Source organism: Cyclobacterium xiamenense (assembly GCF_009467825.1).
GTDB classification, from domain to species: domain Bacteria; phylum Bacteroidota; class Bacteroidia; order Cytophagales; family Cyclobacteriaceae; genus Cyclobacterium; species Cyclobacterium xiamenense.
In genome coordinates this window covers 56114-113784 of record NZ_WIOK01000014.1, presented here as the reverse complement: position 1 = coordinate 113784, position 57671 = coordinate 56114, and the positions used below count along the sequence as shown (strand labels likewise).

Annotated in this window: 46 protein-coding genes and 1 tRNA gene (2 of these 47 running past the window's edge); 23 read left to right on the top strand and 24 right to left on the bottom strand. The window is 49.5% G+C overall.

Going from position 1 to position 57671, the window contains the following annotated elements; all coding sequences use genetic code 11:
• The 10 genes from GCU44_RS12415 to GCU44_RS12370 form a co-directional block, all read right to left on the bottom strand.
• Window positions 1-863, bottom strand: partial view of a DUF4837 family protein gene (locus GCU44_RS12415; RefSeq protein WP_154856686.1) — the 5' portion only. Its footprint begins 238 nt before the window's first position; the window shows 863 of its 1101 coding nt (coding positions 1-863); its start codon is at window positions 861-863; its stop codon lies off the left edge, out of view.
• 78 nt (window positions 864-941) lie between these two features.
• Window positions 942-2336, bottom strand: a complete 1395-nt coding sequence (locus tag GCU44_RS12410) for a lytic transglycosylase domain-containing protein (protein WP_154856685.1) — start codon at window positions 2334-2336, stop codon at window positions 942-944.
• A gap of 13 nt (window positions 2337-2349) precedes the next feature.
• Window positions 2350-3783: an Asp-tRNA(Asn)/Glu-tRNA(Gln) amidotransferase subunit GatA gene (gatA, locus tag GCU44_RS12405; RefSeq protein ID WP_154856684.1), complete on the bottom strand. Its 1434-nt coding sequence runs from the start codon at window positions 3781-3783 to the stop codon at window positions 2350-2352.
• A 4-nt stretch (window positions 3784-3787) separates the two neighbouring features.
• Complete coding sequence (locus tag GCU44_RS12400) at window positions 3788-3997, bottom strand: Sec-independent protein translocase subunit TatA/TatB (RefSeq protein ID WP_092176689.1); 210 nt, start codon at window positions 3995-3997, stop codon at window positions 3788-3790.
• A gap of 113 nt (window positions 3998-4110) precedes the next feature.
• Complete coding sequence (locus tag GCU44_RS12395) at window positions 4111-5400, bottom strand: murein hydrolase activator EnvC family protein (RefSeq protein ID WP_154856683.1); 1290 nt, start codon at window positions 5398-5400, stop codon at window positions 4111-4113.
• A complete protein-coding gene (locus GCU44_RS12390; RefSeq protein WP_154856682.1) occupies window positions 5369-6112 on the bottom strand; it encodes a DUF4292 domain-containing protein in 744 nt (247 codons plus the stop codon). Before GCU44_RS12390 ends, GCU44_RS12395 begins: the two co-directional genes overlap by 32 nt.
• Window positions 6105-7850, bottom strand: a complete 1746-nt coding sequence (locus GCU44_RS12385; RefSeq protein WP_154856681.1) for a tetratricopeptide repeat protein — start codon at window positions 7848-7850, stop codon at window positions 6105-6107. The genes GCU44_RS12390 and GCU44_RS12385 overlap by 8 nt, the downstream gene beginning before the upstream one ends.
• A gap of 193 nt (window positions 7851-8043) precedes the next feature.
• Complete coding sequence (gene dut / locus GCU44_RS12380) at window positions 8044-8475, bottom strand: dUTP diphosphatase (RefSeq protein WP_154856680.1); 432 nt, start codon at window positions 8473-8475, stop codon at window positions 8044-8046.
• Window positions 8465-9994, bottom strand: a complete 1530-nt coding sequence (locus GCU44_RS12375; protein WP_154856679.1) for a lipopolysaccharide biosynthesis protein — start codon at window positions 9992-9994, stop codon at window positions 8465-8467. The genes dut and GCU44_RS12375 overlap by 11 nt, the downstream gene beginning before the upstream one ends.
• 18 nt (window positions 9995-10012) lie before the next feature.
• Window positions 10013-10798 (bottom strand): enoyl-CoA hydratase/isomerase family protein, encoded by a 786-nt coding sequence (locus GCU44_RS12370; protein WP_092176674.1) that lies wholly within the window; start codon window positions 10796-10798, stop codon window positions 10013-10015.
• Window positions 10799-11112: 314 nt separating this feature from the next.
• On the opposite strand from GCU44_RS12370, the gene GCU44_RS12365 reads away from it, so the two are divergent.
• Window positions 11113-12579 (top strand): NADP-dependent isocitrate dehydrogenase, encoded by a 1467-nt coding sequence (locus GCU44_RS12365; RefSeq protein ID WP_154856678.1) that lies wholly within the window; start codon window positions 11113-11115, stop codon window positions 12577-12579.
• Window positions 12580-12642: 63 nt separating this feature from the next.
• On the top strand, window positions 12643-13929 hold the full coding sequence (locus tag GCU44_RS12360; protein WP_154856677.1) for a glycosyltransferase family 4 protein: 1287 nt from the start codon (window positions 12643-12645) through the stop codon (window positions 13927-13929).
• 3 nt (window positions 13930-13932) lie between these two features.
• Here the strand turns inward: GCU44_RS12360 and GCU44_RS12355 are convergent, their stop codons facing one another.
• A complete protein-coding gene (locus GCU44_RS12355; RefSeq protein ID WP_154856676.1) occupies window positions 13933-15417 on the bottom strand; it encodes a lipopolysaccharide biosynthesis protein in 1485 nt (494 codons plus the stop codon).
• A 195-nt stretch (window positions 15418-15612) separates the two neighbouring features.
• On the opposite strand from GCU44_RS12355, the gene GCU44_RS12350 reads away from it, so the two are divergent.
• A complete protein-coding gene (locus GCU44_RS12350; RefSeq protein WP_154856675.1) occupies window positions 15613-18567 on the top strand; it encodes a PKD domain-containing protein in 2955 nt (984 codons plus the stop codon).
• Here GCU44_RS12350 and GCU44_RS12345 read toward each other — a convergent pair whose 3' ends face one another.
• The 7 genes from GCU44_RS12345 to GCU44_RS12315 form a co-directional block, all read right to left on the bottom strand.
• The gene (locus GCU44_RS12345; protein WP_154856674.1) at window positions 18568-19425 is read right to left on the bottom strand and encodes an FkbM family methyltransferase; all 858 of its coding nucleotides are present in this window, start codon (window positions 19423-19425) and stop codon (window positions 18568-18570) included.
• A complete protein-coding gene (locus GCU44_RS12340; protein ID WP_154856673.1) occupies window positions 19409-20464 on the bottom strand; it encodes a glycosyltransferase family 4 protein in 1056 nt (351 codons plus the stop codon). The genes GCU44_RS12345 and GCU44_RS12340 overlap by 17 nt, the downstream gene beginning before the upstream one ends.
• Window positions 20461-22890: a glycosyltransferase family protein gene (locus GCU44_RS12335; RefSeq protein ID WP_154856672.1), complete on the bottom strand. Its 2430-nt coding sequence runs from the start codon at window positions 22888-22890 to the stop codon at window positions 20461-20463. The genes GCU44_RS12340 and GCU44_RS12335 overlap by 4 nt, the downstream gene beginning before the upstream one ends.
• A gap of 105 nt (window positions 22891-22995) precedes the next feature.
• Window positions 22996-23973, bottom strand: a complete 978-nt coding sequence (locus GCU44_RS12330; protein ID WP_092176656.1) for a PorP/SprF family type IX secretion system membrane protein — start codon at window positions 23971-23973, stop codon at window positions 22996-22998.
• Window position 23974: 1 nt separating this feature from the next.
• Window positions 23975-24304: a gliding motility-associated C-terminal domain-containing protein gene (locus tag GCU44_RS12325; protein ID WP_161993937.1), complete on the bottom strand. Its 330-nt coding sequence runs from the start codon at window positions 24302-24304 to the stop codon at window positions 23975-23977.
• Window positions 24305-24325: 21 nt separating this feature from the next.
• Window positions 24326-28288 (bottom strand): DUF11 domain-containing protein, encoded by a 3963-nt coding sequence (locus tag GCU44_RS12320; protein ID WP_206670836.1) that lies wholly within the window; start codon window positions 28286-28288, stop codon window positions 24326-24328.
• Between the two features lie 344 nt (window positions 28289-28632).
• A complete protein-coding gene (locus GCU44_RS12315; protein WP_143057663.1) occupies window positions 28633-29121 on the bottom strand; it encodes a DUF6508 domain-containing protein in 489 nt (162 codons plus the stop codon).
• Between the two features lie 283 nt (window positions 29122-29404).
• On the opposite strand from GCU44_RS12315, the gene ffh reads away from it, so the two are divergent.
• The gene (ffh, locus tag GCU44_RS12310) at window positions 29405-30742 is read left to right on the top strand and encodes a signal recognition particle protein (RefSeq protein ID WP_092176648.1); all 1338 of its coding nucleotides are present in this window, start codon (window positions 29405-29407) and stop codon (window positions 30740-30742) included.
• A gap of 243 nt (window positions 30743-30985) precedes the next feature.
• On the opposite strand, the gene GCU44_RS12305 is transcribed toward ffh, so the two are convergent.
• Window positions 30986-32050 (bottom strand): AI-2E family transporter, encoded by a 1065-nt coding sequence (locus GCU44_RS12305; RefSeq protein WP_154856669.1) that lies wholly within the window; start codon window positions 32048-32050, stop codon window positions 30986-30988.
• Window positions 32051-32711: 661 nt separating this feature from the next.
• Here GCU44_RS12305 and GCU44_RS12300 point away from each other — a divergent pair.
• Genes GCU44_RS12300 through GCU44_RS12290 form a run of 3 tightly spaced genes read left to right on the top strand, consistent with a single transcriptional unit; the run spans window position 32712 to window position 35779 of the window.
• A complete protein-coding gene (locus GCU44_RS12300; protein WP_241684931.1) occupies window positions 32712-34118 on the top strand; it encodes an MBOAT family O-acyltransferase in 1407 nt (468 codons plus the stop codon).
• A 6-nt stretch (window positions 34119-34124) separates the two neighbouring features.
• Window positions 34125-35063, top strand: a complete 939-nt coding sequence (locus GCU44_RS12295) for a hypothetical protein (protein ID WP_154856668.1) — start codon at window positions 34125-34127, stop codon at window positions 35061-35063.
• Window positions 35060-35779, top strand: a complete 720-nt coding sequence (locus tag GCU44_RS12290) for a DUF4197 domain-containing protein (RefSeq protein WP_154856667.1) — start codon at window positions 35060-35062, stop codon at window positions 35777-35779. Before GCU44_RS12295 ends, GCU44_RS12290 begins: the two co-directional genes overlap by 4 nt.
• A 14-nt stretch (window positions 35780-35793) precedes the next feature.
• On the opposite strand, the gene GCU44_RS12285 is transcribed toward GCU44_RS12290, so the two are convergent.
• Genes GCU44_RS12285 through GCU44_RS12275 form a run of 3 tightly spaced genes read right to left on the bottom strand, consistent with a single transcriptional unit; the run spans window position 35794 to window position 38247 of the window.
• Entirely contained in the window at window positions 35794-36174 is a 381-nt protein-coding gene (locus GCU44_RS12285; RefSeq protein WP_154856666.1) for a hypothetical protein, read from the bottom strand.
• Window positions 36175-36214: 40 nt separating this feature from the next.
• Entirely contained in the window at window positions 36215-36547 is a 333-nt protein-coding gene (locus GCU44_RS12280; RefSeq protein ID WP_154856665.1) for a hypothetical protein, read from the bottom strand.
• Window positions 36544-38247, bottom strand: a complete 1704-nt coding sequence (locus GCU44_RS12275; RefSeq protein WP_154856664.1) for an asparagine synthase-related protein — start codon at window positions 38245-38247, stop codon at window positions 36544-36546. Before GCU44_RS12275 ends, GCU44_RS12280 begins: the two co-directional genes overlap by 4 nt.
• A 1128-nt stretch (window positions 38248-39375) precedes the next feature.
• Here GCU44_RS12275 and GCU44_RS12270 point away from each other — a divergent pair.
• Window positions 39376-40395 carry an Lcl C-terminal domain-containing protein gene (locus tag GCU44_RS12270; RefSeq protein WP_154856663.1) on the top strand — a complete coding sequence of 340 codons (1020 nt, stop codon included), beginning with the start codon at window positions 39376-39378 and terminating at the stop codon, window positions 40393-40395.
• Window positions 40396-40835: 440 nt separating this feature from the next.
• On the opposite strand, the gene GCU44_RS12265 is transcribed toward GCU44_RS12270, so the two are convergent.
• Window positions 40836-40919: transfer RNA gene (locus GCU44_RS12265), tRNA-Leu, on the bottom strand.
• A gap of 166 nt (window positions 40920-41085) precedes the next feature.
• Window positions 41086-41856: an SAM hydrolase/SAM-dependent halogenase family protein gene (locus tag GCU44_RS12260; RefSeq protein ID WP_154856662.1), complete on the bottom strand. Its 771-nt coding sequence runs from the start codon at window positions 41854-41856 to the stop codon at window positions 41086-41088.
• Window positions 41857-41957: 101 nt separating this feature from the next.
• Here GCU44_RS12260 and GCU44_RS12255 point away from each other — a divergent pair, with 101 nt between their 5' ends.
• From GCU44_RS12255 to GCU44_RS12185, 15 genes are all read left to right on the top strand, one after another.
• Window positions 41958-42920: a PhoH family protein gene (locus GCU44_RS12255; protein ID WP_092176609.1), complete on the top strand. Its 963-nt coding sequence runs from the start codon at window positions 41958-41960 to the stop codon at window positions 42918-42920.
• Window positions 42917-43366 carry a GNAT family N-acetyltransferase gene (locus tag GCU44_RS12250; RefSeq protein WP_154856661.1) on the top strand — a complete coding sequence of 150 codons (450 nt, stop codon included), beginning with the start codon at window positions 42917-42919 and terminating at the stop codon, window positions 43364-43366. Before GCU44_RS12255 ends, GCU44_RS12250 begins: the two co-directional genes overlap by 4 nt.
• A 30-nt stretch (window positions 43367-43396) precedes the next feature.
• Entirely contained in the window at window positions 43397-43963 is a 567-nt protein-coding gene (locus tag GCU44_RS12245; protein ID WP_154856660.1) for a DUF3575 domain-containing protein, read from the top strand.
• Window positions 43964-44051: 88 nt separating this feature from the next.
• Window positions 44052-46112 (top strand): ComEC/Rec2 family competence protein, encoded by a 2061-nt coding sequence (locus GCU44_RS12240; protein WP_154856659.1) that lies wholly within the window; start codon window positions 44052-44054, stop codon window positions 46110-46112.
• 67 nt (window positions 46113-46179) lie between these two features.
• Window positions 46180-48102 (top strand): RecQ family ATP-dependent DNA helicase, encoded by a 1923-nt coding sequence (locus tag GCU44_RS12235; RefSeq protein ID WP_154856658.1) that lies wholly within the window; start codon window positions 46180-46182, stop codon window positions 48100-48102.
• Window positions 48099-48686 (top strand): hypothetical protein, encoded by a 588-nt coding sequence (locus GCU44_RS12230; protein WP_154856657.1) that lies wholly within the window; start codon window positions 48099-48101, stop codon window positions 48684-48686. The genes GCU44_RS12235 and GCU44_RS12230 overlap by 4 nt, the downstream gene beginning before the upstream one ends.
• Before the next feature lie 3 nt (window positions 48687-48689).
• The gene (locus GCU44_RS12225) at window positions 48690-49241 is read left to right on the top strand and encodes an NUDIX hydrolase (RefSeq protein WP_154856656.1); all 552 of its coding nucleotides are present in this window, start codon (window positions 48690-48692) and stop codon (window positions 49239-49241) included.
• An 83-nt stretch (window positions 49242-49324) separates the two neighbouring features.
• Entirely contained in the window at window positions 49325-50038 is a 714-nt protein-coding gene (locus GCU44_RS12220; protein WP_154856655.1) for a tetratricopeptide repeat protein, read from the top strand.
• On the top strand, window positions 50038-51000 hold the full coding sequence (locus GCU44_RS12215) for an L-threonylcarbamoyladenylate synthase (protein ID WP_154856654.1): 963 nt from the start codon (window positions 50038-50040) through the stop codon (window positions 50998-51000). The genes GCU44_RS12220 and GCU44_RS12215 overlap by 1 nt, the downstream gene beginning before the upstream one ends.
• 37 nt (window positions 51001-51037) lie before the next feature.
• On the top strand, window positions 51038-52237 hold the full coding sequence (locus GCU44_RS12210; protein WP_154856653.1) for a phosphoglycerate kinase: 1200 nt from the start codon (window positions 51038-51040) through the stop codon (window positions 52235-52237).
• A 223-nt stretch (window positions 52238-52460) separates the two neighbouring features.
• Complete coding sequence (gene gldA, locus GCU44_RS12205; protein WP_092176582.1) at window positions 52461-53369, top strand: gliding motility-associated ABC transporter ATP-binding subunit GldA; 909 nt, start codon at window positions 52461-52463, stop codon at window positions 53367-53369.
• Window positions 53370-53373: 4 nt separating this feature from the next.
• The gene (gldF, locus tag GCU44_RS12200) at window positions 53374-54096 is read left to right on the top strand and encodes a gliding motility-associated ABC transporter permease subunit GldF (protein WP_154856652.1); all 723 of its coding nucleotides are present in this window, start codon (window positions 53374-53376) and stop codon (window positions 54094-54096) included.
• Entirely contained in the window at window positions 54089-55783 is a 1695-nt protein-coding gene (gldG, locus tag GCU44_RS12195) for a gliding motility-associated ABC transporter substrate-binding protein GldG (protein WP_154856651.1), read from the top strand. The genes gldF and gldG overlap by 8 nt, the downstream gene beginning before the upstream one ends.
• Before the next feature lie 235 nt (window positions 55784-56018).
• Complete coding sequence (gene dnaN / locus GCU44_RS12190) at window positions 56019-57143, top strand: DNA polymerase III subunit beta (RefSeq protein WP_154856650.1); 1125 nt, start codon at window positions 56019-56021, stop codon at window positions 57141-57143.
• A gap of 192 nt (window positions 57144-57335) precedes the next feature.
• Window positions 57336-57671, top strand: partial view of a metallophosphoesterase gene (locus tag GCU44_RS12185; RefSeq protein WP_154856649.1) — the 5' end (the start) only. 504 nt of this gene lie beyond the right edge of the window; the window shows 336 of its 840 coding nt (coding positions 1-336); it begins with the start codon at window positions 57336-57338; the stop codon falls past the right edge of the window.

The window sequence follows — 57671 nt, the reverse complement described above, 5'->3', positions numbered from 1 at the left end:
AACACCGGTGGTTCCAGGCGTTCCGTCACCAAAAAGGATTCTTTTTTCCTCGGGTCGCCGAAAATATGCTCTTTCGCAATCGCATCCCTGAGTTTGATGATGTTTTCCGGAAAAACCTGCTCCTCGTCGGTGTAGGCTGTTTGGAAAAAAAACAAGCTTATGTCCGGCTTGTCCGACCGAGGGGTGGGCTGTCGGTACCAGAGAAAATCTTCCGCTTCCAATACAAACTGGTAGGAGGCAGGCAAATTCAGCGCCATCCCAAATTTCTCTGCGGATTTGACGGCAGCTTCGCCGTTTGTGCGGTTAAACAAGGCTTTTGCCAATCGGTCGCGCTCTTTGCTGACAAACAGGTTTTGCAATTGGGATTTATTTGCCCGCAGGTTTTGGATCAGTTCTTTTTCGTTCTCGCCAAAAAGATACAGTACTTCCTGACCAACGGCAAACTCGTCCTTGTTTCGCAGCATAAACAGGGAGGGATCTTCCATGGCCATTTCTTTGGATTCGGGGGTGAATTGGCTATTGATGACGCGGCTGGCGGGCCGGGTATCGTCAAAGGTCGTCACGTATACCATGTTATTCGCCATTTTTAGTATGCGCGTAAGTTTGCGGGGATCTACTTTCCGTACATAAAAAAGGGATTCCTCGCGGATGATACCGGGGATGTTTGCCTCAAAAATATCCCGCAATTCCTCCCCTACGGGTCCGGCATACTTTGCTGAATCAATCACTAATAAAATTTCACCAAGGGAACCCCTGGCCTTTGGTTTGTTGCTGGAAGAGCCAGTTTCCCCGTTGTTCTCGCATCCGACAAGGACAGCGATAGCAAACAAGAAAATCACAAGCGTTTTGATACGATTATCCATTGGTTGTTGTTTTACCTAAGCCTAAATTAGGAAAATTTACCTAATGGAAAAAATAAAATTAAAAATATAGTTTTAAAACTATCCGATAATTAATTTTTGTCCGGGCTTGATTTGATTGGAGTTCAGGTTATTGAGCTTTTTGAGCTGATCGATGCTCACCCCCTCCAGTTTTCGCGAAATCAGCCACAAGGAATCGCCGGGTTGTACGGTGTACATTTTTCCAGCGCTTGTTTCCGTAACGGCAGGGGGCTGTTGGGACGACGCAATGGTTTTGTCAAAGGAGTCGTTGTCTTGGTAGATGTGCAGTACCTGACCGATGCGAATGGTATTGGAATACAAGTTGTTCCAGGATTTTAATTGACTCACGGATACGCCGTACTGTTGCGCTATTTTTCCCAAAACGTCTCCGCTTCGAACCCGATAGGTGAGGTTGTGCAACGGTTTCTCGGGCTCTTCCGGAAGGGATGCCAGGTACCGTTCCTTTTCTAGCTGCAGGGAATCAACCAACCAGGGCTGGTTTTCGGTAATGAAGGCAACTTTGTGTAGGGGTACGTTGATGGTTCGGTCTTTGTTGAAGTCGGGTACTTCGGATCGCAGCAGGGAAGGGTTTAGGTATTCCAGGTCTTCCAGGCAAAGGTCCGTGAATTTGGCCAGGTTTTCCAGCGTAAATCCCGCTCCCAGACTTACTTTATCAAAGTCCATGGCATAGGCAGGTTCTTCCAGTATCAGGTTATGCGCTTCGGCATGCCGAAGTACGTACATGATTGCCTGAAATTGAGGAATGTAGCTACGTGTCTCTCTGGGTAAGTAGCGGTAGATCCCCCAGAAGGTTCTTTTTCCTCCCGACCTGCGGATGGCCTTGTTTACGTTTCCAGGGCCGCAGTTGTACGCCGCCAAAGCCAATTCCCAATTGTTGTACCTGCGGTTCAAGACCTTGAGGTATCGAAGTGCTGCATCGGTGGATTTTTCGGGGTCCAGTCGATCATCTACGTGGCTGTTGACGTATAATTGGTATTCCTTGCCGGTAGCCGGCATGAATTGCCAGAGCCCCATAGCTCCCACGCGCGACCTGGCTTTCGGATTCAATCCCGATTCGATGATGGCCAGGTACTTGATGTCGGCAGGCATGTCGTGTTTTTCCAACGCCTCGTCAAAAAGCGGAAAAAACATGTCCTGTCTGGCCAATACCATGCGGGTATAATCCCTGTTTCGGACCGTAAAATAGTTGATGAAGGCAAAAATCGTTTCGTTCAACTCGAAGGGCATGTCCGTTTCCATGGCCGCCACGCGTTTCTCTACCTCATCGTAGGTAAAGTCCGGGATGTGTTCGTAGTCGTAAAACGGGGCTACGGTTTCCGTCACCCTTGTTTCGCTAGCCAATTGATTGATTTGATCCTGGGCGATTGCTGCGGGAAAAAACAGGCTCCCTGCCAGCACGCTCCTCAACACGTTTTTGAAAAATCCTTCCCTCATATCCTTCGTATAGTTAATTGTTTGGTGCCGCTTCCGTCAGGTAATTGGCGAATGCATACAATTCCGCCTCCTTAAATGAATTGGCCATGATTTGCAAGCCTATAGGCAATCCCTTCTTGTCCGTTCCGTTGGGAATGGACACCGCCGGTACACCGGATACGGAGGCCTGTACGGTAAACAGGTCTTCCAGGTACATGGCCACCGGATCGTTGGAATGTTCCCCAAACTTAAATGCGGTGCTCGGCGTAGTCGGGAGCACGATGTAATCGAATTTGGTCAATAAATTTTCGGTAAATTCCTTGATTAACCGCCTCACCTTTTGTGCCTTGGTGAAGTAGGCATCGTAATAGCTGGCGCTTAGCACAAAGGTCCCCAGCATGATTCTCCGTTTCACTTCTTCGCCAAAACCTTCGGATCGGGTTAGCTTGTACATGCTTTCCAGATTGTGGGCATTTGGCGTTCGGTATCCATATTTAACGCCGTCGAACCTGGAAAGGTTCGAACTGGCTTCTGCGGTGGTCAGGATGTAATAGGTGGGTAGCACATAATCCAGCAAAGGGAAAGCCACTTCTTCTACCTGATGTCCTTCCTCCGCAAGTTTTTTTAGGATTTGCAGGGTGTGCTCTTTTATTTCCGGTTGCAGCGCATCGGAATGGACCGTTTCCTTCAGGTAGGCAATTTTTGCGGGCTTGTTGAAATGAAGCAGGTTGCTGTATTCCGGCACGGCTTTTCTGGAAGAAGTACTGTCGTAATCGTCCGAACCAGCCATGGTTTCCAGTACCAGGGCATTGTCTTTTATGTTTTTCGAAAAGACCCCAATGGTGTCAAAAGAAGAGGCATAGGCAATCAATCCATAGCGGGATACCCGGGAATAAGTGGGCTTGATGCCAATAACTCCCGTGAATGCTGCGGGTTGGCGTACCGAGCCTCCGGTATCGGTTCCGAGTGATACGGTACACAGATTGGCCTGAACGGCCACTGCCGAGCCACCGGAAGACCCCCCGGGTACCCGGCTTTCGTCCAGTGCATTTTTCACCGGGCCATGCACGGAATTTTCATTGGAGGAACCCATTCCGAATTCGTCGCAATTCAATCTGCCAATGATGATGGCGTCCTGATCAATCAATCGTTGAATGGCGGTGGCGGTAAATTGGGATTCGAAGCCCTCCAGGATTTTGCTGGAGGCATTGGCAGTATGTCCCTGATAGCAGAGCACATCTTTGATTCCCACCACCATACCGGCCAGTTTTCCGGCCTTCCCGGCAGCAATTTTTTCATCAATGGCCGCGGCCTGCTCCAAAGCCGAAGGGCCATAAACTTCAACGAAGGCGTTTAAATGCGCCTTCGTCTCAATGTTGTTTAGGTAATAAGTTACAATCGCTTTGCAATCCGTTTCCTTTTTTTCCAGCGATTTTTTTATCTCATCGAATGAAAGAAATTTTTCCAACGTATTATTTTTTTGCTTTTTTGTTGTCATCCTTCAGTCCTTCCTCCAAATCATCCTGAATCTCTTTGGTGGCATCTTTGAATTCACGTATTCCTCTGCCCAGACCTCTAGCCAATTCGGGAATTCTTTTTGCACCAAAAAGAAGAATGACTACCAGAACGATGATCACCAGTGATCCCCCTCCGATATTTTGTATAAAACCCAATGTACTCATGTTTCGCTTATTTTAATTATGAAATTGTTACAAATATATCACTGTGCTTTTCTAACGCAAAGGAAATAAAGCATGTTGTAATTATTTTTTCTAATTATGGTAAAATTTACGCATTATTTGCTAGAAAGCCAAATACTTGGGTCCATTACTTGCAGGCCTTTCCAGGTTTGAAAATGCAACTCGGACAGGCCATCGCTGTCGGTATACACGGTGCCAATAACGGTGGAAGTCGACACTTCCTGGCCTGATTTTACAGCAATGGTCTTTAAGCGGCTATACATGGTATAAAACTCCCCATGTTTGATGATGATGGTCCCCCCCATGCCTGGTACCGTAGTGATTTTTGTGACGATTCCCGCAAATACGGCCTTTACGGGCGCATTGTTATTTGTTTGAATGTCCACGCCATCGTTGGTCTCGGTGATTCCTTTTAGGGTGGGGTGGGGGAAGGTCCCGTATTTTTTGGATATAAATCCGGTTTCTACCGGCCAGGGTATGTTGCCCCGGTTGCTGGCAAAGGAAGCGGAAAGTGCCGAAGCACTTGTACTCGGCGTGGCCGGAAGGTTGCGGGCGGCAGGAGCTTCGCCGCTTTTCCCGCTTTCCTTCTCCTCCCGGGCTTTGGCCAGGCGCATTTCTTCCTCAATTACCCGCTTGATCACCCGATTGAGCTCTTCTTGCTGTTTTCGGGTAGCGGCGATTTCTTGTTTCAATGCCTCTTCCTTTTGACTGAGGGAATTGACCAGTTGTTGCTGCTCTTGTTTCAGCGCGCTCAATTCCTTCCGTTGGGCTTCTTCCTGGGCCAACACGGCCAGTTGCCCGGCTTCTTGTTTCTCTAGCTGGGCCTGCTTTTCGGTCAGTTCCCGGCTGACTTTTTCCATTTGTTCCACCTGTTTTTTTCGTGCATCGCTGTATTGTTTCAGGTATTTCAACCGCATGTAAAACTGCTTAAACGTAGCGGATGTAAAAATGAACGTAATCAGGTTTACCCCCTGGTTTAGTTTGTAGGAGGTGTAGATCATTTGCGCATATTCTTCCCTGAGGTTTTCCAACTCGCTGCTTAGCCGATTGATTTGGTTGGAGGTTTGGCGGATTTCCGTTTTTACCAGGCGCAGCTCCCGGTTTAGGGTGGCAATGTAGCTTTCTCTGGCTTCCAGCTTTTGGTTGACGGCGCGGAGTTCGCTCAGGGATACCCGTTTTTCGTCCGTGGTTCGTTTCAAGACCGTATCGAATTCCCGCAGCCTTTTTTGGATTCTGGCCTTTTCTTCTTCCAGTTCCGCCCTGCTTGCGGTGACCTGTGCCTGGGAGTTGGGTGTGGGCAGGACCCACAGAAGCAGGCAGAGTAGTAGAAATACGAAACTACGGGGAAAGAAATTAAAAATTGTATGGGAAGCTGAGTGGGTCATCCGTTAGTTCTACTTTTACCATTTCTGCATTCAGAAAAAAATTCGATTTGGGCTTCTGAGGTAAGCTGAGCACCATTTTAATAATCGCTTGATAGGGAAACGGTTGCCCCTGCAGGTCCCGGAAGTCCATGTAAGACGCGGAAAGGCTCCCCGATCGTGTTTTTGAGGCCTCACTTTCCAGTTGGGTTACTTTTCCATGACCGGCGTCCACGAGCGTTTTGTACTGGATGTTTTCCCGTTCTTGCCTCAGTTCAAAGGTTTTTCCCACCCGAATCAGCCGGTCCCTGTAGGTGAATTCGTGGGGGATATTGGCAAATAACAGGTTTTGGAAGAGGGAAAAGGAGAGGGGAACCCCATATTTTTGCTGAAATTCCTGATAGCCCATATCAATTTTCTGGCCATTTATCCGGTCCCGTATTTTGATCTGATCGGCGCTGATGTAGCCCCTCACCGCCTCTATTCCAAGCCCGGGCGACATGTTAAACCAGATGATGCTGTCTTTTTTTGCGCGGATGTTTAGTGTGCCTTTGGTGATTTTTCCGTCCTGTTCTTCTACGGTGACCTTTCCTTTTGCGGTAAGGTAGTTGTAATTCAAATAATACGGTTCAAATTCGTCCATCACCCGGTCAGCGCTATAGGAAAGGGGTTTCCTTGCACAGGAGAAGACCATCAATGCGCCTAAAACGAAGGCAACTAACTTACCCTTACTCATAATATGTTTTGTTTTGGATTTTTAACGTTAAAAACTCCGACGTGTCCTCCATTTCTTCAGCCTTGATCCAGTAGGTAAGTGCCTGCTCTTTTTCCCCCAACTTGTATAAAATATCTCCGTAATGTTCGAACATGACGCCACTTGGGTCTTTCTGGTGATCAAGCGCTCGTTTCATGTAGGCTTTGGCTTCTTCGTACCGGCCCTGTTGGAACAATACCCAGGCGTGGGTGTCCAGATAGGTTGCGTTTTCAGGGAATCGATTTACCAATTTGAACGACATCTCGTATGCCTTCTCCAACTCCTTTTTTTCCAAAGAGAGAAAGTAGGCATAATTATTTAAAATATGCTCATAATTTTTATTTTCTGCCAAAACTTTTTCATAGGCTTCGAAAGCGGCCTCTTTTTCGCCAAGTGCATGCAGGGCATCTCCAAGTTGGGCATTCGCCATGAGGGATAATTGTCGATTGGCGCCTCCATTTAAGGAAAGGGCTTTGCTCAATGCGGTTTTTGCTGCTTCGTTTTCCTTGTTGCCCAAGTGAGCCGTGCCCAGGTAGAACCAAAGTTCGGCACTTTCCGGAGCGGATTCGGTGGCGGCCCTGGCCACGTCCGCGATCGCATCGAAGGGCTCCTGGACCTCAAACATCAAGGGGACTAACTTTTGGTACAGTTCCGCATTATCCGGGGCTTCCTGAAGCGAGCGTTTGAAATACGAAACGGCCGCTTTGGTCTCCCGCTGTTGCAGCTTCCAATTTCCCAACGCTGCCAGTACCTCCGGGTCGCGGGGGTGAAGGGGTTCCATGTGGGAAGCAAGGGTATCCAGCCATTGGTCGCGGGCCGAATTTTGCAATTGAGCGAGGATTCCCGAAAATGCGCGGGCTTTTGCGGACGGGTCCAGGTCCGGATGGCTGATTCCCTCCAGTAAAAACTTTCTGGATTCCTTCACGTTGCCCTGTTCCTGATACAGGGTGTGCGCCGCCATTTTCAACTCGGGCTGATTCGGATAGGCAGCCATTGATTCCAATACCAGCTCCAGGGCCTGCTCGTTCCGGTTATTGTTGAAGAGGATTTCTACCAGGGCGAGGACGTACCGGGCATTGCCGGGATGGGCATCGATCAACTTTTCGCCTTCGGTGATCGCCATTTCCAGGTTGTTTTTCCGCAGGTAAATGCGTTGCTTTTGCGCTGTCAGTTGTTCCACCACTCCAAAGTAGTCTTCCGCTTTGTTCAGCGCGTCCAGCGCTTTGTCGAATTCATGTAAGGTCAGGTACAGGGAGGCCAAATCCAGGATGTATTGCTGGTAATTCCCATCCTGCTCCATTAATTTTTCGAGGATCTCTGCGGCTTTTCTGCTTTCGTTTTGCTCGTTGTAAATTTCGGCCAATTGCAGGTGATAGTATTTGTTGTCAGGATCCAGGGCCAGTGCCTGTTGGCCGTAATCCAATGCTTTCTCAGGTTGGTTGGCGCGTACCATCATTTCGGATAGTTTGAAATAAATGGCGGATTCTTCCTCGTCAAATTCCAGGGCCTTGGTAAAATAAAAATAGGCCTTTTCGTATTCCTCCAGCATCAGGTGTTTTTGCCCCTCGATAAACAGCCGGTCAGCCATCCTCTCCTTTTTCTGTGTTTTTCGTTCCTTACGGCTTAGTTTTTCCTGTGCGAGGACCGACTCAGGCCCCAGCAGGACAGCAATCAGCAAAGAAAAAAACCAGATTACCGTTCGTTGATACCACTTATTCATTGATTGTTTGCTTGTTTAGTACCTGCTACCCGTTCCTTTCCGCTGTGCACAGGCAGTTGCCGGGCCTGTACCCGGCTCCGGGTGTTTTAATAGAAGATCGGAAGGAGTTGCTCATATCATCTTTCCTTACAATTAATGCGGGCAATTGGTTCCCAGGAGGCCTGTCGCTTGGTGTCCGGGAAGCCGACCCGGACTACCTTCCGGTGCTTCCATAGCCCCCTGATCCTCTGTTGGTTTCGGACAGGGTTTCGGCCGCATTCCATTGGATCTGCTCATGTTTGGCTACCACCATCTGCGCTATCCGTTCTCCATCCTGAACGATAAAATCGGTGTTGGAATTATTGACAAGCAGGATTTTAATTTCTCCCCGATAGTCGGCATCGATCGTCCCGGGGCTGTTGAGTACCGTCACTCCAAATTTAAAGGCCAGACCACTCCTGGGACGGATCTGGGCTTCGTATCCGGCCGGAAGCTCGATAAACAAGCCCGTCCCGATCAATTGCCGCTCCAGGGGCTTCAGTACTACCAGCGAATCAAGATTTGCCCGCAGGTCGAGCCCGGCGGACAATTCGGTTTGGTAGGCGGGTAGGGGGTGTTTGGATTTATTGATGACGTTAATTTGCATGGTTGCGCTTACGTATGGAATGAAATAGTGAATATAGTTCCTTTTTTTCCATGAAGAAAATCAGTATCAAAAACAGCAGAAATACGCCATTTTGTAGCAGAAAATCGACGGCCACATTCCCCGTATCCAGCCAAAATCCGGCATAACTAAACAGAAAAGCCGTTCCCAGGTAGCTCAGACCTTTTCCGGTCTGATAGGGTATGGGGTAGTATTTCTGACCGGTCAGGTAACACAAAATCACCATGGTCAGGTAGCATCCCAGGGTGCTGAGTGCCCCGCCGATAAACCCGAGGACCGGCACCAGGGTCAGGATGATGAGCACGGTGACCACCGCTCCCGCAAAGGTAATGTAAAAACTGTAGCGGGTCTGATCGGTGATCTTAAACCAAATACTCAGGTTGTAATATACCCCTAACAGCAGGTAGCCCATCAGTAAGATGGGGACCATGGGAAGGGCGATTTCGTACCCGTCGGCCTGAAAAAAGAGGCTGCCGATTAGCGTTAGGTTGACTGCCACTGCCACCATGAGTGCCGAACAGAAGATAATGAACCAGTGCATGACCCGGGCAAATAGCTGTGGGTTGTTTTTATTTTCGGATTGTTGAAAGAAAAAGGGTTCGCCGGCGTATTTAAATGCCTGAATGATCAGGCTCATGATGATGGCTAGCTTAAAATTCGCTCCGAATACCCCGCCTGCTTCCCGTGCACTCAGCTGCGGGTAGTAGTTTTCCGGGAGGGCGTATTCAAAAAGCCCCCGGGAAAAGACCTCGTTGGTCACCCCGGCCAGCCCCATAAAAAGCAGCGGTAGGGCATACTGCCACATGGGGGCCAGTATGGACGCCTTGAGCTCAAACTTCCAGGTGCCTACGAGTTTCCACACCAGCGGTAAAATCAGGAAGTTGGCCAGGACGTTTGCTAATACAATGTAATCCACGCCCCCATTCGGCCGGTACCATTGGTTGACCCAGGGCTGCAAATCCGGAAGGATGTCCCCATTTACCACGTGAAAGGCAACGACGATAAACAAGATATTGAATCCCACGTTGAGGAAGATGTTCGCCAGTTTGACCGTGGCAAAGGTGACGGCCCGGCCGTCCAGCCTCAATTTGGCAAAAGGGATGGCCATCAGGGCATCAATGGTGAGAATCAGCGCGGCCCATTGAAACAGGTGGGCTTTTCCGGAAAAATCGAAAAAATCGGCCAGCGGTGCTGCGGCCAGATACAGGATTAATCCCAGGGCCAGGGCAACGAGGCAGACCAGTGACTGCGTATTTCGGTAAACCTTTTCGGGAGGCAAACCTTTGCCCGTGGAAAAACGGAAAAAGGAGGTCTCCATGCCAAAGGTAAACACCACGTTAAGAAACGCAATCAACGCGTACAGAATGGTGAAGGAACCGAGATCTTCTTTGGGTAGGTAACCGGTATACAGGGGGACCAGTAAAAAGTTGATGGATTTTCCCAGAATACTACTGACACCATAGATGGCAGATTGCCCGGCTAATTTTTTTAACAGCCCCATAAAAAATAAAAAAGGGGATTATTCCCCTTTGAAGTTAGGTTTTCTTTTTTCCAGGAAGGCTTTGGTGCCCTCTCGGTAATCTTCCGATTTGACACACCTGGCAAAGCTATTGGCTTCGATCTGGTAGCCGTTTTCGTCGTTGGCAAAAACCGCATTGACGCAATCCACGATCATTCCGATGGAGAGCGGGGCCTTGCTCATGATTTTTTTCAAGATTTCTTCGGCCTTGGCGATGGCTTCCTCTTTGGTGGCTTCAACGTGATTTAGGAGTCCGAGTGCCTTGGCTTCATTGGCGTCGAGCATATCTCCCGTCATCAAAATCTCCGTGGCTTTGGTTCTTCCGATCAGGTGGGTGAGCCGCTGCGTTCCGCCATAGCCGGGGATGAGGCCCAAATTCACTTCTGGCTGCCCAAATTTGGCATTGGTCGTCGCAATGCGCATGTGACAGGCGATCGCCAGTTCGCAGCCCCCTCCGAGGGCATAGCCGTTGACCACGGCCACCACTGGTTTATGGCAGGATTCAATGATTTCGAAAACCTCCTGACCAAATTCAGCAAATTTCCGGGCATTGAGTTCGTTGAGCTCCGAAATTTCATTGATGTCAGCACCTGCTACAAACGCCTTATCTCCCGCTCCGGTAATGATAACACCACGGATGGATTTGTTATCGTTCACCTCGTTGAAAATGTTTTTCAACTCCTCCAAGGTGTTGAAGTTTAGGGCGTTGAGTTTGGACTCCCGGCTGATGGTCAGGTAAAGTATTCCGTCTTTCGTTTCGAAAAGAATATTTTTTTGTTCTGCCATTCCAATTCTTCAATGATACGGCTCAAATATACGAGGAGTGCAAACAATCACAAAAGATTCGGTTAAAAATCGTGATTGGCAGAAACGGACATATAAAATAAATAATTAAAAAAATGCCGTTTGAATTTATAAATCAGTTGTTCAAATCCAAAACCGCCAAAAATTTGACGGCGAAATGCGCGCTACCGGTATGCGCTTACCGCGCTGGCCGGGTGAATCTTCGTATTCCTACTTAATAAACGAGCACTTGAAATGTTACTGTACCAATTTTTCCTATTTTTGTACCATCTTAAAACCTAACGAGATCAAATTATATGTCCGACAAAAGAAAAATTACAGTTGCCTATGGGGATGGAATCGGTCCTGAAATCATGACGGCCACCCTTTCCATTTTGGAGGCTGCAGGCGCAGCCATAGAAACTGAAGTCATCGAAATCGGAGAGCAGGTATACCTGAAAGGGATTAGTTCCGGAATTGAGCCCAGTGCCTGGGATTCGTTACGCGAAACAAAGGTGTTTTTAAAATCGCCCATTACCACGCCTCAGGGAGGAGGGTTTAAGAGTCTGAATGTAACGACCCGAAAAACATTGGGCCTCTACGCCAATGTCCGGCCTTGCAAGGCCTATTCCCCCTTCATTCGCACGCATTTCCCGGAGACCGATATGGTGATTATTCGCGAAAACGAGGAAGATCTGTATGCAGGCATCGAACACCGGCAAACCGAGGAGGTCTACCAATGCCTCAAATTGATCTCGCGACCGGGAAGCGAGAAGATTGTTCGGTACGCGTTCGAATATGCACGCATGAACAACCGCAAACGGGTCACCTGCATGACCAAAGACAACATCATGAAGATGGCGGACGGTATATTTCATCAGGTTTTTAACGAAGTAGCCAGGGAGTATCCGGATATTCAAACGGATCATAAGATCATCGATATTGGTACCGCATTGATCGCCGACCGGCCAGAGATGTTTGACGTGATCGTGACATTGAACCTATACGGGGACATCATTTCCGACGTCGCCGCCCAGATTACCGGTTCCGTAGGCCTGGGTGGGTCAGCGAACATAGGAGAGGAAGTGGCCATGTTTGAAGCCATCCACGGTTCCGCTCCGGATATCGCCGGAAGGGATATTGCCAATCCTTCCGGACTGATCAACGGCGCCATCATGATGCTGGTGCATATCGGGCAGCCGGCTGTGGCCGAAACGATTAGCAATGCCTGGATGCGAACCCTGGAGGATGGCATCCACACCGGGGATATTTATCAGGAAGGCATCAGCAAAAAGCGGGTCGGAACCCAGGAATTTGCAGCCGCTGTCGTAGAACGACTAGGTAAAGCACCCGTAACCATGAAAAAAGCATCCTTTCCCAGGTCTACCCGGTCTGAGCAGGAACTGAAAGCGGCCCTGGCCATTGGCCCTGGTAAAACCTCCAAAAAAGTACTGATAGGACTGGATGTTTTCATCGATTGGAAGGAAGACGATCGGGATCCAAACGTGCTGGGCGAGGCCTTGCGGGAAGTAGATGCCGCCGGCCTAAAAATGCAATTGATCACCAACAGGGGCGTGCGGGTGTATCCGGGCGGAATGAAAGAAACCTTCTGTTCGGATCATTGGCGGGTCCGGTTTTTTAATGCCGACGAGAGTGCCATCAGCCATGAGCAGTTGATCGATGTCTTACAGCAGGTCAAACAACTGGGGTTTGACTTTATCAAGACCGAAAATTTGTACACGTTTGACGGGGTCAGGGGTTTTTCCCTGGCGCAAGGGGAATAAATGCGGGCGTTCACGATTGCCTGCGGGTTGGGTTTCAACCTGCAGGCCTTGCTTAGTTAAGGTATGAAGCGGGTATTGATCATCACGTATTACTGGCCCCCAAGCGCCGGATCGGGCGTACAACGTTGGCTTAAGTTTTCTAAATTTCTGCCGGAATTCGGCTGGCAGCCCGTAATTTTTACCCCGGAAAACCCCGATTTTGCCTTGCAAGACCATTCTCTTGAAGCAAAAGTAGGAGCGGATACCGAAGTGATGAAGTTCCCCATATGGGAACCTTACCAGCTTTTTAGGCGAATCAGGAAAGGGGAAATCAAAGATACTTCCCGTATTCTGGAACAGAAAGCGCCCTCCTTTCTGGATCAGGTTGCCGTATGGTTGCGGGGAAATGCCCTGATACCGGATCCAAGACGATTCTGGGTAAAGCCCTCCGTTGAGTTTTTGCAGCGCATTTGGGAAGACAACGCGTTTGAGGCCATCATCACCACCGGCCCTCCCCACAGCATGCACCTGATCGGTAGAAACCTGAAGCGAAAAACCGGTACACCCTGGCTGGCGGATTTTCGCGATCCCTGGTCAACCTGGGAGTTTTTGGACACCTTGAAGCTGACGTCAGTGGCCAGGAATAAACACCGGAAACTCGAAATGTCGGTTTTCCGGGAGGCAGATGCCCTGGTGACCATTTCGCCAACCTTTGCCCGGGAAATGGAGCAGCTGGCTTCCCGAAAATTTCATGTGCTGACCAATGGCTTTGATCCGGAGGACCTTCCGGCGGGTTTTTCGCCAGCTGCCGACCCGGGTGAAACCCTGGAGATTGTGTACACGGGCGTGATTGACAGTATACGGAATCCGTTTCCTTTTTTGCAGGCCTTGAAGGAAGTTTTTGGTTCCAGCCGGAATCGGGTACGCCTAACCTTTGTTGGAAAAGTAAGCCAGCAGCTTAAAGATCGGATTCGGGAGGACGATTGGCTGCAAGAGCACCTGCATCTCACCGGCTACCTAAATCACGGCGAGGTGTTTTCCTACTACGAAAAAGCGCATCGACTATTGCTGATATTGACCCAGACTAAAAATGCCCGGGGCAATATTCCCGGGAAGCTTTTTGAGTACATGGCTACCGGAAGGGAGATCATCGGGCTGGGCGACCCGGAAGGGGATGCGGCAAAAATTATCGCGCAGGCGGGAGCGGGTAAGGTATTCGCCCATGAGGATATTGCCGGGCTGGTAGGTTACCTGTCCGACCTGCGTAGCCTACCTGAGGCGAAAAAGCAGGAAAACCAAGGGCAGCCATTTCACCGGCGGAACCTGACCCGGCAACTTGCCGACCTGTTGCAGGGGATGCTGAATGCTTAGTTGCTAACCCGATTTCAGCCACCTGCCTGCCCGGTCTCGCAGCCACTTTTCTGCCTCTGGAGCGGCGTTTAGCCAATGCACCAGCGAGAGGTAAACGAGCAGTAGCAGGCCACTTCGCAGCAGTAAGTCCAGCAAGATGGTATCCATTTTGGGCAGCAAAAGACCCGCTACCGCCCAGCTTAGGCCTCCGGCAAACAGCAGCTGAAACACCGCTTTGGTAAAGGGGTTGAATCCAAGCTTGGCTTTCACATAGAAAAACTTCAGCAAATTGTAAAAAAACATGGCGAGCAGCGAGGCAAATGCCGCCCCCTCGATGCCGTAGCGGGGAATCAAAACCAGGTTAAACACCACCACTGCAGCCGCCATCAGGAGGGTGGCCGTGATATTGAACAGGTAAAACCGGGAAAAGACGATGATTTCTCCATTGACCGAAAAGACCACGTCTGTCAGCTTTCCCAGCCCGATGAGCAGCACCACCCATTTCCCTGCTTCGTAGACCGAGCGATTGGGTACAAAATGGTACAGGGTATCGATGTTAACCCAGATCAATAGAAAGACCAGACCGCATACCAATAATTGATGCACCGCGATTTTCTTGTACAGGGCATTGATTTCATCCAGCCGATTGTCGGCGAATTTACCCGAAATGACCGGCATGGCCACCTGGGAAATCGCTCTTCGGGGCATTTCGATCACCACCGCAATGGAAAAGCCAATGGTATACACGGCATTGGCATCCAGGCCGATCATGGAACTCACCATCAGGCTGTCGATTTTCATAATCAGCAGGGCTCCTGCCGTCCCCAGCAAGGTGATGCTGTTGTACCTGAAAAATGCCTTTTTTAGCGAATTGGGTATCCCGGCCCAGTCAAATTTTAGGTTCAGCATGCCGGCTTTTCGCATGTATACCAGCATGCTCAGCACGGTGAGAAAATACACCAGCCCCATTCCCCAGATCATTTGCGGAAAGGAGTACCCCTCAAAAAAATAGCCGAGCACCAGTAGTCCCATCAACAGGCGCAAGAGCACATCCCGAATCAGGGAGGGGATGGCGATCTTCAAGTAGGAGCGGCTGAACGCATCCAACAGGCTGTTGACCACCGACAAAAACGTGATCAACAGGGCTACCAGCAGGTATTCGTTTACTTCCGGCGCTTTTTCGGAAAATGCAGCCGTGAGTGGCTCCTTAAACAGGATAAAAAGAAACAAAACCAGCGTGTAGCCTACCAGTCCCAGAAACAGGCTAAAGGTAAAGAAGGAATGTGGATCGTTTTTTACTTGTGGGAAAAACCGGGTGATTCCATTACCCACCCCCATCTGCGCAAAGGGCATCAGCAGCAGGGCCATGTCCTGTATGGTTTTAAACAGGCCAATTTGCTCCGGTTCCAACACAAACGGTAGCAGCCAGAGCAGGTTAAAATACCCGATGACCACGCCCAGGTAGGCCGAGATGGTGGTGAGGATGCTTTGTTTGGCTAGTTTATCCAAAGTGACGAGTACGGATTACATAAAACCTAAAAAGTAAAGGTATCCGGTATTCATGAAATTTGGGTCTATTTACTGGATTTTAATTACTGGTCTTTGTACTAGAAAATTAATTTGACAAGAGGCATGGAAAAACTAGATTTTGTAGTATTCTTGTAATTTAAAGTTGAGTTACGCGCATCGGTTTTGTAGGGAATTATGAAGAGGCAATTTTTCGCAGGTCTTATTTTCTTGTTTTTTATGGGTACCGAGACCTTATTTTCGCAGGTCAGAATTGACTTTTCAGAGCGGACGTCCATTCTCTCTCCATCCCGGTCCATTTATAGCATCCACGGCGATTTTGCCATGATCGGAAATACCAACATGACCTTATTGAATTACGGAGAGGATTTGATGAACGACGGCATGATGGTATTCGTCGATGTGGATGCCGACCCCGAGACGTTCAACAGTTCAACCGCCACCCTTCAGTTTTCTAGAGAAAATGGCGCCAATTCTGCTTGCTCCAGGGTGTTGTTTGCCGGCTTATACTGGTCAGGAAGGGGGCCTTCAGACGTTACCTTTGATGTAACCAAAGGTATCTTCCGCAAACCGTTTGACAAACGAAAAGTGAAATTCAAAGGGCCGGGTCAGCAAGAATACCTTGAACTTGAAGCAGCTGATAACGAGATCAGGTATCCTGCTTCCCTCAACGAGGATCTGGGGTTGTTTGTCGGATACAAGGACGTTACCGAGTGGGTACGGGCCTGGGGAGAAGGAGCCTATACGGTTGCAGATATTGGGTTGATCGAAGGTACAAATTATCACTATGGAGGCTGGGGAATGGTAGTTGTCTATGAAAACCCGGTCATGAAAAAAAGAGACGTTTCCGTTTTTGATGGCTATGCCTTTGTAAGAGGTCAGGGTGCGGCCTTTTATGACATAGACGTATCTGGTTTTTCAGCGACGGAAAGTGGAGATGTACATGTGAAATTGGGGGTAATGGCAGGTGAAGGGGACGTAGGTGCAGATGGCGATTATTTTGCAATCGAACGAGGGGAGACGAACGATTTTGAAAGACTGAGCCATGGAAATAACGACGTTTCTAATTTCTTTAACTCCTCCATTTACACCGGAGGTAATCCCAGAAATCCGAACCTGAAAAACAACACGGGAATGGATATTGCGATTATAGAAATCGATAATCCGAACAATGGAATACTAGGAAACAACCAAACGCGTACCCGATTCCGGTACGGGTCCACCTGGGACGTGTACGTTATCTACAACATCACCATGGCCATTGATGCCAATGATGTGGCGGTGGAGACTTTTCACGAATTGATTTCGATAAATGGAATCGCCGTAAACGAAGTGTCCCCCGAGATCTTCCCTGGCGATGCGTTGGAATTCAGGGCAACCGTAAAAAATAATGGTGAGATCGCGGTAGATCGATCCAGGCTTGAAATACCATTACCGGAAGGCCTCACTTTTTCGCAGGCTGCTCCGAATTTACTTCTTGACGAAAACTCCAATGGCGCTTTTTCATTTGAACCAGCGCGTGGACCCGCCGGGACGATCGTATGGGAAATGGGGCAATTACCGGTAACGGAAGACAATCAGGATGTAGTGGGTACGTTTGATTATGTGGTACATGTTTCGGAAAACTGTTCAGAACTAATGCTGATCTGTAACGGTGAAGTAGCCATTGACGGTACGCTGTTTGGAGACAATGCGCTCACCCAAACTCCCCTTGATCCCATACCTTTTATTACGGGTTACAACCAATCAGAGACCTGCTTAAACCAATCCATCCGCGGCCCGCTGGTTTTTGAGGTTGCGAGCAACCCGTTTCTCGAAGAGAACTGTGGATGGAATTCAAATGGTTTGGAGATTCCGGTATGCGTTTCGGAAACCAATCAGGTGATCGTTGGCAGCTTTGCTGGATTTTTCCCAGAGGGTACTGATTTTTACGAGCGTCCACCCAATAATCCGGGTGAACAAGGGGTTGTTTTGGGGAAGTCCCTTACAATGGATACCGATGAATTGACGCTCTATGCCTTACCTTCTCCCGAGAGCGACTGCTACCAGGCGTTTACACTATACAAGAATGATTTATCGCTGGTGCCAGAGCTGACTATTTCGACTACCTGTGGACAGGAGAACGAAAACGAAATCGGCGTATCGGTGACTGGCGGAATGGCGCCTTTTTCGTATCTGTGGAACGACCCCACCAGGGCTACCACCGCTACCTTAACCGGTGTTGCACCGGGTGAATACACGGTGAAAGTGACAGACTCCCTGGGTTGCAGTGACGAAACCACATTAATCGTACCCGACCCTCCGGTTTTTGCGCTGGAGGTTGTGGAAAGTGAAAGCACCCTGGACCTGGGTTGCGATCAGGACGCCCTTGGAATGATTGTGCTAGCGGTCGAGGGCGAAGACTCACCTTTTGTACTGGACATTGTAGGAGAAAGTGGTACCGCGCGCACTTTTTCTGAACAAGTTGTAATCCCGGAAAGTGGACAGCATCTAATCCCTGATTTGGCGGACGGCGTGTACCAACTTACCCTTGCTGACCTGAATGGCTGCACGGTAAGTCAAACAGTGGAACTAACCCAAGTAGTGAATCCCGACATGCAGGCGACCTTTTCCTTCACGTCTGACTCCTATACCGAATCCGGAGTGTTGTTTCAAAATTCCGAAATTCAGTTTTTCGCTGAGGTAGATTCAGGAGAGGGACATTCGTTTCATTGGGATTTTGGAAATGGCCAGGAAAGTACCCAACAGCGCCCGACTGTAAGGTATGGTGAACCTGGTACCTATTTGGTGCGGTTGGACGTGGCAGACGAAAATGGTTGTCAGACCAGCTATGAAGAATATGTAGAAATAAGCGGATTTTTTCTTAGGGTACCCACTGCTTTCCGCCCAAACGGGAATAGCCCAAACGATTACTTTTTCCCAGTTTTTTCCGAGGTGAAAGGGCTTCAGTTTTGGGTGTTTAACCGGTGGGGAGAACTGCTGTTTTTTACCTCAGACATCCACAGCAAGGGCTGGGATGGTACCCACAACGGAATCGAAATGCCGGTTGGGAGTTATTTGTACAAGCTTAGGTACACCGATTCACAAGCGGTGGAAAACCAACAAGCGGGCTCATTCAGCCTCGTCAACTAATCAAACGGGAAACGCAATGGTATTACTAAATTCGGGAATGGCATCCTTTTTTAGGGGGGTCAATTTTCCACGAAGACCGATGGTAAACAGGTTGTAGTGTTGATTTTCTAAAAAATGAACCAGCTCCGTTGCCTCGTATCCTGCGGCGTTGCAGGACTCTTTGTTTATTTCAACTAGGATTTTTGGTCTGAATGTCGCAATCGTTTTCAGGCCACCTTTCAGAACGGCCAACTCGGCGCCTTCCACGTCAATTTTTAGGCAATCCACGCGTTTCAAACCCAATCTTCTCACTTCGCTATCCAAGGTGGATAATTCGATTTCGTTTAAAAACACATCGTGCTCAGCCGAGGGAAACATGCTATTTACCCCCTCGTTGATTCCCGATTTGGTATACAATTTCAACGTTCCGGGACGGTCCGATAGCCCCAATTTACGGGCGCTTATCGCCTGCGTGTACCCTGGGTTCAGCCGGATATTTTCTTCCAGTTGCTGAAAAATTGCGGTGGATGGCTCGTAGGCAATTACCTTTCCCTCCGGCCCCACTTTGCGCAATCCCCACAAGGTGTATTCCCCTTGATTTGCCCCGATATCGATGAACGTTTCTCCTTTTTTCAACACTCGTTCCAATACAAACAACGGGCCCCAATCATGGGCTCCCCGCCAAAAAATTGCGTTTCCCATGCCTTTTGACACGTCTACCCGAAACACCATGCCTCTAAACCGGAAGGTTTTCCAGGATGGCGAGGTATTGGGAGCGGGAAAGATTCGCTTGAGGAGTACGACGATAAAAAAACCACCGGGAATCCGAAATAGTTGGCGGGAAATGCCCGCGAGAAAGTTTTCAAGTCTGTTTCGCATGACCGTGTAGTAGCTGGGTGAGTTCTTGTTTTCTGAATGCAAGCGAGTAGCTGGCTATGATGTGCCTGCGGGCATTCAATGCCCATTTTTCAGGATCTGTCACGTGTACCAGTTGATCAATTAGCTGGCGCAGCATGCCGGGATCTTTTTTACTAAGGACGAATCCGTTGTTTCCAATGATGGCGGGGATATGATTGACGGATGAGCCGATCGGAATGCAACCCGATAGCATGGCCTCCGCCAGTGCGCAGCCAAATCCTTCAAAGGAGGACAATTGCAGGTAGTAGCGGTTTTGGCGGTAAAGCCGGGCCAATGCTGCCTGGGGTACCTTTCCCACAAAACGCAGGTTGACCGGATGGGTCGTTTCGGGTGCATCCATTCCCACGATGGTAAACTGATACTCGGGAAACGAGGGTGCCACTGCTGCGATCAGGTCTCCTCCCTTCAACCGGTACTGTGCAGCAGACATGACCGCCAGAAAGGAGCCCGGGGCTTTGTTTTCGACCTGCTCAAACGGCCAGGCGTCCGGGTCAAAGCCGTTGTGTACGGCGTGTATCGGCGTGGTGACAGCAGGGAAGTGGTGGCGTATTCCCTGGAATCGGTTACGAATGGCGGGATCAAAATCCAGCTCCGTTCCGGCAAGCGATTCGCTTACAGGTACCAGGTCGCTGGCATACCGGTACGAAAGCCCGCAAGCCATTTTTAGCAACGGAATCCTTAGGCTGCCGTAGCCCAATTCCGGGATGGAAGCGCAATCCGTTCCATGCAAGATGATCAGCGTTTTTTTTCGAAAGAGCTTCCCGAATACAGCCGGCCAGACCGACCAGTACCCACCAAAACTTATCAGGATCGCATCGGTTCTGAAAATGTGGTACAGCACCGAAAAAAACTGAAGAAAAAAGAACAGGGGAGCCAGGGCTTTGTGCTGCCATGGGTACCTGTTGATACGGACGGCATGGGTTTCTTGAAGCAGCTGAATGTCACTCCGCACAAACGTAGGGAAGAAGGGGGTGACAAAAAGCAGGTTTTTTTTCCTCATGCCTGGAAGCGGTTTTTTGTTTCCAGGTAGCCGCCAGCGAGTAGCAGCAAAACCACCGCGTATTGAAAGATGGTCGATAAGGTACGGGTTTGGTAGTAGCGGTCGGGCTGAAAAACCATCGCTACGTCCACCTCACCCTCCGGCAGCACGATGCCGCGCAACAAATAATTCACCCGGTGGATGTCCGTTTCGGTCCCGTTGACAAAGGCCTTCCATCCCTTGGGGTAGTAAATTTCCGAAAACACCGCCAGTCCGGCTTTGTCCACCTTGGCAGTATAGCTGAGCTGGTCGGGACCCCGACTCTCCAGCGTTAGGATTCCACTCCCGGCAGCAGGTACGTTTTCGCCATCGGCGGGAGTAACGGTAGCCTCCGTTTTGGTTTGGAGTTCGGCCAATTTTTTGATTTCTTCTTCGTTGGAACCGACCGGAACGATCCGCTCGGGAAACCAGGCTGGGCCGTTGGCCTCCGGATTGGTAAAAACGGCATTTTCTGCCCTGCCTGCCAGGATGTATCGGGTATTCAGCATGTTGAGCACCGGAATGGCCTCGTAGTCAAAATTTCCTTCCTGCGCTTTCTTGATAAATTCGTTCATTTCGGGGGTTAGTACCCGCTCGATAAGGTCCTGGTACCGGCTCATTTTGGCACCGTGGTACCCGCCGATGCTGTTGAAGTAGTAACTGGTCCGGGCTTCATTGAAGGGGTTCTGAATGTTTAGTACCCGGAAATAGCCGCTATCCTGAAGGATTTTGCGATCCGCCGGGCTTGGCGCAAAGTGCTGCGCACTTGGGTCTTCGGTAAAGCTTTCCTCGTTCAGATACCGCCTGTTGACGGTCCATACATCTATCAGAATCAGCAGACCTACTCCGAGCAGGGCCCATCGGGATGGCAGCGTTTTGTAGCGTATCAGGGCAATCAACAAGGCCGCCCCACCGATAAAAAACAAGGAACGGTAGGCATCCGAAAGCAGCAGGCGCTGCCGGTCAGCTTTCAGCGCATTTAGCAGCCAATCGGGGTAACCGGCAACATTGGCCCCCTGAAAGTTCAAACCAAAGGCAATGACTACTGCCAGTACGATCAAACCGACGGTAATCCCCACTGCCATAAAAAAGCCTTTTTTGGTCTGCGGCGTCTGGGGTTTTTGCAGCAGGTTTTCCAACCCCAGCGCCCCGAGTAAGGGGACGAGGAATAGCGTGATTCCCAGTGCCATGGACACGGCCCGGAACTTGTTGTATCCGGGAAGGTAATCAAACAGCGTGAAATTAAACCAGGCAAGGTTTTTTCCCCAGGAGAGCATCAGGCTCAGCAAGGTAAGGGTAAGAAAGACGTTGCGGTAGGGCGCAGGAGCAAAAAACAGGCCCAATACAAAGAAAAACACCAGGATGACTCCACCGTAAATGGGGCCTCCGGTAAAGGGTTGATCTCCCCAATAGGTCGGGGCGTTTTGAATGAATTGATTGATTTGTGCGGGGTCTGCTCCCTGAGCGCGCAGCGCTTGTTCCGATTTTGAATCTTCGGGAAGGGGTTGCTGACTGGCACCCCCAAAATAATTAGGAATCAGCAAGGTAAAGGATTCCAGTTTTCCGTTGGACCAGTTAAATGCGTATTCCCGGTCCAGCCCGCTGGTGTTTTGTCCCGCCTGCGGCAAGTTACTTTCTCCCCGGATGGAATAGGCGCCGTATTCCAATACGGAGGACAGGCGTGCCAAATTCCCCAATCCACCCAGGATGGCCGCTGCCAGCAAGAATGCGGTGATTTTTGCAAACTCGGGCAAGCGTTTTTCCCGAAAAAAGACCAGTAGCTGTGCGATGCCGTAGCCGATTACCAGGATTAGCGTATAATAGGTGATTTGCAGGTGGTTGAACTTGAGTTGGAGCAAAACGGCAAGCGCCGTCAGGGCAATGCCCAGCAATTTTTTCCCATGAAAGGCCAGGTGAACGCCCGTCAGAAGTAAGGGAATGAGGCATACGGCCCATATTTTTGCATTGTGTCCAGCCTCCAGGCTCAGGAAGTTAAAGGTATTGAACGCAAATGCCCAGGCACCCAGGACGGCTACCAGCGGGCGTACCCGAAATCCCAGCAAGAGCAGGTACATGGCAGTCATGCCAAAAAACAGGGCGCTGATGGGGTGCGGTAATCCCAGCGTAAAAACCTTTAGTAGGGTATTGGTAATGTCTCCCTTTGGATCGAGGTGGATCAGGTAAGCGGGCATGCCGCCAAACATGCGGTTGGTCCACAAGGCCTCTTCCCCGGTGCCTTCGCGGTGGTCAAGCAGCTCTTTGGCGGAACCTTCCCACTGCAGGATATCGGTTTGAAACATCATTTTCCCTTCAAATACCAGGGGAGAAAAGTAGGCCACCACGAGTAGGTAAAAGGAAAGAATGGCCAAAAAATGCGGGACAATCGTGTTTTTCTTAGTAAAATCCATGATCCAAAAGGTTGGTCTGCGTTCTTCGATAGGTATGCCGTGCAAATTAAGCAAATTCATGGGAATATTGGTACGTGGGATTGATTCCCGGCGAACGCCCCTCGGCTAAAAATACCGCTTTTCGGGGCTTTTGAGCCAGCTGCTTTGGATGTAGTACCCGATCGAAAATTCGTGGCTGTTATTGCGGTAGTTATTTTGGCTAGTCAAATTGAAGTCGTACGCGTAGCCGAATCGGATGTCTTCGGTGATAAACAGGTCCATTAGCAGCACGATGGCCCTTCGCGTGGCAAAGTTACTGGATTCCGGGAGCTCATTTTTGCCAAAACCGGAACGAAACGAGGTACCCAGCCAAAAACGTTCATTAAATAGAAACATGGCATTCACGTCGAAGCTGCCCGGACCGTTGAGGTCTTCCCGAACCAGAATGGAGGGCTTGACGGTCACCGCTGAACTTAGGGGCAGCAGTCCTCCGGCCTGAAAATAGAAATGGTAGTTGTGCGTAGCCAAAGCCAGGTCTTTGTTTCGCAGTGGCTGTTGCCCCAATAGGTTGAAGGCACTGATTCCGGAGAAAAACCGCGGGGAATGGTAGAGCAGTCCTGCATTTAGATTGGGGGTAAAGGCATTGATACGTCCCTGCGGAATACCCGGATCGGAGGGGTCATCCGGCAATAGTTTTGCCCCGTCCAGCAGGTATTCGGAGATTCCGGAACTGATCCCAAGTCCCAGAAAACTTTCCCGGTTTAATCGTATTTTGTACGCATACGTCAGTAGTAGGGAATGAACCGAATTGGGGCCCAATTGGTCCGAACTAATGGACAGGCCATAGCCCATGCTCTCCTCGGCGTTTCCCATATCCGCAGCAAGGGTAAAGGTCTGAGGAGCTCCTGGGAAATGTACAAATTGCGACCGGTAAGTGGCTTGTACGAAGGGATCTACTTTATAGCCCGCATAGGCCGGATTTACGTGCAAGGTATTGAACGTATACTGGCTGAATTGGGGAATTTGTTGTCCGTTACCGGGGATTTGAAACGTCAAAAGCCCAAGCATTCCCACCATTCCGTATAAAAAATAGCTTCCTCTCATCTCATTCTTTGATCACTTGAACCCAACCCTTGTATTCTTTTCGTTTGCCCTGAGGATCGGTGCCGGTAACCTGATAGTAATAGGTGCCTGCAAGCAGCCCTTCGGCGGACCAGTCGTTTTGGTAATCTTCCGAAGCAAATACCAGATCTCCCCAGCGATTGAAAATCAGTAATTCCACCCGTTCAAACTTATGGGTTGCCCGTATAACAAAGGTATCATTCTTCCCGTCAAAATCAGGCTTAATCACGTTTGGAATAAATAGGGGTAGAATATTTTTTTCCTCCAGCGCGGTATTGTTTTCGGGAGAAGTGTCGATGCCGCCGGCACTCACCTCCGCCCGGTTGTTGATCCGTCAGTCATCCGTCGCAAAGACAGTCACCCGGATTTGCAATTCAGCCCCGACCGGAAACCGGTCCACTTCCCAGATCAATTGTTGCCCGTCCTGACGGAACTGCGGATCCTGGGGCAATCCGCTGTTCTGGCTACTGGACGCCTGGTAAATGAGGTTCGGTGGCAAAAAGTCAACGATTTTGACCTGTTCGGCCTCGTCCATTCCCTGATTGGTGATGGTAAGGAGGTATTCGAACGCGTCTCCGTCCCGGATCGTTTGGATCGCGGAGCTTACCCGGATGGCCACATCGACCATCTTTGGTCGTATTTGAAGCTCTTCGCTTGCAACCGTTTCTTCGACGTTTTTCACCGCTACCCGAACTTGGTTGATGTAATTTCCCTCCTCAGCGGCCAGCACGGATAGTTCGAATCGAACGGTTTCGCCTGGTTGAATCTCCGGGATGGTCCAGGTCGCTTGCTCCGAAACCGCAGGGCTGCTGGACAGCAATACCAATCCCTCGGGCAGCAGTTCGGTCACCAAAACCTCTTCCAAAGGAAAGGTACTGGTATTGGTAAGGGAAATGAAATAGTCAACGATTTCGCCCCGCACCGCCTGGTTTCGGTCAACCGATTTTTCCAGATCCACGGAGATTCCGATTACCTGAAGTCGAATGATCCCGTCCGCACAATTAGTCGGTACCTCGGATTGGCAGATTCGGTATTCCATGCGGTAGGTGCCGGTCGGTGTATCTTCCGGAATAAAAAACGAACCGTTTTCGTCCAGGGAGTACACCAGGTTTTGCTCCACACCCGCTTCATCCGTGATGGAGAGAATAGAAATAGATACCTCACCACCGGATACCGGGGCCAATTTGAGGCTATCATTCGCCAGAATAGAGGGCAGCCGGTGTTCTTCGTAGTTTCTCAATGGGCCAAAGACATCATTATTGGCAACCATGGGAGCCACTTCTATGCTGAGGGTCACTTCGTTGCTTATAAAGGTTCCGCAGACCTCGTCCTGGGTGATTCGTCGGAATTGCGTGGTTTCCATCAGGGGGGGAGGAGCAAAATCCTTTTCGGTTGCCCCGGTCACTGCTGTCCAGGGCCCCTCTTCGGATTGAATCTCCCATTGAAAGGAAAAATTTCCCGACCCGCCGGCGGGTTGTTCGCCTTCCAGGATAGCGGGTACTTCCATCTGGTACAGCGTTTGGGACGCGCCTATATCAACCCCCGCCACCTGGGGGTAGATTTGTACGGCTACCGGCAGGCGCCGATCGGAAGGGCATCCGGCAGAGAGCTGTTCTGCGTAATACGTCCTTCCGGATTCCAGTTCGCTTTCCGCAGGAAGGGCATCGGCCCCCTCCGGGGTGAGGTACCAACGGATGTTTTCTCCGGTTACGATCAGGTCTGCCAGGGTATACACTCCGGGGCTGCAAAATTCCTGCACGCCTGCTCCTTGAGGTGGTGGCGGAACCTCACTCAGGTTGATGGTGACCTGGGTGGATTGTTCCCCGGAGCAAATACCGGAGATGGTGTATACAAAGGTATACGTGCCCGCCTCCAGGTTGGCCGATGACCATACATTGCCCACCAGGGCCCCGCTGCCGCTAAGCTCTTCCCAGGACCCGTAGTCGTTAAACGGGCCATCCAGAAAATCGAAGAGGTCGACGATTTCACCTTTGCATACCGTTACCTCTTGCCCCTGCCCCGACTGGGGGTTGAGGCTATCCTCATCAAGGGTAAATTCAAGTACTTCGTTTAGACAACTTCCGGGGGTATCGTCACGCAGTCGCACGGCGTAAACGCCTGCGTGTAATGCCAGCGTAAATGGGGTGAACTCCAGGCTGGGTTCGCGGCTGAGGATGACATCGGGGTTTGCAGTATTGAACCATTCGAAAGTCAGGAAGTCCAGGTTTCTTACCGAAAGCGATCCATTCTCTCCCTCGCAGAGGTTTTCAGGAATGATCTTGGGAAGGTTTTCTCCACGGACCTGAACGGTGGTATTGGTCAGGTTGCCGCAGGCATCCTCCAGTTGCAAGCGGTACCTTCCTGCCTCCAGGTTCTGAAAGAGCGGGTTTTGGCCATTGTCGATAGCGAACGGCAGCCCGTCTTTTTCTACGATTCTGTAGGTAATGGGCGGATAGCCGGTCGCATCCACGGATAATTCATAGCTTCCTTCCACACATTGAAAGGTGTTTAAGCTGGTAAAGCTGCTGCGCTCCTTTACTTCAAAGGTTTCGAGGGTTTCCAGGCAGAAATTGTGGGACGGTTGATTGGGGACAATGTCGCTTCCGTTTTTCCATATCCGTATGGACTTTACCAGGCGTAGGTTGCCGTAATAGCTTAAATTGATGGTAGTGGCACGGTTGACGACAAGGATGGAATTTTCGTCGGTCAGCTCTTCTCCTTCCGTATATGCAAGCCCAGTTTCCGGGTGACCCCATTCGCCGGTTTCGGGGTTCAGTCGCTGAATACCAAAGCGTGTGGTTTGGTTTTCTTCCAGGTTGTCCTCATGGAACAGCGATAAATTGAACGAGCCACAGTTTTCTTCTACGGCCACTTCGTTCGTTAGAATACTGGCGCCTTCGATGCTGACCCGGGTGCTGTGTTCCGTACCGCAGGTGGTATTGGAAACAAACTCGTATTCTCCGGCCGGCAGGCTATTCATAAAGAACCTTCTAGGGTCGTTTTGACTGATGTTTTCGGAAAGATCCAGGGGAAGTTGCCCGGCGAAGGATTCCGGTCCTTCGGTCATTTCGATGCGGGTGAATTCGTAATCAAAACTATTTAATTGGAGGGAACCGGTAGTGGGGCCACAGCCTTTGTAGACGGTGGAAACGGGTCCACTAAGCAAGTCTCTAAATTCCTCGGTTATGGAGGCGCTATTTCCGCAAGCATCTTCGATACTAAAGCTGTAGGTACCGAAGGGTAGTGGCATTTCTTCGGATCCGTAAAAAAGGTTTTCCTCGCTAAACGGCCCCGGATGGGCTTCGTTGAACAGCACAGGGTCAAAATCTTCGGGGTATTCGGCAAAGGTAACGGTATAGGGAGCAACAAAATTGGCGGGTTTGATGGAGAGCCTTCGCTTGCCACAAAGGCCTGCTCCCCAAAAGAGGTCTCTAGAAATGGAAAGTCTTCGGTCGATGGGATTGTTTTCCAGGAGCGCTACCTGACCGCAATTGTCCGTTACGGACAGGTCGTAACTGTAGGCTTCCCCGGGAAAAAAGGGAAGGTTTCCGACGATAACTCCTTCGGTGGCCCCACCTTCAGTCACCTGCACGGAGACTTCCTCAACGGCCCCATCCGGATTGCGAACGGTAAAAAGAGCGTTCAGGGGATAGGCAATTTCGGCGCCGACCGAGCGAATCAAATGGCCGACACGTATTTCTCCGCAGCTGTTTAGTTCCGATTGAAACTGCTGAAATTCGGGGTCCAATATGAATTCGGCTTTCTGCACCTCGAAGGATTGGGAGAGGCGGTCTCCGCAGGTATCCGTAACGATCACGGTATATTTACCGGCGGGAAGTGATTCAAAAACCGGACTTTGTTGCGGCGGGCGTTCGGTATCTCCCCGCAGTTCAAAGGTGGCCGGATTTCCCTGGTTGACGACGACTTCAATGCTGCCGAATTCGGTTTCGCACAGGTTTTGCGCCTGAATGGAATACGATAAGGGTTCGAATTCGGAGGCAAGGGTAGTTTCTTCGGCAATCTCCAGCGCTGTGCCATTGGCTGTAAAGCTCGCGGCGACTCGATAGGTTCCGGTTGCCAGGCCGGAAAAAACGCCGGATGTATTTTGGTCGAGCGGGGCTTCTTCCGGCAGGCGGTATAGCTGGAAAAAAAGGTCGGAAACATCCCCATCGTACGCAAAGGTAGCGGTAATGCTTCCGTCGCCGGAACAGGTAACGGGGTTCGTTTCCAGTGCCAGTCGGGGTTCCTGTTGTGCATTCGCCTCAACTTGCAACAAAATGCCGGCAGCTAAAAGCAAGCATCGTAGTAAAAAAAGGGCGAAGCGATTTGCGTACAATACCATCGTTAGTTACCATCAATTCTAAACCAAGCCCGAAGCAATAAAAATGCCAGAAGCACTCGTTTACTCTCGTCTTGAAATAACGTAGAATTTGTCAGAAAAGCTTGGTTGTATGCACTTATTTTATGAAAATATTTGTGGGTTTCTACCAGAAATCCGGCAAAATGATTGCGCCGTGCCTTGAAAAAGGCACGATCCTCCTGCGAATCGAATTTGGCTCAAAAAAGTAAAATTGGGGTGATTAAGCATTGAAAAAGTCGATCCGTAAGCAATTCGGTAGTTGTAGGGTAAATCTCGCAGCGTTAATCCAAAATTTCTGAATAGTTCCAAGAATTGATGCCGTCCACGGAATGGAGAATTGCTTTTAGCAGATTCAGCACAAATCGGTCTTTGATTTTGGACTCCAGAAATTCGGGGCCGTAGAGGGTTTGCGAACGAAGTAGTACGGTCATTACCTTGCCCAGCGTGACGGTGTCCAATTCGTACAGGTTGCTGGCGTCTTTGTAATACCGCTCGGCCTCACTCTTCCAGGCCATCCAGTCAAATAAGGGGACCAGGCGAAGTTTGAGTATGGCATCCAGCAAGCGAACATGGATCCCCGACAAGCCCAGGGTACGAAGCGATAATTCGCTGAGATCCTGTGTGCCCAGTAGCTTTTCGGCCTTGTAAAACTTTAGTTCCATTTCGTGAACCAGTTCAATTATTGGCACCAGCTTTTTCCTGTCCAGGGAGTTGCAGTGGTCTGAAAAATTCCCCAGGGGAATAAACAGCGGAATTTGGTCTTTCATCATCGTTTTTTGGTTTTTGGTTAAATAAATACGAATTTTCTGGTAAGCGCTTGAAAATGATTTATTTGAGCGTGTAAGTAACAACTTTTTTTTCATCAAAAAAATACCCCGATCGGGGTATTTTTGTATATTAAATACACCTTTTTGTCTTTTTTTGGTAACAAAAGTTAGTAGAAATCCCCGCAATTCCAAAAAATAAGGCATTTATCTTTGCCCGAATACTTTCTTCGGATACCTGACAAGCTTAAAAAAAAAACGTATTTTTGTTCTTCCAAAAGAAAAAAACATGTTTGACAATCTGAGTTATAAATTAGACAGAGCGTTTAAAACCCTGAAGGGAACGGGCAAAATCACGGAAATAAACGTGGCCACTACGGTAAAAGAAATCCGCAGAGCCCTGATCGATGCAGACGTGAACTACAAGGTAGCCAAGGAAGTTACCGACAAAATCAAAGAGGAAGCCCTGGGCAGGGACGTACTGATCGCTGTTTCTCCGGGACAGCTTTTGGTAAAGATTACCCAGGAGGAGCTCACCCAACTGATGGGGGGTAGCAAGGAAGAAATCAGCATCAAAGGTGATCCGGCTGTGATTCTCATCTCCGGGTTGCAGGGATCGGGTAAAACGACTTTTTCAGGCAAACTGGGTGCTTACCTCAAAAAGCAAGGCCGACAGGTGCTGCTCGTGGGCTGCGACGTGTACCGTCCGGCTGCCGTGGAGCAGCTGAAGACGCTGGGTAGCCAAATAGGAATCGAGGTGTATGCCGAGCCGGGCAATCAGAATGCCCTTCAGATCGCACAAAACGCCATCGAATTTGCCAAAAAATCCGGAAAGAAAACGGTGATTATTGATACGGCAGGCCGTCTTGCCGTGGATGAGGCCATGATGAACGAGATTTCTTCGTTGAAAGAAACGCTCAACCCTTCGGAGACACTTTTTGTGGTCGACTCCATGACCGGTCAGGATGCGGTCAACACCGCCAAAACCTTCGATGAGCGCCTTGACTTTGACGGGGTGGTACTTACCAAACTGGACGGGGATAGCCGTGGTGGGGCCGCCATTTCCATTCGTCACGTGGTCAATAAACCCATCAAGTTTATTTCCACCGGGGAGAAGATGGAAAACCTGGACCTGTTTTATCCCGACCGGATGGCGCAGCGTATTCTGGGAATGGGAGACGTGGTGTCCCTGGTAGAAAAGGCCCAGCAATCCTTTGACGAGGACGAAGCAAAACGGCTAAATGCAAAAATCAGAAAAAATCAGTTCGATTTTGACGATTTTCTCTCCCAGCTGGAGCAGATAAAAAAGATGGGCAATATCAAGGATCTCCTGGGAATGATTCCCGGGATGGGCAAAGCCATTAAAGGACTGGATATTGACGACGAGTCTTTTATTCCCATCGAGGCGATCATCCGCAGCATGACTCCTCAGGAGCGGGGCAATCCCTCCCTGATCGATGGCAGCCGGAGGAAGCGCATTGCCAAAGGAAGCGGACGCAGTGTACAAGAGGTCAATAACCTAATGAAGCAATTTTCGGACATGCGCAAGATGATGAAGCAAATGAATAAAATGGGCGGTGCCCAAAAGGCACTGGGAGCCATGAGTGGCAATATGAGGCGAAGGTAGGCAGCTGCTGGTACCCCATTGTATACCCCCAGTTTTTTTCTTATCAGCTCCGACTACCGAAACAGCCGATTAGTAAGGCAATTTCGGGAAACGTACACATCGTATTTCGTTGCCTGGAACACTTCGGCCCGAGCTCAGCCGTTGCGCAAGCGCCAGGGTTGAGGGATGGGTGGGGTCAGGGCCAAAGGAGTCGGGGAAAACAGTCGGTGACCAATCCCATGTTTCCGAAAAAACCGAGACTGGCTACGTTTTTTTGGGCTTGTCATTGAACGCATCCTGCCCGATCAACATGGCCAGGGGCTGCAGGGGCACATAGCTTTCACAAATGGCCTTTAGCATGGCGGCAAATGGCAGAAACAACACCATCCCCGCCACACCCCAGACCGATGCCCCAATGATAAGGCTCAGAATGGCTGCAAATGCATTGACATTTACGCTATTCCCTACCACCTTTGGGCTCAGAAAGTTACTTTCAATCACCTGAATCAGCCAAAACATGGCCGCTACAGCCAGAGGTACCCAAAGCTCGTCTTTGGACATAAACGCATAAAGCACCGGTATGCTTGCGCCAATGGTGGTTCCGATATAGGGGATAATGGATAGCGTGGCAGCTAAAAAACCAAACAGAAATGGGTTGTCCAGTCCGATGATCCACAATCCGGCACTGTTGGCCAGACCCAGAATCAAGATTAAGGTTAACATCCCCGAAAGGTATTTTTGCCCCACCTGCTGTATGTTTTTTAGCATGGTGAGGTACTGGTTCTTTTTATCGTCCGGACCAAATTTAACAAAGGCATTGACCAGCCCCTGTTTGTAAATCAAAAATAGAAAGGAATAAATAATCATGGTAAACATGCCGGTGAAAAAGCTGGCGGTGCTGCTAAACGTTTTTCCAAGCAGTCCGGCCCCTGCATCCTTCAGCCAGGTCTTTCCATCTTCCAGCAGGGCATCTTTTTCTAAATTGCCTAAAAAGCTAAAATTTTCGTTCAGAAAGACAACGGTGTCGGTGAAAATGTTCATTAATTTATCACCAAAATCCGTTAGTTGATCCGACAGGGAAAGGATTTCTGCAGAAAAGAACGCCAAGATACCGATGAGGATCAGAAAGAAGAGCACCAACACGGTTAGGGCAGCCCCAATATTACCAAATTTCTTTTCCCGTAATTTTTTATGCACGGGGTGTAAAATGAAGGAAAGCAACAAGGCCAACCCCAGGGGGATGAGGATGGATTTGGCAAGGATAAGGGCTGCAATAAGCAGAAATGTAAAGGCCAGCGTGAAAAACAAATGTTGAAAGGAGAGTTGCATGGGTTGAGCCTGGGTTAGCGTTTTTACTGGATTATTGGAGAAGCGAATCGATTTTTTTTAAAAACAGTACAATCGTTGTGCCGCATTGATTGAAAAGGCAGGATTTCTGTCGCTGCGATGGAGTGCACCGGCAAATGAAGGGATGCGTTTTGTTCGTTCATTGGTTTAAGATACAGAAAAATTAGCTGTGTTGGAAAGAAGTACCTGCGTAACCCGCGATTTTCAGATAAAATTGCACGATTTGCGGGTGCCATTACTTTCCACATCATCCGGGTATACCCTCCACCCAAATCTCACCTGCAAAGGTTCTTCCCAGGTACTGATGGGCACATCCGTCAACTGAACGGTGGTGTATCGGTACCGAAAATGCAGTGCATGGGGAAAATGACATCCAATCCGGGAATTTTTTTGAACGGATGATTCAGTGTTTTGCCCGGATCGACTACCCGGTTCTACGGGTGGGCGTTGCGGTTCTCCGCGGAGGGGAGCAGTAAAAGTTAACAAGTGCCTAAGCCACCGGTATTCCGGGTCATCGCCGGCATACCCCATTCCATGGCCCATCCAGTAGCGCCTTATTTTGGAAAAAAAAAACGCAGGATACTTTCGATTTCAGCAGGTTTCCGGGGATTTTTTGGTCAAAATAAAACAAACAAGTGTATATTTGAGTGATAATGCTTTTTTAGCCATGCTATTTAATTCTTTTGTTTTTCTGTTTGTTTTTTTGCCAGTGGTGCTTGCGGGGTTTTACGGGTTGGGGTCGAAAATCAGAAATTCCTACATCGTTTGCTGGCTCTTTCTGTGTTCCCTTTTCTTTTACGGATGGTGGAAACCCAGTTATTTAATCCTGATAGGCATTTCCATTGTACTCAATTACTTCATCAGCAAACAAGCAGGGAAAGGCAAAAAGTCATTTTTGGTAGCCGGCATCACCTTTAACCTACTAATCCTTTTTTTCTACAAATACGCCGATTTTGTTATTTTCAATATCAATGTGCTATCCCATTCCTCCATTTCTTACCTGGATTGGGCGCTTCCCCTGGGCATCTCGTTTTATACGTTTCAGCAGATTGCCTATCTGGTGGATTGCTACAAAGGGGTCCGGATCGAGACGAACTTTGTCTCCTACGGCTTGTTTGTTTCCTTTTTTCCCCAGCTGATTGCGGGGCCCATTGTGCATCACAAAGAGATGATGACACAATTTCGCAACCCGTTTTTAACCCGAGCCAACTACCAAAACCTTTCCCGAGGTTTTTTTATTTTTATGATGGGGCTGGCAAAAAAAGTGGTGCTTGCCGATAGCTTTGGCCTTGTGGCAGATAAGGGCTATGGGAACATTGGCCTCCTGGGAGCACAAGACGCCTGGATTACCTCGCTTTCCTATTCCTTCCAGCTGTACTTTGACTTTAGCGGTTATTCCTCCATGGCGATCGGTTTGGGCTTGCTATTTAACATCCAACTGCCGCAAAACTTCAATTCCCCCTACCGGTCGGCCACCATACAGGAGTTTTGGAGAAATTGGCACATTACGCTGAGCCGGTTTTTGCGGGATTATGTGTACATTCCCCTGGGTGGCAACAAAGTGAGTCCGGGTAGGACCAATGCCAATTTGATGATTACCTTCCTACTGGGGGGAATCTGGCACGGGGCGGGCTGGACGTTTATCGTCTGGGGCCTGCTGCATGGGGCCGCCCTGGTGGTTCACCGGTATTGGAAAAAAGTCGGTGTTGAGATTCCTGCCTTTTTTGCCATTCTGATCACCTTTTTTTTCGTGAACCTGACCTGGGTGTTTTTCCGGGCCGAAAACTTCCAGGATGCGCTGGGCCTGCTTTCTGCCATGTTTCACTTTTCCAATGGCGGTGCTCCGGATTTTTTCCTGGTGGGTAACCTGCATAACTTACCTATTTGGATCGCAGGAGTGGTGCTACTTTTTTTACCAAACGACATGCAACTGGGCCGTCAAATGAAACCTACACCCGGTTACGGCATTGCGACGGTACTCTTGTTTTTGTTGAACATGATTTTCCTTAACTCCGTTGTGCAGACGGACTTTCTGTATTTTGATTTCTAAGTTACCATGGACAAGGCATTTCACCGGTTTTTTAAGCGTATCATCCCTTCCTGTTTTCTGGCAGTGGCCGGATTCGTGCTGCTTGCCGCCTGGCTGGATGTGTTTGGGCTGTTTGGAATGACCCAACGCACCCGGGTGTATGGGGAAGAACGAATCTCTAAGTACCTGATGGCCTTTCGGTACATTCCCGAAAACTTCGACGGCATTATTCTGGGTCCCTCGCTTTCGGCCAACCTTAACCCTGCACCAATCAGCGATGTACGGTACTTTAATGCGAGTCTGATGGGGGCACGCATCCAAACGATGGTTCCCTTACTCGAACAGGTACTCGCTTCCGATCACCGGATGCGAAAGGCATGGATCTGCCTGCACCCCTACATGACCCAACAGGAGGGGGTAGAGCAGCACACCTTGATGAGACCAAGTTCCTATTGGAGCGCATTTGGGTCCATTCACTTGCTGCGAGTGTATGGCTTTGCGCTGCTCCGGTGGCTGCGGCTGGCTCCCGGCAAATACCCGCCCAATCAATACCTGGAAAATGGAACCAATCAATTTGAACCCTTATTTCGGGTACCCGATGTGGCCGCCAAAATCGAAGCAGAGAAAGCATTGGTAAATGCCGGGGATTTCGAAATTTCGCCGGTGGCGGAACAGGCATTGAATCGCCTCTGGCAACTACTGGATTCCCATCACATAGAAACCACGGTATATTTTCATCCGGTGCCCTTGCCGATTCGTGCCGCGCATGCGGAGAGGTTTCGCAGGTACTGGGAGGAAATAAAAGCCAGCTACCCTGCGGAAAGCTCCCGGATTATTTTTGAAAATTTCAACCAACCGAAGTACGATTTCTTTTCTTCGGACACAACAAACTACATCGATCACGGTCATTTGAGCACGAAAGGTCAGAAACGTTTGTTAGAAGAACTAAACCGAATTAGTCGATGAGAAAATTGAAAATAGTATGCATGGCATGCCTGTTTGTGTTTGCCGCAGGCTGTACGGCCTCAGAGGTCAACCGCTTTATCCAGGGGGCTACCGAAGCCAGTCTGACCGAGCAGGATGTGGGCAATGGCCTTAAAGAAGCCCTCGTAAAAGGGATAGTTACAGGCAGCGACCGGGCCTCACAGGTGGACGGTTTTTTTGCCAACGAGCTGATCCGGATCGCCCTGCCGGAGGATGTCCAACGGGTGGAGTCTACGTTGCGGCGATTGGGGCTGGGGGCCGAAGTGGACCGGGTGCTGTTGACGATCAACCGTGGCGCCGAAGCCGCCGCAAAAGAAGCCAGGCCTTTGTTTGTAGATGCCATCCGCCAGCTCACCGTGCAGGATGCCTGGGAGCTACTAAACGGTGGCGAGGACGCGGCTACCCGGTATTTGCAGGGGAAGACCTCAGAAAAATTGACCGGATTGTTTGCGCCGCATATCGAAGAGGCGCTGGATGAGGTCGGCGCTACCCGCTATTACGGGGATTTGGTTTCGGCGTACAATACCTTTCCAACTACCTCCCGGAAATTAGATCCCGACTTGCAGGGATACGTGACGGAGCAGGCGATTTCGGGCTTGTTCGTCCTGATTGCGCAAGAGGAAAAAGCCATTCGGGAAAATCCTGCGGAGCGGACCACGGCCTTGCTGCGTCGGGTATTCGCCGCCCAGGATAATTGAGTAGCCCTGCTCCCTCAGGAAAGCACCAGGGAGGCTTTCATCAGGCGGGTGGCCAGGTCCTGTAGGGCATTTTCGATCGTTTCGGCTTCTTCCCGAACCGGTTTTTGGGTACCGGCGGCGAATGCCTGCAACTTTCCTGTATCGATAGCAGCCAACTTTGCCAGTTCGTCCAGATCCAATACCTTGAAAGCCTCAAAAAAGGCCGGACAGTGAAAATAGTGGTTGAACGTGACGGCATTTGGATTCATGCCTTCAAATTCCGCCAGCAGTTTTTTTACCTGTGTTTCCAGTCCCGGAATGCTGGCTGCCGATTGGGTAAGGCGGTTGTCGTTGTAGGTCAGGCTACCGGTGTAGGTCGCATTTTCCTTGGTAATTACCAGATCGAGTGTACGCATGGTTCGTTTTGTTTTTTTTCGTCAAAGCACAGTAGGAAATTCAACGTACGGAAAACGTGTTGAATAAACAGGCATTGTGGAGGAAAAGCGGTGATAGGATCTGCAATGCTTCCAGCGACCGAATCGCTTGCGGATAGGGGTTTCCGCCAAAAAATACGACGTTTCGTCCATTGCAAGCAGAGCCAAAACTCAGGAAAAGCCATTCTTTTATTGGCTTTCCCAAGAGCGTGCCCGTCCAAAGACGGCTTTCGCTACATAAATGATCCGTAGTGTCTGGCGTCGAGATGCAGGTGGTGGTTTCTTGTACCGAATGCAGGGTGTTTTGAATGCGGGTCGCATTCAGCGGAAAGCGTGCTATCGGGTTGTGAATCATTTCTTAGTTACGATGGCACTGACCAGTAGGGCAGTTGCGATCAATGACAATTGACCCAAGCTGTAGTCATTGATCTTTTTTCGAACCACTTTCATGTCAATCGGTACCTCATTTGATTCCCATTCCAGGATGAGGTTTTTGTAGAGCGAGACGGTTTTCGAAGCCTTTCTTCCCTCAAATAGGGCTTTGAGTTGTTCCTTGCGCTTTCTGCTTAGCAGCGCGTTGGCCTTATTTTTTACAAACCGGTAAAAATTTTTACTTACGGAAACGTTTCCACTGGAATAATTTTCGTCCCGGATTGCGGCTACCTGTTCGTTGAGCTTCGCAATAAAGCGCCTGTAGAAGTCGTCGTTTATCTTTACGTCCCGATCGATTTTGCTCATGATACCGAAAAAAGGCCTACTTAAAAAGGGCGTGGTCGCCCAGAAAAAGCGCCTGTTTCTATCTTCTCCCTCAAAGATATACCGCTTCATCCGGCAGGTTAGCAGAAAATACGCGTGTTTGTCCCCACTGTTTTTGCCTGGAAAATCTGATAAGGTTTGGTAGATAGAATCGGAAAGTTGTTTTTCATCAATTCCGGTCAATCTGGCCGCTTCGACTAGTGGAAACTCGTAATTCTCCCGAAGAATTAGCTCAACCAACTTTTTGTTGTCCGAATACCTGATGTTGTTTGTTAAATCGGGAAACACTTTATCCCCTCCGTCGCCGGTAAAAAAAGTAATGTTCCCACCGTATCGATCAAATACTTTTCGGCAAAATTGGTTCAAATAATAGTACCGCGTGGGTTGGATTCCCATTTTAAACCGGATGGTTTCGGCAATGTCCTCCCTGAAATTGGCGGTATTTAAACTGATTTTTTGCCAGTCGAGCTGCAAGCTAGCTGCAATTTCCTGGGCAATCACCACATCGGTAGTAGCCGATTTTTCCTCATCTTCAAATGTAACTCCCGTAACCCGCGCTCCTCCCTTGTGCAGTCCGGCGGCTACCGATCGAGAATCCATACCGCCACTAAGTGAGAGGATGTTTTGTGCCGTAGCTCGTTGCTTGCACGCGGTAAGGAATACCGAGGCCATGCCATCCAAAGCAACTTCATCTACCTGGGAAATTGATTTGGCAGAAAAATCATAGGAATAACTCCTTTTTGTGGCGGTGATCTTGCCTGCCTTTACATCCACAAGCAGTTTTTCGTGGAGTTGGAGGTGGAAGACCTGATCAAAAAGCGTATGGGTGGACAGGTTGTAGTCAAAAACGAGGAATTCGGCGAGGTGTAGCGGATTTATTGGCGCCTGTAAATACCCTTGCACAAATCCGATATCCCGCGATACGATCCATCTTCCGTTGCGGCTGCCGTGGTAAAGGGGCAGGCGATTCAGGTGATCCCCAAACACCTTTAGGGTATGGGATGGGAGATCTAGTACATACAGGTAAAACTCCCCATCCGTATCAAAAAGGTATTTCTCAAGTTCATCCTCAGAGCTTAGTAGTTGCTGAATACTGTCGAACAGGGCCGAAGTGGACCGATCGTAGACCTTTCCCTCCAAAACCAGGACCGTATCCGGCGCCGTACTGCGAATGCTGTAGGGATATTCGTAGGTGCTGTTTACCGTTACGACCAATTGTTCATTGGAAAACAACACGGTATGTGAGGAAGCGGAATTTTCCCATCCGTCTTCGTGTGAAAATAAAGATAATCCGAGCATAATTGGAAAAAGGTGAACCAGTAGCGGTGCTAGAAAATTTAATTTGATTCGTTTGAAAATGTTTTTAAAGGTATAAAAATGTATTTTAAATTCAAAAAAAAGAATGTAAAATGATTATTTTTTAAGGTAAAGACAGCAAGCCTTCCGGAAAAATGGCATGCATTGCGTGCTGAAAACAGGTAGCTCTTTTCTCTCAGGATACAAATGATTGAATAGGGTTCTCCGGAGGAATGCGTATCCAAGGAATCGTATCCCTGCCTGACATATACAGACGATTTCGCTGCGGACAATGATCCGTAAATCTCTTATTTAGGGTTTTTGACTTCGTTCCACACGTTGCGTCTCCTATTTTCGTTTTTATGAGACGCTATGGAATTTGTGTCTCATCCATAAGACACAACTATCGGCAATGGAATGGTCAAAGGGAAAAAGTACGATAAAGAAAGTAAGCGAAAAATTTTGGGGTATTATCCGAAACACGAACTGCTCGCCTCCCATGCCTGCAGGCGTTCTTTTGCTTTTATAGGGGTTTTGTTTTAATTTTTGACCCTATTTGACAAGAAACCCACCACTATTCCGGAACAAATTGACATCCTCAGATCCCCCGGGGTTTAATCACTGAATCCGAATCGGAAGCCAGACATTACTTATCCCATATCAGTTACTACCGGCTGGGGGAGTATTGGCATTCGATGCAGGTCGATAGGCAAACAAAATTTCTTAGAAAATGTCACTTTTACTTATGCAGTAGCTGAACCCTCTAGTTGCTCCCAACGATCTTACCCTTCGATAGAATACCGTAATTAGCTGACATTAATCATTTTAAAAAGAGAGCAAGGTCATTCACCCTATTTTTTTGAGTAAGTAAATTTACCTGCATGTATCTATCGATGCGGGTACAGTATCGTTCCTTTATCCTTATTTCATTGATCTTTCCAATTTTGGATCTGGCTCCCTTCTAGGGTAGCAGTCAACAAAAAGTCGAGAAGCAACTAGCGAAAGCCATTCGGCTGACAACTGAATGTGACAAATAAAAGCATTAAAAAGTGGAATCCAGAAACCACGCTAAAAAACGGGGCATGTTCCGAAAAGCCTTACGAGTAGGAAAATTTGAAAACCTGATGTGGTATGAAAAATTATCTTCGGAGTAAATTGAACACCTTTATGATGTTGTTTGCGGCGGCTGGCGTGATGAATTCCTGCAGTTTGGAAACTATTTCAGAGGATTTGCAAAATGCGCAAACGATGTCAAACACCGATTTGGAAAACGCGCCAATTCTGATGGCACCGGCTGGGTCCTGTGAGGATGATTGTATTGAACCGGGAAGTGAAATGTACTTCCCTGTTTACGACATGGCTTCGGGAAGTGCGGGTCCAAACACAAAATCGGTCAGCTACAAAGCCTACAATACGGAAACCGATTTTGTAGTAGAAGTTACGTATGCGATCACTGCCGGACGATCAAGGGCAAAAGCTAGGATTACGATTGCTATTGATGGCGTTGGGGTGAATCATACAAGTGTGGCCTCAGGCAGAACGGTTAAACATTCGGTACCGCTTCCCGAAGACTGGAACGGATGCGATGAGCTTGCCTTCAGCATTGAACAGAAGGGATTAGGTACTCCAATCATTTTTAACGAAACCTATTCTTTAATCCCCGTTTGTTCGGAAGTACTAGAAATAGGTAGGAAATATCAGGGAGGTATCATCGCCTATATCTTACAGCCCGGTGACCCGGGCTATGAGGAAAACGAAACCCATGGGATAATCGCTGCTCCAAGTGATCAAGGTAGCGCAGCCTGGGAAATCGTAGGCGGCAGAACAGGGGCGACAGCCACAGCTTTGGGCACAGGGCAGGCAAATACAATAGCCATTGTTAATAACCATGGACCGGGAAGCTATGCTGCTCAACTCTGTAATGATTTGGAATTAGGAGGTTACAGTGATTGGTATTTACCCAGCAAAGACGAGTTGAGCAAGTTATATCTAAATAAAGATGCGGTTGGGGGTTTTGCCAATTTTCTCTATTGGAGTTCCAGCGAGGCCAGCTTAAACCTGGCCTGGAATCAGGACTTCACCGGTGGAGCCCAGAACGCCAACTCTAAGTTTCTCGACTTCTTCTTTGTTCGTGCGGTTAGGAATTTTTAACTAGTTATCGAATTAACATTTTATCCGTTAAGCAATAGATTTTTGAAAACCTGGCGAGGGGAAAATCCTTGTCAGGTTTTTTGCAGCGATACAGCAGAAAATACCGCTTGTCTATATTATCTACACCTGCATGATAGAACCCCCTGCATGATTAACGCTCAACTTAATTGCCAAAAAACGCAAAAACCCCTTCAAAATCGCTTCTGAAGGGGTTCTATGTACCCAGGGCCGGAGTCCCCGATTCCGCTGCGCTGCATCGGGATAAACTTCTCCTCCGGCATTTGAAATCAAAAAAGCCCCTTCAAAAAATTGAAAGGGCTTTTAAATATGTACCCAGGGCCGGAGTTCCCGATTCCGCTGCGCTGCATCGGGATAAACTTCTCCTCCGGCATTATAAAACGAAAAAGGCTCCTTCTTTCCAAGAAGGAGCCTTTAAAATGTACCCAGAGCCGGAGTCGAACCGGCACGAGTGTTACCTCATTGGTGTTTGAGACCAACGCGTCTACCAATTCCGCCACCTGGGCAGGTGACTCAAATCCCGTTCCTTGCTGAACGGGTTGCAAATATGAGCAAAGAATTTTTCTCAAACAATACTTTTGCATCCCACGACCGGCATTTTTTTTCCCTTTTTGCACGAAAAACAGGCCCATTTCCGCCGCGCTCCGGCCCATTTTCTTCGCAATCAATTCCTTAGCTATCGAAATTGATGTAAATGGCGCTGTCGTATTTCAAGCCCAATAAATCCGCACCGTGACCGTGATTGATGCCAATTTCCAACAAACCCAGGCTGTTGAAAAAGGCCCAGCAATCGCCGGGTTCCACCTCGTCGTAATTCTGCTGGATCGATTCCAACGTCTCCCGACCAAAGGCAATCTGAAACTTTCCGGGATTTAATTTGTCGAATACATCCCGCGGTATATTGGTAATCAGGTTTCCGTAATGGTCGACTCGCAATACATAGCCCACAATCTGTTTCTTGCTGGCCTTGAATTGCCGCCCCATCATTTTTTTGATTGCGGGCAAAGGACCGCCAAAATCATGGATGGCGGCCCCACTGGCCACCTTGGCAGCGATGGGCGCCAGAATATCCTTTGCCGGAAAGCTGCTGTTCCGGATATGAATGTCGGAAAATTTGACCACAATGCCCGGGTCATTATCGGCCAACATGCTCAGTACGCCGTTGTTCGGACCGATGAAAACATGCTCGTTTAATTTGATCCCTATGTACCCATCCGTAATATTGCTGGTCGCATTTAAGGCCACCAGGTGAACAGTGCCCTTCGGAAATTCGTTATAGCTTGCACGGAGTACGAATGCCGCGTGCGCAATGTCGTAAATGGCAATTTCGTGGCTGATGTCCACAATGGACAATTGGGGATTAATCGATAACATCTTTGCTTTTACCACCGGTACGTAGTAATCTGCGTTACCAAAATCAGAGATGAATGTTACCAAAGCCATACAAGCAAGTCAATTAAAAATTCGTACTTTTGTGTTACGTTTAAACAAAAATAGGCATTTTAAATTAGTTTTTTGAATTCGGTAAAACAGAAGAAAAGATATTGGTAGAAAAAGTCATTACATTGGAAAACATTTCCCTCCTGGACTTCCTGGGATCGGAAAATGAAAACATCCGGCAAATATCAGCTGCTTTTCCCCAGAGCAAGATAGTCTCCAGAGGAAATGAAATCCGGATCAAAGGACAAGCCCCCGAAATCCTTAAAATCAATGATATTCTTAACATGCTGCTGGAACACTTCAGTCGCTTCGGGCAGGTGACGCCGGATAATGTGAAGGAATACATTGCCCTGGAAGGTACGCCCTCCGGACCATCGGATGCGAAAAATGACATTATCCTGTATGGGAACAAAGGACTGGTGGTGCGGCCGAAGTCCTCCAATCAAAAAAAATTGGTGGATGCTGCGTTTGCCAACGACCTGGTCTTTGCCCTGGGACCGGCCGGTACGGGTAAGACCTACATCGCCGTGGCCCTGGCCGTTCGTGCACTCAAAAATCGCGAGGTAAAACGCATCATCATCACCCGCCCCGCCGTAGAAGCCGGCGAAAACCTGGGATTTTTACCGGGTGATCTGCAAGAAAAACTGGACCCCTACCTGCGCCCCATTTACGATGCGCTGGGAGACATGGTCCCCTCGGAAAAATTACGCTTTTACCAGGAAAACCGCGTCATCGAAATTGCACCCCTGGCGTACATGCGCGGAAGAACGCTGCACGACGCCTTTATCTTGCTGGATGAAGCACAAAATACCACCAGCGAACAGATAAAAATGTTCCTGACCCGCATGGGCCCCAACTCCAAAGTGATCATCACCGGGGATCAATCACAGGTGGACCTGCCCCCCAAACAAAAGTCGGGCCTTCGGGAATCCTTGCGCATCCTAAAGGACGTCAAAGGTATCGGCGTGGTACACCTATCGGGCAGGGACGTGGTTCGCCACCGACTGGTCAAGTCCATCATCGATGCCTACGAAAAAAACGAAGTGGAAATAAAGCAACCCCAATGAAGCTCTCGGTAAAAAAAATTGCAGATGCCGGCACGCTACAAAAGGCGTTCCGCATCCGGGAAGAAGTATTCGTTCGCGAACAAGCCGTCGATCCAAAGGAAGAATACGATTCCTTTGAAGAGGAAGCGAGCCAATTTATCGCCTATGCCGGCGTGCAGGAAGTGGGTACGGGCAGATGGCGCTTCACAAAAAATGGCATCAAACTTGAGCGGTTTGCTGTACTAAAGCCCTTCAGAGGTAGGGGTGTCGGTCAAGCGCTTGTAAAAGCGGTGTTGGACGATATCCAGGATCATCCCGAAAGCGCCGGTAAAACCATCTACCTGCACGGACAAGTCACGGCGATGGGATTGTATGAGAAATTCGGTTTTCAGAAATCCGGTCCGCTATTCGTCGAGTGCGGAATCGATCACTACCTCATGGAACGAAGGGCCAATCCTGTACGTTGACCGTACAGCCAAACCCTTTGATTCTGTATTATGAGAAATTCATTTTGTCACCTGTGTTTTTGTTTAAGTTTTTTGTGCCTGGTTGGGGCCGTTCATGCGCAGCCGACACCGCCCAGGCAGTGGAATGCGAACGAAGGCAAACTCAATATTGCCAACACCATTGCGATTGGTTCCGTGGAACTCGGCTACGAGCGGTTTCTGGACCAAAATCAGTCCCTGGGCCTGGAGTTGCTGTTGATGGACAGGTTTTCGTACGTGTCGGAAAGCGGCAGTGGGGAGGAATTCAACCTGACCAGTATGGCGCTTTCGTACACGTATTATTTTGTCTCTCCGGCAAATCCCTCCGGCTTTTACGTATTCCCTTTCACGAAATTCAGAACAGGCACGTTCACGGAAACGAACCCGGAGAATGGGCTGCAGGAGATCGACATGGACGGCCTACTCATCGGGTTTGGGGCCGGGTACAAATGGGTTCACAAGGATAAATTTGCCCTGGGTCCCTATGTAAACATCGCGCGGGGATTCAACGAGCAGGTAAGCGAACGTTTCCATCCCGTGGAATTTAACGCCGGTTTTAGCATCGGATTCCGCTTCTAAGAAAGAGCGTCGTTTTTTTTTTACTTCCCTGAAATTCAGGTCACTGTATTGTTTTTTTGTCCGAAAGTGCCTACCTTAAGTTCTACGTTTGCACAAAGGACTGCCGGTCGTTTGCTCCGGCGGAAAAGAAACGAACCGCTACGTTTTTGGGTCCACTTTTTTTGGGTTGATGAAATTCAATGAATTCCCTTTCCTCCGGTATACGGCGTTCTTTATCCTGGGAGTGCTGGTGTATCCATCTATCGGTCAAAATGTTACGCCGCGTACTTTCCTTACCTGCCTGGTGCTGGGAACGGTGCTGTATGGCGTGTTGGCGCTGGTTTATTTCCCCAAAATTCGGCGGACATACCTCCAGCTCATCCCGTTTCTGGCCTATACCAACCTTATCGTCATGGGAATGTACTGTGCCTCCCTCCGGGATGTGAGCCATGACCCACAGCACCTGCTGCAGTTTTCCGGAATAGAGGCCTATCTGGTAGCGGTCAGGGAAACGGATCAGCAAAAGCCGAAAAGTGTGGCCAATTTGGTGGAAGTATATGCGGTACGCACTGCCGATGGCTGGCGAGAAGCAAGGGGAAAGGTACAGGTGTACCACCGATCTCCCAGTCCCCTGTTGCCCGGATCGGTCCTGCTTATCCGGGGCTTTCCCCAACGAATTGCACCGGCAAAAAATCCAGAGGCCTTTGATTACGCCGCGTTTATGGCCCGGAAGCAAATCTATTTCAGCCATTTTATAGGGACGGATTTTAGGCTGCTGCAGGCCGGAAATTTGGCTCACTGGCAGGCGGGGATCCTCTGGCTACGCCAGCACCTCGAACAACAGGTGGATCGGTACATCACTACCGATGCCTCTGCCCAAATTGCAAAAGCCCTGCTGCTGGGTCAAAAAAAAGACCTGGACGAGGAGACCGGGGAGGCCTATGCCACCGCAGGAGCCATGCACATTTTGGCTGTTTCGGGCTTGCACGTAGGCATCATTTATGGATTTATTTTTTTGTTTTTCAAACCCCAGCGGGCCGGGCGCTACCAGCGAATCGTCCTCCTTGGCGCCGTTATCCTGCTTATTTGGCTGTATGCCGCCATTACGGGGCTTTCTCCCTCGGTGCTTCGGGCCGCTGCCATGTTTACATTTATTTCCCTGGCACAGATGAAGTCCCGAAATCCTTCCATTTTTAATCCCCTGGCCCTTTCGGCCATGCTGCTTTTGGTATACGATCCCTTTCTGATATACGCCGTGGGATTTCAGTTGAGTTACATGGCCTTGCTGGGTATCCTGCTGTTTCAGCCGATGATTCGGTCCTTATGGCATCCCGATGCCCGATGGCTGAGCTACCTGTGGGACATCAGCAGCGTGGGCATGGCAGCTCAGCTGGCTACCTTCCCCTTGTCTATCTACTATTTTCATGCCTTTCCCACCTATTTTTTCCTCTCCAATTTGGTGGCGATTCCGGGTGCGTTTTTAATCATGGCGCTTGGATTGCCTTTTTTATTGCTGTCCTCTTTTCCCATTATTGCCGGATTTCTCGGCGAATTGGTCAACAAAGCCATCTGGCTGGTCAACCAAAGCATTTTTAGCTTTCAGCGCTTGCCCTACGCTAAAATCGATTTTCTCCATTTTAGCCTTCCTCAAATGCTGCTGATCTGGATGGGCTTGTTTTTTGCGTACCTGCTGGTATCCCAGCGAAAAAAAAAGCACTACTACCTGACCCTGTTGGTGCTGCTCCTTCTGGGCGCCTACCGGATCGGTGAAACCTGGCAAAAGGCCAGCCAACATTACCTGCTCGTCTACCGGGTGGGGCAGGGGCTGGCGGTCGACTATACCTTCCGGGGGCAATTGTACAGTACGCTTTCGCAGGTGTCCGCCGAGGATTTTACCTATCAGGTGCTTCCCCACCGGATCAAACAGACCGGTATACGGGCCGGAAAACTCCTGGCCAGGGACCTGGGGAAGCTGATTCGGCTGGAATTGCCGGATGGGAAAAAGCTAGATCTGGAAAAACGTTCCTGGCGTCCCCTTACTGCAGGGAGCTATCGGCTGTATTTCTGGCAAGAGGGGCGGTGGCAGCTGCACGAGCCCTCCGCTTCGGACCTTTCCCTACCGCAGGCGGCGATGAAAATTACCTTTCCCAGTTTGTCAAACCCGTTCTGATAGGCAGACGGGTTTTTTTTTGCATAAAATTCTGCTACTTTCAGGGGTACCATCGCACCGTTTCGGAATGGATGAATTGAAAACAGTGGCATTGGCTACTTTGAAGAGGTATTTCGGATACCTGGATTTTCGGCCATTGCAGGAAGATATTGTCATGCATGCGGCTCAGGGAAAGGACGCGTTGGCCCTGATGCCTACCGGTGGGGGGAAATCCATTTGTTTTCAGGTACCTGCCCTGATGCAGCCGGGTATTTGCCTGGTGGTCAGTCCGCTAATTGCCTTGATGAAGGATCAGGTGGATCAGCTCAGAAATCGGGGGATCAAAGCGCTTGCTATCCATTCGGGCATGCAAAAACGGGAAATCGATACCTTGTTGGATAATTGCATCTACGGGGATTACAAGTTTTTGTACCTCTCACCGGAGCGCCTAAAGACCGAACTCTTTATCGAACGGGTGAAGCAAATGAAGGTCAACCTGGTGGCGGTGGACGAAGCGCATTGCATTTCCCAGTGGGGATACGATTTCCGGCCCTCGTACCTGGAGATCGTGAAAATCCGGGAGCTCGTTCCCGGCGTGCCCCTGCTCGCCCTCACCGCCTCGGCCACCCTGGCTGTACGGGAAGACATTATCGAGAAGCTTGCCTTGAAACCCGGTAAGGTCTTCGTTCAATCCTTTGCGCGAAAAAACCTTTCCTATGCGGTCCGTTGGGTAGAAAATAAGTTGGAAAAAGCGGTCGAAATCCTTCACAAAGTACCGGGAAGTGCGATTGTATACCACCGAACCCGCAAAGGTACCAAGGAAACGGCCCAGCACCTGCTGCAGTTGGGGATTTCGGCGACTTTTTACCATGCCGGCCTGGAGCAGTCGGTCAGAACGCAGCGCCAACAGGATTGGATTCAGGGCAGGGTGCGGGTGATGGTAGCGACCAATGCGTTTGGGATGGGGATCGACAAGCCGGACGTACGCTTGGTCATGCATTTGGATTTGCCGGAAAGCCTGGAGCATTACTACCAGGAAGCGGGTAGGGCCGGTAGGGATGGGATCAAGGCCTATGCGGTGCTTATGACGCAAGAACAGGACTGCCAGGCACTTATACAACGGGCGGCGGAAGCCTATCCGCCGGAAGAGCAGGTCAAGCGGGTATACCAATGCCTGGCAAACCATTACCGGCTGGCGGTAGGCAGTGCCGAGATGAGCAGTTTCGATTTTGACTTCGGCAATTTTACCCAAACCTATTCGCTGGATATGAAAATGGCGTACAATGCGATCAAAGTACTGCAGGAAGTCGCCTTGCTGCTGTTTTCTGAAAGTGTATTCGTGCCTTCTTCGCTCCATTTTCGTGTATCCCAGACCAAAATCTACGAAGCGCAAATTGCCTATGCCAAATTGGATCCGCTGATCAAGCTACTACTCAGAATGTACGGAGGCGAGCTTTTTGTCAATTACGTTCGCATACAGGAAAGTCGAATCGGTCAGCTCCTAAACCTCCCGGAAAAGGAGGTGGTACACATGCTGCATCGCCTGGACGAATTGGGGTTAGCGGCTTACATGGCGAAAAAAGACAAACCCCAAGTGACCTTTTTGACCCCAAGAATGGATGCGGGTTCGCTGCCGCTGGATAGAAAACGCATCGGGCAGCGCAGGGAACAGGCCTCCGAAAAGGCGGCTCGCATGGTCGCCTACGTAAAAAATGTAAAAAATTGCCGTACCTCCCTTATTTTAGATTATTTTGGGGAAAAGAATGATTATAGCTGCGGGATTTGCGATACCTGTATTCAAACAAAGAAGGAAAATGCCCTTTCCGAGCACCAAAAAATGCTGGAAAGTAAAATACTCAAAACTTTAGCAGGGGGAGAAGCGTTTTCTTTGGAGGATTTGCTTGCGCATTGTGGAGAAGAGGTAGACGATCTCTCCGTCGGGCTGCTACGCGGGCTGGAGGACGAAGGGGTCATCTATACGGGTGAGAACGGAAAAATTAGATTAAAATGAAATTTATCGATGAATTACTCGGGGGACTCTTTCCCAATAACGACCGAAAAGTGTCCATCAGGGAAAACTTTACCGTGTCGGCGGAGGAAGAAACCCGCATTTCTCATTGGATGATTTCATCGGAAGGAAAGGAACTTGCCAAGCAAATCTATGACAACTACCACCTTAAAATGGCAGGTATCAACAAAAAACCGGAGGTGCACGTGTTGCAGTCACCGTATGCCAACGGTTTTGCGGTGACTTTCCAGGACCCGCTTACCGAAAAAACGTTTTCCAATTTGTTTTTCGGGTTGGTACAGGGCGTTTCCGGGCTGGGGTACCGACGCGTCAGTCTGGATCGCAAAATCGAAGAGACAAACGAGCAGGTGAAGGTGACCGAGAAATGCTACCTGAAACCACCCCTCTCGGCCGCTGATCTCAAAAGCAAGATCGATCAGCTGTTTGGAAACGTTAGTATCGAGAAAATTTACGTAAACAATATTCCCAGTTACCTAAAAGTGTTGGTCACGGTGTATGCGGATAGCTTGTACCACAAGGCAGCGCCTTTTGATCGTTTTATGGAAGAATTATTCAAGCAGGACTAAACTATGGATAGCAAACTACTCAGGGAATATATACGTAATTACAAAACGCCGTTCGAGGAAGAGATGGCGATGATCCCGGATTTTCTGGAGCTACTTGCCGACCCAATGGCCTTTAGCCGGGACCGAAAAGAAGGGCATTTCACGGCCTCCGCCTGGATTGTAAACCGAAGGAGGACGCATACCTTGCTCACCCTGCACCGGAAATTGGAAAAATGGCTGCAGCTCGGGGGGCATGCCGATGACAACCAAAACCTGCTGGAGGTAGCCATGAACGAGGCCCGCGAAGAGAGCGGATTGACTTCCCTGCGCTTGGTGGACCGGTTTATCTTTGACCTGGATGTGCACCTCATACCGGCAAATGCGGTGGATGCGCAGCATTTTCACTACGATGTCCGGTTTTTGATCGAGGCAGAGATGGACGAGCCGCTGCTCATCAGTCCCGAAAGCAAGGACCTGGCATGGGTGGGGTTTGATATGACGGCAGAACTCGTCGGATACAACGCCTCTATTCTGCGCATGTTGGAAAAAACCAGCCGATCGGAAATACTCTTGTAAGGCGAAGCGGCACTTTTGGTTTTTGTAGGCGCTTTATTGGGTTTCTGCGCCGGGGAATTCGTATCTTCGCCAAAAATTTTGAGATGTACAACTACCTTTTCCCTTCCCTGGCCCTGTTTCTCCTTTTGGCTTCCTGCCAACCCTCTGTGGAGGAGCTCTTTCAGGCAGGGGTCACTTCACTGGAAGAACAAAATTACGAAGAATCCATCGCGTACTTAGACCGGCTGGTAGAGAAAGACAGCAGCCATGCAGCTGCCTGGAATGTACGGGGCATCGCATTTTTTCAGCAAGGTGCTCTCGACGAGGCCATCGAATCGTTTACCAAATCCATCAAACTGGATTCCCTCAATTACAAGCCTTTTTTTAACCGGGGCAATGCCTGGATGGAGAAGCAGGCCTACCGGGAAGCACTGATCGATTACAACCGCGCAAACGGGCTGGATTTTCAGCAGTCCGATATTTATTACAACCGGGGCCTGTCCCTGCTTGGGCTGGAAATGTACGAAGATGCCTTGGTGGACTTTGACATGGCCTTGCAGGCAAATCCGGAGCAACCGGCGGTTTTGTTCAATAAGGCAAAAGCCCAATTGGGCAACAACGATCCGGTAAACGCCATTGCCAGCCTAAACGAAGTGGTCCGTCTCGATCAGCGCAATGCCTCTGCCTATTACTTATTGGGCGTTACCGAGATGAGTGCCCTGGGAAACAAGGAAAAGGGCTGCACCCAATTGAAAATGGCCCTATCTTTGGGATACACGCAGGCCAAAGAATGGGTGGATGAATTTTGCGAGGAATAATGGCAGAAATAGGAAAAGACATTGAAAAAGCGGCTCGAATATTGTCCTCGGGGCAGCTGGTAGCCATTCCCACGGAGACCGTTTACGGTCTGGCCGGCAATGCGCTGGACGAGCAGGCGGTGCTGCGAATTTTTAAGACAAAAAAGCGCCCGGAGTTTGATCCCCTGATCATTCACCTGGGCGATAAAAGTCAGTTAAACGAATACGTTCGGGAAATACCCGAAGAACTGCAGCGATTGGCCGAACGTTTTTGGCCCGGGCCCCTGACTTTGCTGGTTTCCAAAAAACCAGTCATCTCCGATCTGATAACCAGCGGATTGGATACGGTTGGCGTACGTATTCCCCGTCATCCGCTTACCCGGAAATTGCTGCAATCCCTGGATTATCCCCTGGCGGCCCCAAGTGCCAATCCCTTTGGATACATCAGTCCTACCCGTGCCAGCCACGTGCAGGACCAACTGGGCGAGCAGATTCCATACATTTTGGATGGAGGCGTTTGCGAAGTGGGGTTGGAAAGCACCATCGTGGGCATGGAAGAGGGACAGGTCATCGTATACCGCCTGGGTGGCATATCCGTTTCCGATCTGGAACAAACGGTAGGAAAGGTGTTGATTCTTCCGCAATCCAGCAGCAATCCCAAGTCTCCCGGCATGCTAAAAAGTCATTATGCTCCGAAAAAACCGGTGGTTTTGGGAGACCTGGAGGCATTGATTGAGGGGTATAGGCAAAAAGGAACCGTTTTTGCGGTGTTGTCCTTTACCCGTACGTTTCCGGATTTATCCGAATCCCTGCAATTGGCCTTGAGTCCGGGCGGGGATTACGACGAAGCGGCCCGAAACCTATTTTCTTCCATGCGCCTACTGGATGCCAGCGAGGCGGATGTGATTTTGGCGGAGGAACTGCCCGAAATTCATTTAGGAAAAGCCATAAATGACCGACTGAGACGGGCAGCTGCCAAATAAATTGATTATTTTTGAGTGAATTTTAAACCTACAACGTATGAATAATAGAATTAAGACAGTCGATAATGTTGATTTTAAAGGCAAGAAAGCCCTGGTTCGGGTAGATTTCAATGTTCCCCTGGATGATCAGTTTAACATTACCGACGACACCCGTATCGTTGCCGCCCTGCCTACCATCAAGAAAATTTTGAACGATGGCGGTGCCGTTATCCTGATGTCGCATTTGGGACGGCCAAAGTCTGGCCCGGAAGATAAATTTTCTTTGAAACACATCGTAACCGAGTTAAACAAGGCACTGGAACTATCGGTCACTTTTGCAAAAGATTGCGTTGGCACGGAAGCAACGCAACTGGCTACCAGCCTTAATCCGGGCGATGTGTTGCTGCTGGAAAACCTGAGATTTCACAAAGAAGAGGAAAAAGGAGACAAGGAATTTGCGAAGAAACTGGCGGCTTTGGGCGATATCTACGTAAACGACGCCTTTGGAACCGCCCACCGCGCCCATGCATCCACGGCAATCGTCGCCGAATTTTTTAACGACAAGGTGGCTGGATACCTGATGCAGGCAGAATTGGTCAATGCGGAAAAAGTACTGGAAGCGCCAGAAAGGCCCTTTACGGCCATTATGGGTGGAGCCAAGATCTCCGACAAAATATTGCTGATCGATAAGCTACTGGACAAGGTAGATACGCTGATCATCGGAGGGGGTATGTCCTACACCTTTGCCAAGGCACAGGGAGGCACCATCGGCGACTCCCTGTTGGAAGAAGATAAGATGGAACTGGCCCTCCAATTGGTGGAAAAGGCCAAAGAATTAAACGTAAACCTGCTTTTGCCAGCGGATTCGGTTACCTCCAAGGCATTTGCCAACGATGCGGAACAGGGAACGGCCAAAAAAGGGCAAATACCGGATGGCTGGATGGGGCTGGACATCGGTCCGGAAAGCCGGGAAAAGTTTACCGATGTTATTCTCGCTTCCAAAACCGTCTTGTGGAACGGCCCTATGGGCGTGTTTGAGATGTCTAGTTTCGAAAAAGGCACAAAGGCCATTGCCGAAGCAGTAGTCGAAGCTACAGAAAAAGGAGCCTTTACCTTAATAGGAGGCGGCGATTCGGCCGCTGCGGTCAACAAATTTGGGTATGGAGACCGGGTATCCTTTGTTTCTACAGGCGGCGGTGCCTTGCTGGAATTAATGGAAGGAAAAATTCTGCCCGGCGTTAAAGCGCTGGAACCCTAAGTATTGGTCCAACGGATGCCCGGGACGGCTTCAGCTCGCCCTCTAGCAAGCTCGATCGCGTGCGAGCCGGAATTGGTGGGTGAGTCGGCTGACAGCATGCTGTTGGCAAGAAAGCGTCCTCCTGCACGGGAGTTGCCCGGCAGGAGGAATTTTCTTACAAGGCAATAGCCAGGGTTCCCGTTTCGTTTGGAAAATGGATCTTGGTTTAAATGTATAGCTTTTCATGTCCATAGAAATCCATCAGGTATCAAAAAAATTCGGTCAGCAGCAAGTGCTCCAGCAAGTGAGTTTTCAGGCCAAACCGGGTCAGGTTCTGGGTTTTCTGGGGCCCAATGGTGCCGGTAAATCCACTACGATGAAGATTCTGACCGGCTACCTGACGGCGGACGAAGGCGAGGTTTTGGTGAAAGGGATTTCTGTAGCGAGGTATCCGAAGATCAGCAGTAAGCTTATCGGCTATTTACCCGAGCACAACCCCCTGTATCCCGACATGTACATTCCCGAGTTTCTACGTTTTGTCGGGGGATTGTACCGGCTCAGGGGTCGCGATCTGGCACAGCGGGTACAAACGGTCATGGAGCAATGCGGTTTGATGCCGGAAAGGAAGAAGAAAATCGGCCTGCTTTCCAAAGGGTTCAAGCAACGGGTCGGGCTGGCCAAAAGCCTGGTACACGATCCGGAGATCATTGTGCTGGACGAGCCCACTTCCGGGCTGGATCCCAATCAGCTGGTGGAAATCCGGCAGCTGATTAAAAATGTCAGCAGGGACAAGACGCTCATTTTGAGCACCCATATCATGCAGGAAGTGGAGGCACTCTGCGACAAGGTGGTCATCATTCACAAAGGAAGGGTGGTGGCACAGGATCTGCTGGAACACCTGAAGTCCGGGCAGGAGGAAAGTCAGTTGGTCTTTGAATCCGAAGAAACGCTGGCTCCGGAATGGCTCGAGGATTTGTCGTATTCCAAGCTTTCCCGTCCCAATCCGACTACTTGTGTCTTTTCCTGTCCGGATTCCAAAAAATTGCGCCTGGAACTCATGCGGCTGGTGCAGGAGAGAAATGTAAACCTGGTCAGTATCCGGCAGCAGGAAAATAACCTGGAATCGATTTTTCACCAATTAACCCAACATTGACGTCGTGGTAAGTTTGTTGTTTAAGGAGGTACATGCGTTTTTCAGCAACCTATCGGCCTATTTGATTACCAGTATTTTTCTGGTGGCACTGGGTTTGATCGTCTGGGTATTTCCCGGAAGTAGCGTGCTGGAATACGGATACGCAGACTTGGATAGCTTGTTTACGTATACGCCGTTTGTGTTTATTTTTTTGATACCGGCCATTACCATGGGGATGGTGGCGGAGGAAAAAAATACCGGAACCTGGGAGCTATTGAAGACGTCGCCGCTCCGAAGCCACCACATCATCCTGGCGAAGTACCTGGCCGCCCTGTTGCTGGTTCTTTTTGCGCTGCTTCCCACCCTGATTTATTACTTCAGTGTGGTTCAACTGGGGGACCCCGTGGGCAATATTGACAGTGCCGGATTTTTCGGGTCGTATATCGGCTTGTTTCTGGTGGCGGCCCTGTTTGCGGCAATGGGCTTGTTTAGTTCTTCGCTCACGTCCAATCAGATCATGGCGTTTGTACTAGCGGTTTTTTTATGTTTTCTGTTTTACGGAGGGATGGGCGCACTGGCCGCACTGGCCCTTGGTGATTTGGCGCTTTTTTTGGAATCGCTTGGAATCAGTTTCCATTTTGAACAAATGGGAAGGGGAGTGATCGTTTCCGAAAACCTGTTTTATTTCCTGGGTATGATTCTGACCTGGCTTGTGTTAACCTGGATGCTGATAGAGAGAAATGGCTAGAGGCAACCGCACCATCTTGATCGGAGTTATGGCGCTGCTTCTCCTATGGCTGGCCCTGGGAATGCTTGAGAGTAGCTGGAAGTTTCGCCTGGACCTTACCGAAGAGGGACGCTACTCCCTTTCGGAAGCGACCCTGGAGATTCTGGAAAATATGGACGAACGGCTGGAAGTAGAGATCTTGCTGCAAGGGGATTTGCCTGCCGGAATGAATCGTTTTCAGAAGGGAATAGAAGAAACCGTCAAAACCTTCCGAAATTACGCCAACGAAGACATCCGAATTGTTTACAAGGATCCCCTACAACTGGATCGCGAGTCCCGGGAGGCCTACATTGCGGACCTTGCTGCCTTTGGTATCAACCCTACCAACCTTTTCAGCACCCAAAATGGGGCGCAAACCTCCCGTCTGATATTTCCGGGAATCGTTCTGCGCACCGAAAGCTACGAATTAGGGGTCTTGCTATTAAAGGGAGAAATGGGAATGAGCCCGGATGAGACGCTAAACCTTTCCATCGAAAACCTGGAATTCGAAATTGCCCAGGCCTTGAAACGGCTCTATACAAGAAACAAACGGGCTGTGGGCGTCATTATCGGACAGGGGGAAATGGATGCGGATAACGGATTTGGGATGGTGGAGGCCTTAAACGAAGATTACGAGGTGTACAAAGTGCCCTTTGAACAGGCAAAGTCGGTAGAGGACCTGCTCAGCTTCGAAGTGCTGTTGGTAGCAGGCCCAAAGGAGGCCTATGGGGAGCGGGAAAAGTACCTGCTGGACCAGTATTTAATGTACGGGGGAAACCTGCTGTTTTTTGTGGATCAGCTGCAGGTAAACCTGGAAGATGCCGGAGATGGCGGTACGGTGGCCATGCCGGTTGATAACGGATTGGACGAGATGCTGTTCCGGTACGGGATCCGCATCAACCGAGACCTGATTCAGGATTTGAATTTTGGCTACCATCCGGTGGTGGCCGGAGATTTTGGGAATCAGTCCCAAATCGTCCCCTTGCCCTGGCCCTTCTACGTGCATGCCGGAAACATGGCCAATCACCCCATCACCAAGGGATTGGATCAGGTACAATTTCGGTTTGTCAGTACGCTGGATACGGTAAAGGCGGATGGTGTGAAAAAGACGCCCCTGGTATTCAGCAGTAATTTCACCAAAAGATTGAGTGCTCCGGTGCGGGTAGCGTTTGAAGACATGTCCGGAGAACCCGACATGGCCTCGTTTACGTTGCAAAATCTACCCTTGGTATACCTGCTGGAAGGGACCTTTTCCTCGTATTTTAAAAACAGATTTGTGCCAGAGGAGTTTGATGCCAGCTTGTTTCTTCCGGAAGGCAATACAGGAAGCATACTCGTAGCCGGTGATGCAGATGTGGTAAAAAGCTGGGTGGATCCCAACGAAAAGCAGCCGCTTCCCCTGGGAATTAGCCCTTTTTCAGAAAATCAGATGGCAAATCGGGAATTTTTACAGAACGCAGTAAATTTTCTGGTTGATCCGGATGGAATCATGGCATCGAAGCGCAAGCAGTTTGAAATCCGGCCCTTGAATAAACGCAAAGTATCCCGTCAAAAGACGCTTTGGCAAACCATCAACCTGCTAGTACCGGTAGGAATGGTATTCCTCATCGGCTGGGTACAATACATTTTTAAGAAGCGAAAGTACGAAAAGGATTCCCGTAACAGTTAGTTTGATAAAATCCGGGGCTAATTTTATGCCATCTATTCAAATCCCTATGAGGGCTTTTGTGATTTTATTTATAACTTTACCCTGTTAAATACATGGGATGCATCCGGGGAATCAAATTTTGCTTACCGGCAAAGCTTTGTCTATCCGAAATCATCTTTTTTATCGGCGTTCTTTTCCGTGATTAAACGGAACTGCAGCGCAATCAATTGACCGACGTAATAAATAAAATACACCTATGAAATTTATTGTTTCTTCTTCATCCCTACTGAAGCAGCTGTCTTCCATCAATGGGGTAGTGACTACCAACCCGGTGGTGCCGATTTTAGAAAACTTTCTCTTTGAAATCAAAGACAGTAAACTCACGGTGACGGCTTCTGACCTGCAAACATCCATGATTACCGAAATAGAGGTGGAGGCAAAAGAAGATGGCAATATTGCGGTGCCTGCGAAGATACTCATTGAAACCCTCAAAAACCTTCCCGAACAGCCGGTTACATTTAGCATCGATAAGGATACCTACAGCATTGAAATTAGTTCCGATAACGGTAGGTACAAGTTGGCCGGTGAAAATGCCACGGATTTCCCGCGAATTCCCGGAGTGACCAACGCCACAACCGTAGAGATGTCCACGGAGGTGTTGAGTAGCGCCATTGCAAATACCATTTTTGCTACCAGCAACGACGAACTCCGGCCTGCCATGACCGGCGTGTATATCAATCTTAGCGATACCAATACCACTTTTGTCGCCACAGACGGGCACCGCCTTATCCGGTACCGACGGGTCGACATCGCCTCACCGGAAGCAGCCAGCATCATTGTACCGCGAAAGGCGCTAAACCTGCTGAAGACTACCCTGCCGGCCGAGAATGTACCCGTAACCGTCGAGTTCAATAGCAGCAATGCCTACTTTAAATTCAACACCATCAAGATGATCTGTCGGTTGATTGACGAACGTTTTCCGGATTACGAAAACGTCATCCCAATGGATAACAACAACGATATGGTCATCAACCGACAGGAGTTTTTAGGCTCCCTGCGGAGAATTGCCATATATGCCAACAAAACCACACACCAGGTTCGTTTGAAACTGACCGGGAGCGAGTTGCAAATTTCTGCAGAAGACCTGGATTTTTCCAACGAGGCCAACGAACGGCTTTCTTGTGAACACGAGGGCGAAGACATCGAAATCGGATTCAACGCCAAATTCCTGGTGGAAATGCTCAACAATATTTCAGCCAAAGAAGTGACGCTGAAATTTAGTGCGCCCAACCGGGCAGGCTTGATTTTGCCCTCCGATATGAGTGAAAACGAGGATATCCTCATGCTGGTGATGCCGGTGATGCTGAGTAATTACGTGTAAATCGGGCGCCACAGGTTTCTGTTATCGGGAGCGCCAACCACCTAACCGAGCGTTCCAGACACCTGACCAATGCGATGCTTGAAGGAAACCGGGCCTGTCCAACCGCTTTTGAAGGGGCAGGGCCGTTCGTAAGGGCAGCAAGACCGGGTCGGCAGTAAATGGCTTCCGGAGACTACGAAACCAAACCATGCGATGCGACGATTACCTCTCTTGATGTCCCTGTTTGCCTTGCTTTTTAGCAATACCTCCTGTTCCGAAAAACCGCAGGAGCCCTTCGCCTTTGTACAAATGTGCGATACGCAGTTGGGGATGGGTGGCTACGAACACGATCTGCAGACATTTCAGCAGGCTGTCAGGCAGATAAACGAACTGGAGGTAGATTTTGTGGTGATTTGCGGCGATTTGGTCCACGATGCCAACGACCGTTCCTACGCCGACTTTCAGACCATTCGGGACGGTTTACATCTCCCCAGTTACCTCGTTTCCGGAAACCATGACGTGGGCAATACACCCACCGACTCCAGCTTG

Coding starts and splice junctions, on each gene's coding strand:
- GCU44_RS12410 (WP_154856685.1), bottom strand. CDS start 2,336: ATGAGGGAAGGATTTTTCAAAAACGTGTTGAGGAGCGTGCTGGCAGGG.
- GCU44_RS12400 (WP_092176689.1), bottom strand. CDS start 3,997: ATGAGTACATTGGGTTTTATACAAAATATCGGAGGGGGATCACTGGTG.
- GCU44_RS12395 (WP_154856683.1), bottom strand. CDS start 5,400: ATGACCCACTCAGCTTCCCATACAATTTTTAATTTCTTTCCCCGTAGT.
- GCU44_RS12390 (WP_154856682.1), bottom strand. CDS start 6,112: ATGAGTAAGGGTAAGTTAGTTGCCTTCGTTTTAGGCGCATTGATGGTC.
- GCU44_RS12385 (WP_154856681.1), bottom strand. CDS start 7,850: ATGAATAAGTGGTATCAACGAACGGTAATCTGGTTTTTTTCTTTGCTG.
- dut (WP_154856680.1), bottom strand. CDS start 8,475: ATGCAAATTAACGTCATCAATAAATCCAAACACCCCCTACCCGCCTAC.
- GCU44_RS12375 (WP_154856679.1), bottom strand. CDS start 9,994: ATGGGGCTGTTAAAAAAATTAGCCGGGCAATCTGCCATCTATGGTGTC.
- GCU44_RS12370 (WP_092176674.1), bottom strand. CDS start 10,798: ATGGCAGAACAAAAAAATATTCTTTTCGAAACGAAAGACGGAATACTT.
- GCU44_RS12365 (WP_154856678.1), top strand. CDS start 11,113: ATGTCCGACAAAAGAAAAATTACAGTTGCCTATGGGGATGGAATCGGT.
- GCU44_RS12360 (WP_154856677.1), top strand. CDS start 12,643: ATGAAGCGGGTATTGATCATCACGTATTACTGGCCCCCAAGCGCCGGA.
- GCU44_RS12350 (WP_154856675.1), top strand. CDS start 15,613: ATGAAGAGGCAATTTTTCGCAGGTCTTATTTTCTTGTTTTTTATGGGT.
- GCU44_RS12345 (WP_154856674.1), bottom strand. CDS start 19,425: ATGCGAAACAGACTTGAAAACTTTCTCGCGGGCATTTCCCGCCAACTA.
- GCU44_RS12340 (WP_154856673.1), bottom strand. CDS start 20,464: ATGAGGAAAAAAAACCTGCTTTTTGTCACCCCCTTCTTCCCTACGTTT.
- GCU44_RS12335 (WP_154856672.1), bottom strand. CDS start 22,890: ATGGATTTTACTAAGAAAAACACGATTGTCCCGCATTTTTTGGCCATT.
- GCU44_RS12330 (WP_092176656.1), bottom strand. CDS start 23,973: ATGAGAGGAAGCTATTTTTTATACGGAATGGTGGGAATGCTTGGGCTT.
- GCU44_RS12315 (WP_143057663.1), bottom strand. CDS start 29,121: ATGATGAAAGACCAAATTCCGCTGTTTATTCCCCTGGGGAATTTTTCA.
- ffh (WP_092176648.1), top strand. CDS start 29,405: ATGTTTGACAATCTGAGTTATAAATTAGACAGAGCGTTTAAAACCCTG.
- GCU44_RS12305 (WP_154856669.1), bottom strand. CDS start 32,050: ATGCAACTCTCCTTTCAACATTTGTTTTTCACGCTGGCCTTTACATTT.
- GCU44_RS12295 (WP_154856668.1), top strand. CDS start 34,125: ATGGACAAGGCATTTCACCGGTTTTTTAAGCGTATCATCCCTTCCTGT.
- GCU44_RS12290 (WP_154856667.1), top strand. CDS start 35,060: ATGAGAAAATTGAAAATAGTATGCATGGCATGCCTGTTTGTGTTTGCC.
- GCU44_RS12285 (WP_154856666.1), bottom strand. CDS start 36,174: ATGCGTACACTCGATCTGGTAATTACCAAGGAAAATGCGACCTACACC.
- GCU44_RS12280 (WP_154856665.1), bottom strand. CDS start 36,547: ATGATTCACAACCCGATAGCACGCTTTCCGCTGAATGCGACCCGCATT.
- GCU44_RS12275 (WP_154856664.1), bottom strand. CDS start 38,247: ATGCTCGGATTATCTTTATTTTCACACGAAGACGGATGGGAAAATTCC.
- GCU44_RS12270 (WP_154856663.1), top strand. CDS start 39,376: ATGAAAAATTATCTTCGGAGTAAATTGAACACCTTTATGATGTTGTTT.
- GCU44_RS12260 (WP_154856662.1), bottom strand. CDS start 41,856: ATGGCTTTGGTAACATTCATCTCTGATTTTGGTAACGCAGATTACTAC.
- GCU44_RS12250 (WP_154856661.1), top strand. CDS start 42,917: ATGAAGCTCTCGGTAAAAAAAATTGCAGATGCCGGCACGCTACAAAAG.
- GCU44_RS12245 (WP_154856660.1), top strand. CDS start 43,397: ATGAGAAATTCATTTTGTCACCTGTGTTTTTGTTTAAGTTTTTTGTGC.
- GCU44_RS12235 (WP_154856658.1), top strand. CDS start 46,180: ATGGATGAATTGAAAACAGTGGCATTGGCTACTTTGAAGAGGTATTTC.
- GCU44_RS12230 (WP_154856657.1), top strand. CDS start 48,099: ATGAAATTTATCGATGAATTACTCGGGGGACTCTTTCCCAATAACGAC.
- GCU44_RS12225 (WP_154856656.1), top strand. CDS start 48,690: ATGGATAGCAAACTACTCAGGGAATATATACGTAATTACAAAACGCCG.
- GCU44_RS12220 (WP_154856655.1), top strand. CDS start 49,325: ATGTACAACTACCTTTTCCCTTCCCTGGCCCTGTTTCTCCTTTTGGCT.
- GCU44_RS12215 (WP_154856654.1), top strand. CDS start 50,038: ATGGCAGAAATAGGAAAAGACATTGAAAAAGCGGCTCGAATATTGTCC.
- GCU44_RS12210 (WP_154856653.1), top strand. CDS start 51,038: ATGAATAATAGAATTAAGACAGTCGATAATGTTGATTTTAAAGGCAAG.
- gldA (WP_092176582.1), top strand. CDS start 52,461: ATGTCCATAGAAATCCATCAGGTATCAAAAAAATTCGGTCAGCAGCAA.
- gldG (WP_154856651.1), top strand. CDS start 54,089: ATGGCTAGAGGCAACCGCACCATCTTGATCGGAGTTATGGCGCTGCTT.
- dnaN (WP_154856650.1), top strand. CDS start 56,019: ATGAAATTTATTGTTTCTTCTTCATCCCTACTGAAGCAGCTGTCTTCC.